Origin of the sequence: Blautia sp. An81, assembly GCF_002161285.1 — a bacterium.
Taxonomy (GTDB): domain Bacteria; phylum Bacillota; class Clostridia; order Lachnospirales; family Lachnospiraceae; genus Blautia; species Blautia ornithocaccae.
Map to the genome: position 1 here is coordinate 1 of NZ_NFHH01000011.1, position 57,671 is coordinate 57,671.

At 42.2% G+C, this 57,671-nt stretch carries 48 protein-coding genes, 2 tRNA genes, 1 pseudogene and 1 riboswitch (1 of these 52 running past the window's edge); of the genes and pseudogenes, 8 read left to right on the plus strand and 43 right to left on the minus strand.

The window, feature by feature from the left end:
- Positions 1–101: 101 nt before the first annotated feature.
- The 9 genes and pseudogenes from tnpA to B5G33_RS10800 form a co-directional block, all read right to left on the minus strand.
- Complete coding sequence (gene tnpA, locus B5G33_RS10760) at positions 102–470, minus strand: IS66 family insertion sequence element accessory protein TnpA (RefSeq protein ID WP_087163147.1); 369 nt, start codon at positions 468–470, stop codon at positions 102–104.
- A gap of 48 nt (positions 471–518) precedes the next feature.
- Complete coding sequence (locus B5G33_RS21950) at positions 519–1,694, minus strand: SEC-C metal-binding domain-containing protein (RefSeq protein ID WP_242974671.1); 1,176 nt, start codon at positions 1,692–1,694, stop codon at positions 519–521.
- A gap of 17 nt (positions 1,695–1,711) precedes the next feature.
- The gene (locus B5G33_RS10770; protein ID WP_087417662.1) at positions 1,712–2,812 is read right to left on the minus strand and encodes a YaaC family protein; all 1,101 of its coding nucleotides are present in this window, start codon (positions 2,810–2,812) and stop codon (positions 1,712–1,714) included.
- Between the two features lie 39 nt (positions 2,813–2,851).
- Positions 2,852–3,179: pseudogene (locus tag B5G33_RS22610) on the minus strand (response regulator transcription factor); the annotation flags it as partial.
- A 132-nt stretch (positions 3,180–3,311) separates the two neighbouring features.
- On the minus strand, positions 3,312–3,683 hold the full coding sequence (locus tag B5G33_RS10780; RefSeq protein WP_087417663.1) for a TnpV protein: 372 nt from the start codon (positions 3,681–3,683) through the stop codon (positions 3,312–3,314).
- A 31-nt stretch (positions 3,684–3,714) separates the two neighbouring features.
- A complete protein-coding gene (rlmD, locus tag B5G33_RS10785; protein WP_087417664.1) occupies positions 3,715–5,379 on the minus strand; it encodes a 23S rRNA (uracil(1939)-C(5))-methyltransferase RlmD in 1,665 nt (554 codons plus the stop codon).
- Between the two features lie 169 nt (positions 5,380–5,548).
- Positions 5,549–5,788, minus strand: coding sequence for a hypothetical protein (locus B5G33_RS10790; RefSeq protein ID WP_087267627.1), 240 nt, complete (start codon positions 5,786–5,788; stop codon positions 5,549–5,551).
- Positions 5,789–5,954: 166 nt separating this feature from the next.
- The gene (pcrA, locus tag B5G33_RS10795; RefSeq protein ID WP_087417665.1) at positions 5,955–8,165 is read right to left on the minus strand and encodes a DNA helicase PcrA; all 2,211 of its coding nucleotides are present in this window, start codon (positions 8,163–8,165) and stop codon (positions 5,955–5,957) included.
- A gap of 303 nt (positions 8,166–8,468) precedes the next feature.
- Positions 8,469–10,085 carry a Na+/H+ antiporter NhaC family protein gene (locus tag B5G33_RS10800; RefSeq protein WP_087417723.1) on the minus strand — a complete coding sequence of 539 codons (1,617 nt, stop codon included), beginning with the start codon at positions 10,083–10,085 and terminating at the stop codon, positions 8,469–8,471.
- Positions 10,086–10,282: 197 nt separating this feature from the next.
- Positions 10,283–10,452, minus strand: a riboswitch (Lysine riboswitch).
- Between the two features lie 183 nt (positions 10,453–10,635).
- Between B5G33_RS10800 and B5G33_RS10805 the strand changes: the two genes are divergently transcribed.
- Complete coding sequence (locus tag B5G33_RS10805) at positions 10,636–11,235, plus strand: DUF1836 domain-containing protein (RefSeq protein WP_087417666.1); 600 nt, start codon at positions 10,636–10,638, stop codon at positions 11,233–11,235.
- 99 nt (positions 11,236–11,334) lie between these two features.
- On the opposite strand, the gene B5G33_RS10810 is transcribed toward B5G33_RS10805, so the two are convergent.
- The 10 genes from B5G33_RS10810 to B5G33_RS10855 all read right to left on the minus strand — a co-directional run bounded on the left by B5G33_RS10810 (position 11,335) and on the right by B5G33_RS10855 (position 20,479).
- Positions 11,335–11,991, minus strand: a complete 657-nt coding sequence (locus B5G33_RS10810; protein WP_087417667.1) for a TetR/AcrR family transcriptional regulator — start codon at positions 11,989–11,991, stop codon at positions 11,335–11,337.
- Positions 11,992–12,013: 22 nt separating this feature from the next.
- A complete protein-coding gene (locus B5G33_RS10815; protein WP_158229605.1) occupies positions 12,014–12,718 on the minus strand; it encodes a 4Fe-4S binding protein in 705 nt (234 codons plus the stop codon).
- Positions 12,719–12,732: 14 nt separating this feature from the next.
- Positions 12,733–13,401: an amino acid permease gene (locus B5G33_RS10820; RefSeq protein WP_143276516.1), complete on the minus strand. Its 669-nt coding sequence runs from the start codon at positions 13,399–13,401 to the stop codon at positions 12,733–12,735.
- A gap of 156 nt (positions 13,402–13,557) precedes the next feature.
- On the minus strand, positions 13,558–13,848 hold the full coding sequence (locus B5G33_RS10825; RefSeq protein ID WP_087266779.1) for a YerC/YecD family TrpR-related protein: 291 nt from the start codon (positions 13,846–13,848) through the stop codon (positions 13,558–13,560).
- 190 nt (positions 13,849–14,038) lie between these two features.
- On the minus strand, positions 14,039–14,761 hold the full coding sequence (locus B5G33_RS10830) for a phosphatase (protein WP_087417670.1): 723 nt from the start codon (positions 14,759–14,761) through the stop codon (positions 14,039–14,041).
- Between the two features lie 24 nt (positions 14,762–14,785).
- Positions 14,786–15,790: an acyltransferase gene (locus B5G33_RS10835; RefSeq protein ID WP_158229606.1), complete on the minus strand. Its 1,005-nt coding sequence runs from the start codon at positions 15,788–15,790 to the stop codon at positions 14,786–14,788.
- Between the two features lie 252 nt (positions 15,791–16,042).
- Complete coding sequence (gene xylB, locus B5G33_RS10840) at positions 16,043–17,512, minus strand: xylulokinase (RefSeq protein ID WP_087417672.1); 1,470 nt, start codon at positions 17,510–17,512, stop codon at positions 16,043–16,045.
- Positions 17,513–17,585: 73 nt separating this feature from the next.
- Positions 17,586–19,052, minus strand: coding sequence for an L-fucose/L-arabinose isomerase family protein (locus B5G33_RS10845; RefSeq protein ID WP_087417673.1), 1,467 nt, complete (start codon positions 19,050–19,052; stop codon positions 17,586–17,588).
- 39 nt (positions 19,053–19,091) lie between these two features.
- Positions 19,092–19,709, minus strand: coding sequence for a DUF4867 family protein (locus B5G33_RS10850; protein ID WP_087266765.1), 618 nt, complete (start codon positions 19,707–19,709; stop codon positions 19,092–19,094).
- A gap of 227 nt (positions 19,710–19,936) precedes the next feature.
- On the minus strand, positions 19,937–20,479 hold the full coding sequence (locus B5G33_RS10855; RefSeq protein WP_087266762.1) for a transporter substrate-binding domain-containing protein: 543 nt from the start codon (positions 20,477–20,479) through the stop codon (positions 19,937–19,939).
- A 145-nt stretch (positions 20,480–20,624) separates the two neighbouring features.
- On the opposite strand from B5G33_RS10855, the gene B5G33_RS10860 reads away from it, so the two are divergent.
- Entirely contained in the window at positions 20,625–21,554 is a 930-nt protein-coding gene (locus tag B5G33_RS10860; protein WP_087417674.1) for a TIGR01212 family radical SAM protein, read from the plus strand.
- 3 nt (positions 21,555–21,557) lie between these two features.
- Positions 21,558–22,070: a DUF4364 family protein gene (locus B5G33_RS10865; protein ID WP_087266758.1), complete on the plus strand. Its 513-nt coding sequence runs from the start codon at positions 21,558–21,560 to the stop codon at positions 22,068–22,070.
- A gap of 47 nt (positions 22,071–22,117) precedes the next feature.
- Here the strand turns inward: B5G33_RS10865 and nrdR are convergent, their stop codons facing one another.
- Both nrdR and B5G33_RS10875 read right to left on the minus strand, forming a co-directional pair.
- Positions 22,118–22,567: a transcriptional regulator NrdR gene (gene nrdR, locus B5G33_RS10870; RefSeq protein ID WP_087266756.1), complete on the minus strand. Its 450-nt coding sequence runs from the start codon at positions 22,565–22,567 to the stop codon at positions 22,118–22,120.
- 11 nt (positions 22,568–22,578) lie between these two features.
- Entirely contained in the window at positions 22,579–23,742 is a 1,164-nt protein-coding gene (locus B5G33_RS10875; RefSeq protein ID WP_087417675.1) for an FprA family A-type flavoprotein, read from the minus strand.
- 213 nt (positions 23,743–23,955) lie between these two features.
- On the opposite strand from B5G33_RS10875, the gene B5G33_RS10880 reads away from it, so the two are divergent.
- Together B5G33_RS10880 and arcC are read left to right on the plus strand one after the other, a co-directional pair.
- Positions 23,956–24,987 (plus strand): M42 family metallopeptidase, encoded by a 1,032-nt coding sequence (locus tag B5G33_RS10880; protein WP_087417724.1) that lies wholly within the window; start codon positions 23,956–23,958, stop codon positions 24,985–24,987.
- 303 nt (positions 24,988–25,290) lie between these two features.
- Positions 25,291–26,223, plus strand: a complete 933-nt coding sequence (arcC, locus tag B5G33_RS10885; protein WP_087417676.1) for a carbamate kinase — start codon at positions 25,291–25,293, stop codon at positions 26,221–26,223.
- An 86-nt stretch (positions 26,224–26,309) separates the two neighbouring features.
- Here the strand turns inward: arcC and B5G33_RS10890 are convergent, their stop codons facing one another.
- From B5G33_RS10890 to B5G33_RS10910, 5 genes are all read right to left on the minus strand, one after another.
- On the minus strand, positions 26,310–26,780 hold the full coding sequence (locus B5G33_RS10890) for a threonine/serine exporter family protein (RefSeq protein ID WP_087266747.1): 471 nt from the start codon (positions 26,778–26,780) through the stop codon (positions 26,310–26,312).
- Positions 26,777–27,562, minus strand: coding sequence for a threonine/serine exporter family protein (locus B5G33_RS10895; protein WP_242971238.1), 786 nt, complete (start codon positions 27,560–27,562; stop codon positions 26,777–26,779). The genes B5G33_RS10890 and B5G33_RS10895 overlap by 4 nt, the downstream gene beginning before the upstream one ends.
- Before the next feature lie 106 nt (positions 27,563–27,668).
- Positions 27,669–28,544: an undecaprenyl-diphosphate phosphatase gene (locus B5G33_RS10900; protein WP_087417677.1), complete on the minus strand. Its 876-nt coding sequence runs from the start codon at positions 28,542–28,544 to the stop codon at positions 27,669–27,671.
- A 10-nt stretch (positions 28,545–28,554) separates the two neighbouring features.
- Positions 28,555–31,752 (minus strand): carbamoyl-phosphate synthase large subunit, encoded by a 3,198-nt coding sequence (carB, locus tag B5G33_RS10905; protein WP_087266739.1) that lies wholly within the window; start codon positions 31,750–31,752, stop codon positions 28,555–28,557.
- Positions 31,752–32,825 carry a carbamoyl phosphate synthase small subunit gene (locus tag B5G33_RS10910; protein WP_087417678.1) on the minus strand — a complete coding sequence of 358 codons (1,074 nt, stop codon included), beginning with the start codon at positions 32,823–32,825 and terminating at the stop codon, positions 31,752–31,754. The genes carB and B5G33_RS10910 overlap by 1 nt, the downstream gene beginning before the upstream one ends.
- 305 nt (positions 32,826–33,130) lie before the next feature.
- On the opposite strand from B5G33_RS10910, the gene B5G33_RS10915 reads away from it, so the two are divergent.
- Together B5G33_RS10915 and B5G33_RS10920 are read left to right on the plus strand one after the other, a co-directional pair.
- Positions 33,131–33,214, plus strand: a tRNA-Leu gene (locus B5G33_RS10915).
- A 252-nt stretch (positions 33,215–33,466) separates the two neighbouring features.
- Positions 33,467–33,550, plus strand: a tRNA-Leu gene (locus B5G33_RS10920).
- 123 nt (positions 33,551–33,673) lie between these two features.
- Here the strand turns inward: B5G33_RS10920 and clpX are convergent.
- From clpX to B5G33_RS10960, 8 genes are all read right to left on the minus strand, one after another.
- Positions 33,674–35,104 carry an ATP-dependent Clp protease ATP-binding subunit ClpX gene (clpX, locus tag B5G33_RS10925; RefSeq protein WP_087417679.1) on the minus strand — a complete coding sequence of 477 codons (1,431 nt, stop codon included), beginning with the start codon at positions 35,102–35,104 and terminating at the stop codon, positions 33,674–33,676.
- A 191-nt stretch (positions 35,105–35,295) separates the two neighbouring features.
- Positions 35,296–36,981 (minus strand): S1C family serine protease, encoded by a 1,686-nt coding sequence (locus B5G33_RS10930; RefSeq protein WP_242974674.1) that lies wholly within the window; start codon positions 36,979–36,981, stop codon positions 35,296–35,298.
- Between the two features lie 106 nt (positions 36,982–37,087).
- Positions 37,088–38,005 carry a glycosyltransferase family 2 protein gene (locus B5G33_RS10935; protein WP_087417726.1) on the minus strand — a complete coding sequence of 306 codons (918 nt, stop codon included), beginning with the start codon at positions 38,003–38,005 and terminating at the stop codon, positions 37,088–37,090.
- A 98-nt stretch (positions 38,006–38,103) separates the two neighbouring features.
- Entirely contained in the window at positions 38,104–39,384 is a 1,281-nt protein-coding gene (locus B5G33_RS10940) for an LCP family protein (protein WP_087417680.1), read from the minus strand.
- 18 nt (positions 39,385–39,402) lie between these two features.
- A complete protein-coding gene (locus B5G33_RS10945) occupies positions 39,403–40,800 on the minus strand; it encodes an undecaprenyl-phosphate glucose phosphotransferase (protein ID WP_087266728.1) in 1,398 nt (465 codons plus the stop codon).
- Between the two features lie 104 nt (positions 40,801–40,904).
- The gene (locus tag B5G33_RS10950; protein ID WP_242974675.1) at positions 40,905–42,749 is read right to left on the minus strand and encodes a polysaccharide biosynthesis protein; all 1,845 of its coding nucleotides are present in this window, start codon (positions 42,747–42,749) and stop codon (positions 40,905–40,907) included.
- A 45-nt stretch (positions 42,750–42,794) separates the two neighbouring features.
- Positions 42,795–43,751, minus strand: coding sequence for a glycosyltransferase family 2 protein (locus B5G33_RS10955; RefSeq protein ID WP_087266722.1), 957 nt, complete (start codon positions 43,749–43,751; stop codon positions 42,795–42,797).
- Between the two features lie 11 nt (positions 43,752–43,762).
- Positions 43,763–45,589 carry a glycosyltransferase family 2 protein gene (locus B5G33_RS10960; RefSeq protein WP_087417682.1) on the minus strand — a complete coding sequence of 609 codons (1,827 nt, stop codon included), beginning with the start codon at positions 45,587–45,589 and terminating at the stop codon, positions 43,763–43,765.
- Positions 45,590–45,739: 150 nt separating this feature from the next.
- Between B5G33_RS10960 and B5G33_RS10965 the strand changes: the two genes are divergently transcribed.
- Positions 45,740–46,966 carry a D-alanyl-D-alanine carboxypeptidase family protein gene (locus B5G33_RS10965; protein WP_242974676.1) on the plus strand — a complete coding sequence of 409 codons (1,227 nt, stop codon included), beginning with the start codon at positions 45,740–45,742 and terminating at the stop codon, positions 46,964–46,966.
- Positions 46,967–47,052: 86 nt separating this feature from the next.
- Here the strand turns inward: B5G33_RS10965 and B5G33_RS10970 are convergent, their stop codons facing one another.
- From B5G33_RS10970 to B5G33_RS11010, 9 genes are all read right to left on the minus strand, one after another.
- A complete protein-coding gene (locus tag B5G33_RS10970) occupies positions 47,053–49,461 on the minus strand; it encodes a glycosyltransferase family 2 protein (RefSeq protein ID WP_087417684.1) in 2,409 nt (802 codons plus the stop codon).
- 17 nt (positions 49,462–49,478) lie between these two features.
- The gene (locus B5G33_RS10975; RefSeq protein ID WP_242974677.1) at positions 49,479–51,962 is read right to left on the minus strand and encodes a glycosyltransferase family 2 protein; all 2,484 of its coding nucleotides are present in this window, start codon (positions 51,960–51,962) and stop codon (positions 49,479–49,481) included.
- 8 nt (positions 51,963–51,970) lie between these two features.
- Positions 51,971–53,251: a hypothetical protein gene (locus tag B5G33_RS10980; RefSeq protein ID WP_087417685.1), complete on the minus strand. Its 1,281-nt coding sequence runs from the start codon at positions 53,249–53,251 to the stop codon at positions 51,971–51,973.
- Position 53,252: 1 nt separating this feature from the next.
- Positions 53,253–54,167 (minus strand): class I SAM-dependent methyltransferase, encoded by a 915-nt coding sequence (locus B5G33_RS10985; RefSeq protein WP_087417686.1) that lies wholly within the window; start codon positions 54,165–54,167, stop codon positions 53,253–53,255.
- 12 nt (positions 54,168–54,179) lie between these two features.
- Positions 54,180–55,445, minus strand: coding sequence for an ABC transporter ATP-binding protein (locus tag B5G33_RS10990; protein ID WP_087417687.1), 1,266 nt, complete (start codon positions 55,443–55,445; stop codon positions 54,180–54,182).
- A gap of 11 nt (positions 55,446–55,456) precedes the next feature.
- Positions 55,457–56,272 (minus strand): ABC transporter permease, encoded by an 816-nt coding sequence (locus B5G33_RS10995; RefSeq protein ID WP_087417688.1) that lies wholly within the window; start codon positions 56,270–56,272, stop codon positions 55,457–55,459.
- Positions 56,273–56,367: 95 nt separating this feature from the next.
- Positions 56,368–56,682: an AzlD domain-containing protein gene (locus B5G33_RS11000; RefSeq protein WP_087417689.1), complete on the minus strand. Its 315-nt coding sequence runs from the start codon at positions 56,680–56,682 to the stop codon at positions 56,368–56,370.
- On the minus strand, positions 56,679–57,383 hold the full coding sequence (locus B5G33_RS11005; protein WP_087417690.1) for an AzlC family ABC transporter permease: 705 nt from the start codon (positions 57,381–57,383) through the stop codon (positions 56,679–56,681). The genes B5G33_RS11000 and B5G33_RS11005 overlap by 4 nt, the downstream gene beginning before the upstream one ends.
- Before the next feature lie 103 nt (positions 57,384–57,486).
- On the minus strand, positions 57,487–57,671 hold the 3' portion of the coding sequence (locus B5G33_RS11010) for an HPr family phosphocarrier protein (RefSeq protein ID WP_087266695.1). The gene runs 79 nt beyond the window's last position; the window shows 185 of its 264 coding nt (coding positions 80–264); its start codon lies beyond the right edge, outside the window — the gene reads right to left on this strand; its stop codon occupies positions 57,487–57,489.

Here is a 57,671-nt window from a genome sequence, read left to right on the forward strand (position 1 = left end):
CGAGATGGAATTTCAGTTTGATGATTGCGGCTAAACCGGTATAACTCTTGCGGAGATCCGTAACCCCGCACGCCAGATAGACCGTTGTGCTTCCTGAAAAATCAAGCATAGTTCTTCAAAGCCTGGAGCAGAGCAGTCATCAGCCTGGCAGGACAGTCGGCACCCACTTCAATCCGGATGTTTCCCGGAAGAAAGATCGTAATAGAATGATTTCCTGCCGGAGCGTTAAACTGCAGCTCCTGTTCCGACGGGAGCTTTGCGAACACCGGATCAGAAAAAGATTCCGTTCCAGTAGTTCCTGACTGGATCTTACGGATCCAATAGCCCAGAGTAGACTGTGGGATCTCATTCTGCTGACACCAGTCTTTGCGGGATAAGCCGCTTTCCTGGAAAGAATGGACTCGATCAGCCCAGAGATCAGTTTTTGAGATTTTATTGCCATCCATCTCTATTGGTATCACCTCCATCATTTGAGAACATCTTATCAAATGCAGGAAGGGATTTGAAGATACGGATGATTACCTACTTACCTTTCCACAACAAAATTTATACTTTAATCCACTTCCACATGGGCACTTCTCGTTTCGAGATATTTTCTTTTTTACAGATATATTTTTATCTTTACTATCTTCTAGCTCTTCTCTAACCAGCGGTGGAAAATCCATATCAATAATTCTATTTGTTAGAAGATGATATGGATTAAGTAAATCATCAACAACCATCATTGTAACTTTACTTGTATCTCCCATTTCACCATTAAAACTTGCTGAATACGACTGTATCACCCCAAATTCATGCATATGATATTCAGGAGAAGGATCACAGTCAACCAACATAATATCTCCTACCGTATTTGATTTTCCAGTCAAAAAAATTCCAATGGCAGATAATTGTATAATCTTTCTCAGAGAATTACTATAATTTTTATCAATGTTAAATATGTTGTCATTGTTAAATACGCGTAAATCATCTCCAATTAAAGCTGTATACAACAGACTACAAGCATTTTCCAATGATTTTTGAAGAGCGAAAATCATCAATGTTTCAGCCAGTAATATTTCTTCTATTTTTTCAAATTTTGTTACCAAACATTTTTCTAGTGGTTTAATACTTTCTGGCACTACATCTAAAGGACACGCTACTATCTCCTTCTCAAAAACCATAAACATAGTATGTATGTCTTCAGGTTTAAGTTTTTCAACGAAAGCATTAATCGATGAATTAATCAGTTTTTTGTATAGTTTGGATTCTCGAAACGCTTCCGCAGCTTTTTCATATTCCTTTTCAGCTAAGAAAGGTACTCCTGCAGGTGCAGTTATAGGTCTATATTTACTATATGGGTCCAATGCCTTCGCAATCTTAGGATTTGAAATCTCTAACTCCTTAACACATTCTTTTATAAGAGCGTAAATAGTGGCATGTGCTCTTGCAAATATCTGTATGTCCTTATCAGGTAATGGTGTAATCCCTTGTAATACCGTCTTATAATCATCCGTATGTTCATTAGCATAAAGATACCCATAAAACTGGTTATTTCCGTGTTTTGCCGCCTCATGAAACATTGAATATTGGGGTATCACATATTCTTCAGATTTGCAAGTAAAAAGCCTTAGATATGTATCGTTGACAATATTTGTTTCTGCTCTTTTCTGTATTGCTTTGCATAGTTTGAATACTTCAGATCTAAAATCCACTGTTAGCACCACCTTAATTATCTTTTTAATCTGCGTTTTTCTTCTGCAGCATATAGTTCTTTCTGTATAAGTTCTTTTATCTCATGTTCACCCACATGCTTAATGGTTTCATTAATTGAGTATTTTTGAGTAACATAAACCACATTATCGTTATTTAATAGGTTAAGAACAATATTCGGTATAATTCTTCTTGATAAATACAAGAATTTCTCAAACAGGAGTCGTTCGCCAGTTTCATCATTCAGTACAAATGGTCCCCATTTTTCTGGATGATAACGGCAAAGCGATCCCATAATAAAGAGCGCTGCATACATATTGAACAAAGGCGGCAAAGTAATCAACTGTCCATTCTTTATAATACCAGCTTGTAAGTAAGGCTGTCCGGAAAAAGAAATCATTTTAATGTCTTTTCCTGCCATCTTTTTCCTTAAGATAAGATAATCCCTGTCTGATTCACGTTCATGTCCTAGTTGCGGCGGGAGATAATTTTTATCAAAACCTTCAACATTATTTAGAACTGCACCAATAACTTCAATCTTATCTTTGTTTAAATATAATCGTTCGATTGTTCCCATTGGTGTATTAAAAAGGTCAAGAAGAAGCGTATTACCATTTTCTTGTGCATAACATTTTCTATAATCCTGATCGATTTCAACAATAGATGATAAGAAATCCATCATCTTCCATTCACCACATTTTGTCAAATCCTTTTCGAACCCCAATATTCTTGCAAATTGATGTATACCTCCAGTATTAGAATCTCCAAAAACAACATTAGCCTCTGCGATATATGTACTTATTGTAGAATCTATTGCTGTCATGCCATGATTTTTTATTTCAGGTCTCTTACCTGTCATCAATGAAGTCAATCCCAATAGCAGATTAGTCGCTCCATAATACAAAAGTAGTGGCGATATCTGAAGATTTGCACTCTTACTTGCTTTAAAATATTCATTTGCCTGCAGGAAAGACCCAATAATTGTGTTTATTGTATCTTCATCCTCATCCAAGGAATGTTCCTTTAAATATCTTGAAACATTCGCCCGGTATGAGTATTGCAGTAGTTCTCGCCACAAATCATCTTCTGGACTTTCTGTAAATATTTCTCTATTTACCATGGTTAGTATTTACCCTCCTACTAGATGTTTTTAGAATAATTTAATAGTACGTTCTTTATCTCTATTCTTCACAGACACTCTTGCACGCAAAACCATCAAACTAAACGGTTTCGTAATATAATCATTTGCCCCTGCTTCCAATCCTGTCACAATATCCACTTCCATGTTATTTACTGTAAGCAGAATAATCGGCACCTGACTGTTTTTCCTTATTTCTCTTACAAAATCAATCCCATTCCCATCCGGCAAGTTCACATCTAATAAAACTAATGTGATGTCTTCCCTGTTTAGAATCGCTCTTTAAGGCAAGACGTATTCCATCATTTAATTTTTTATCATCTTCAACAATCAGTAACTTTTCACTCATATTTTCTCTGCTTTCTTTCAAATTACGCTAATTGTATCATTGCCAGTTTTATAAATCAAATCATTAAATCAAAATCTCCGACAGAAACTATCTTATAAACAGCAAAAAGCTCCCGAAGGAGCTTTCCACACTTTAAATATAGACCAATTCTTTTAACATAATCTCTTCTGCCATATTACGAATACCATTTACAGCCCTGACCCATTCCATCTGATCACGAGCTTTCAATTCTTCCGTAATGCCCTGCCTCTCCATCATCTGACGCACCAGAATCTCCATTCTCTCCTGTGCTTCATCGTCCACAGCATTCAGATGTTCTGTCAGTCTGTCTTCCAACATATACAGTGAATACGTTGCCGGACGATGCTCTTTCAAATATGTTTTCCGCATCATTCCATATTTTCCATAATGCGGTTCTTCATCTGTACTGATAAGATTCGGATAGTAAATTCCGTCTGCGCCAAGTGTGTAGGTTCCACCCATTTTTTCAAATGTGCTTTTCATGTGTTATTCCTCCTTGAAATCAGCGATGTCCTTAGATCATCGCAAAATATTTCAGGGCAGCCTTGATAGCTTCTTCCTTCTCTTTCGGGCATTGTGGAACTCTTGCATTTTCTGATTTTGGAAGATTATAGTTTTCTCCCACTTCAATTCCACATTTGCGTTTTACCTGAGAAATATATAAATTTGAAACCTTCAAGCCAAATTCTTTCAGCACATAATCTTTGATTTCCTGATAGGTTGCTTTCAACTCGGCACTGGTGGCATCCAACTCATCCAGGTCTAAGTCGATCTCTATCGTGTCATCTGGCTTTTGTTGGGACAAAAGAACAACCGTCTCCACATGAACCGTCTGACAAAACTGATCCACGCAGCATGCCTTTTCCACCCTGTACCCATTTGCCAGAAACATCTCCAGATCCCTGGCCAGGCTGGTAGGCTTACAGGAAATATACACCAGTTTGTCCACCCCATACTGAATGATCTTGGGCAAAGCTTTGGGATGGATTCCATCTCTTGGCGGGTCCAGGACAATGAAGTCCGGTTTTTCTTCCACCTGGTCCAGAACCTTCAGCACGTCCCCTGCAATAAATCTGCAGTTTGTGATCCCGTTGAGAGCAGCATTTTCTTTTGCGGCTTCCACCGCTTCTTCCACGATTTCCACTCCGATAACTTCTTTTGCCACTTCTGCCAGTATCTGAGAGATGGTGCCGGTTCCGCTGTACAGGTCAAAGACTGTCATGTCTCTGGTGTCGCCAATATATTCCCTTGCTGTATTGTAAAGGACCTGGGCGGCATAAGAGTTGGGCTGGAAGAAAGAAAAAGGTGTAATCTTAAACTTCAATCCCAGGATTTCCTCGTAGAAATAGTCCTTTCCGTAAAGAAGTCTGGTTTCGTCGCTTCGCACCGTATCAGAAAGGGCATCATTGATTATATGAAGGATTCCCACGATCTTACCTTCCAGGGGCAGATCCAACAGTCTTCTGGTCAGCTCTGAAAAATCCGGATTTTCCTGGCTGGTAGTAACCAGATTTACCAGAATCTCTCCGGTAGTATTTCCCCGGCGGAGGAGAAGGTGCCTGAGAAAACCGGTATGCTGCATTTTATGATAGTAAGTAAAGCCCTGTTCCCGGCAGTATTCCAGAACACAGCCAAGGATTTTGGTCATATCTTCATGGACCAGCTTACAGTCCAGGGCATTCAGTACGTCATAGGTGCTGCCTTTTTTGTGCAGGCCCAGGGACAGGGGACCGTCCTTGTACTCATCTCCAAAAGAGAATTCCATCTTATTTCGGTAGGCAAATTCCTGGGGACTTCCTTTTATCCCCTGGAATATGTAGTCCGGACAGCCCTTCTCGTCTGTCTGCCCGCCTTTGATCAGGGCATCATCCAGAAGCTCCTTTACCTGGTCCGCCTTCATCTTTAACTGCTCTTCATAGGGCATGGTCTGGTACATACATCCGCCGCAGGCCGGAAAGATACTGCACATCGGATTTCTGGTCTCCAGAGGCGATTTTTCCAGCACTTCCAGCAGCCTTCCCTCTATTTTTTTCCCTTTTTTCTTATTGATCACAAACTGGACCTTCTGACCGGGAATCCCGTTTTTTACCGTAACCTTTCCTTCTTCCAGACAGACTCTTCCTTTGTTTGGAAAATCTACTTTCTCAATTATTCCCTGATAAATTTCGCCTTTCTTCAAACCCTCTTTTCCTTTCTTTTATTAATTCCTCTTATATCTGTACGAATAATACTTTCCTGATCTTGTACAGCTGTCCGGCAAAATCCGGGCTCTGAATATTACAGAGCTCTGCCGGACTTGTCCCACAGAAAAAGAAGCCCCGGTCTCCCGAAGCTCCTTATTGTCTTTCTTACTTTTCTTCTTTATCTTCGTCCTCATCCTCGTCCTCGAAGTAATCATCGAAGTCCTCATCGAAATCTTCTTCAAAGTCTTCCAGATAATCCGGGGTAAAGAAGCGGTAAACTGCGTATGCGATACCTGCAACCGCTGCTACTGCACCGATAATTGCCAGGACCCATAATACCGTATTCTTGTTTCTTTCCTCTTCTCTTTTCTGTAAAGCTGTCATTAAATCCTCAATACGATTCATAGCCTGCACCATCCTCTCTTTTTACAGCCTTGCTGCAAATGTATTGCTATCTGCTGTATCTGCCCTACAGCTTCTGTCTTTTAGATATTATACCACTCTAAAAGGAATTTTACTATCCTTTCTTCGTTTTTTCCAAAAGGAATTTTTTCAATTCTCTGATTTTGCCTTAAACTTTCTTTAATTTTGCAAAAGAGGCAAACATCTTTTTAATTCCCACTTTATCGAAGTTTACCGTCACTTCATAGTCACGGCCTCCTTCTGCAATATCGGTGACCACCCCTGTTCCGAATTTTATGTGCTTCACCGTATCTCCCACTCCATAGTCCAGGCCTTCCGCATGTTTTACCTCGAATTTCTTCGGGATAAATGCCGGCTGCTTAAATGCCTGCTTCAGCTGCCGCATAGAGGTTGGAAGGGGGATGTCAATATTTTTCTTTTCCTGAACTTCTCTTCCCAGATCTACCAGTTCCCTTGGAATCTCACGGATAAAGCGGGAAGTCTTATTATACTGGGTCTCTCCCCGGATCATTCTCTGCTGGGCACAGGTAAGGGTCAGTTCCTTCATAGCCCTTGTGATCCCCACATAGCAGAGACGCCTTTCCTCTTCAAGCTCTGTAGGGTCATCTGCAGTTATGGTCATATAGCTGGGGAAGATGCCGTCTTCCATTCCAGCCAGAAATACATAGGGAAATTCCAGACCTTTGGCACTGTGCAGAGTCATCAGGAGAACCTGATTATTATCGCCTTCTACTGTGTCGATATCTGCGATCAGCGCAACCTCTTCCAGGAAGCCAGAAAGGGTAGGATCCTCATTTTCCTCTTCATAAGATACAATCTTGGTGATCAACTCGTTAATGTTCTCAATACGGGCTTCTGCTTCTTCTGTGCCTTCTGCTTTCAGTTCTTCCACATAGCCTGTATCCTCAAGGATATCTTCCAGGAGAGCAGAAGGTGACAGATATTCCGCCTTGCTCCGCAGAGTCTGGATAAAGGTAACAAAGGGCTGGATCTTTGATGCGGCCCTTCCCACCCGTTCCATACACTCTGGTTCTCTTAAAGCATCGTAAAAGCTCATGCCTCTTTCAGAAGCGTAATCCTGTACCTTTCCCAGGGTAGTGGCTCCGATTCCTCTCTTAGGCACATTAATGATCCTCCGGACAGCCAGATCGTCTCTCGCATTATCTACTGTTTTTAAGTAGGCCAGTAAATCTTTAATCTCCTTTCTGGCGTAGAAGTTTACTCCTCCCACCAGCTTATAAGGAATATTTGCCATAAGGAATTTTTCCTCGAAAAGGCGGGACTGGGCATTGGTCCTGTAAAGAATGGCAAAATCTCTATACTCTCCATCGTGCTCCCGGACCTTTCTGCTGATCTCGCCTCCGATATACTCTGCCTCTTCATAGGCGTTCATGAATTGGCGGAAATGGATCTTTTCTCCCTTTTCATTTTCTGTCCACAGGGTTTTGCTCTTTCTGCCCACATTGTTCTGTATTACCTGATTAGCGGCGTTGAGGATATTCTGAGTAGAACGATAATTCTGTTCCAGCTTAATGACCAGAGCCTGGGGGAATACTTTTTCATAGCCCAAAATATTGCCGATATTGGCCCCCCTGAATTTGTAGATGGACTGGTCGTCATCTCCCACTACGCAGAGATTCTTATATTTTTCCGCCAGAAGACTGACAAACTTAAACTGGGCGGTGTTAGTATCCTGATACTCGTCCACCATGATGTATTTAAAACGTTCCTGGTAATAATCCAGCACTTCCGGACAAGAGCGGAAAAGCTCCACCGTCTTAACGATCAGATCGTCAAAGTCCAGGGCGTTGTTTTTCTTCAGCTCTTTCTGATACTCCTTATAGGCCAGGGCGATTTTCTTTTTGGAAAAATCCCCCATTACATTGAGCTCATACTCTTCCGGCCCGATAAGCTCATCCTTTGCAGAGGAAATTGCTGCCAGAATAGCTCTTTCCTTAGTAATCTTTGTGTCAATCTCCAGCCGCTTGCAGATTTCCTTCATAACCGTTTTCTGGTCGTCTGTATCATAGATGGTAAAGTTATTATCAAAGCCCAGACGGTCTATATATCTTCTCAGGATCCGCACACAGCTTGAGTGAAAAGTGGAAACCCAGATGCTTTCTGCCCCGAATCCTACCAGCTTGTCCACTCTTTCCCGCATTTCCCCTGCTGCCTTATTGGTAAAGGTAATCGCCATGATATTCCAGGGATTGACTCCCTTCTCTTCGATCAGATAGGCAATCCTGTGGGTCAGCACCCTGGTTTTCCCTGAACCGGCTCCCGCCAGGATCAGCACAGGGCCTTCTGTATGAAAAACAGCTTCTCTCTGCTGTGTATTTAATGTATCATAGATACTCATATCTGAAATCCTCCCTTTTATCTTCCCAAAAAAGGAAACGTTTGTTCCTATAATATACCACAAAACAGCGGTCCAAGTGAATATTTATTTGCCCACTAGTCATTGTTCGGCTAGTATATCATATTTGTCTGATCTCATGCAAGTCTGGGGAAAGACCCTCTGGAAGAAAACACGAATTCTCCAGCCTGAAGCCTTTGGAAATCCCACCCACCTGTTTACTGCAGCTGTGCTGTTACAAAAAAATCCCCGCCCAAACAGCGAGGATTTTATTATCTGAATTTCATAGCTTCCGTTTGTATTCTGTCAACCCGGAACTTTCTGGCTCTTTTTAATAATAAACAGAACTGCCAGCAGAAGAAGGATTCCCATAGGAAGCGGAATCCAGGGCACTTTCACAAATCCGGCTATAATATAAGTAATAAAGCTGATGACCGCAGCCAAAACAGCATAGGGAAGCTGTGTTGACACATGATTTACATGGTCACACTGAGCTCCTGCAGAAGCCATGATGGTGGTATCCGAAATGGGCGAACAATGGTCACCGCATACAGCCCCTGCCATACAGGCTGAGATAGAAATGATCATTAATGTAGGATCGGAATTTTCAAACACTTTTACTACAATAGGAATCAGAATACCAAAGGTTCCCCAGGAAGTCCCTGTGGCAAAAGCTAGGAAACATCCGATCAGAAAGACGATGGCCGGCAGGAAATTCATAAGACTTCCTGCTGCAGATTCTGTAGCCATCTCCACAAATTCTGCAGCTCCCAGACTGTCTGTCATAGCTTTTAAGGTCCAGGCAAAGGTAAGGATCAGGATAGCCGGAACCATAGCCTTAAATCCTTCCGGTATGCACTCCATACAGGAGCGGAATACCAGTACTCTTCTCGCACTGTAAAAAATTACCGTAATAATCAGGGCGATCAGACTGCCGATAGACAAGGCTATAGATGCATCACTCTGAGAGAAGGATTCTACAAGACTGGTGCCGCTGAAAAATCCGCCGGTATAGATCATTCCCACAATACAGCAGATTACCAAAACGATTACAGGGAAGACCAGGTCGATAACCTTTCCCTTAGGATTGGGTTTCAATGCAGAAGCGGCTTCATCCAAACGTTTCCCGGAAGTGTAGATATCTCCCTTCATAGCATTGGCCTCATGAACAGCCATAGGTCCAAAATCTACTTTCATCAATACAATGGCAAACATCATCACAATGGTCAGCAAAGCATAATAGTTGTAAGGGATCGCCCGGATAAAAATGGCAAATCCATCTTCCCCTTCTACAAACCCGCTGACTGCTGCTGCCCAGGAAGACACTGGGGCGATAATACATACCGGAGCCGCCGTAGCATCAATAAGATAGGAAAGCTTTGCCTTGGATACATTGTGCTTATCCGTGATGGGCCGCATAACGCTTCCCACTGTAAGGCAGTTGAAATAATCATCTACAAAAATCAGGATTCCCAGAATGATTGTTGCAATCTGGGCTCCTACTCTGGTCTTAATATGGACTCCGGCCCATCTTCCGAATGCGGCAGAGCCTCCTGCGCTGTTCATCATGGAAACCATAGATCCCAGAATAACCAGGAAAATCAGGATTCCCACATTATAGGGATCTGAAAGAACACTGATAAATCCATCTTCCACCAAATGGACCACAGTTCCTTCAAATCCGAAATTGGAGTAAAACAGCGCTCCTACGAGAATTCCTACGAAAAGGGAGCTGTACACTTCCTTTGTGATAAGCGCCAGCACAATGGCCACTACAGGCGGCAGCAGAGACCAGATTGTGGCATATACCGCCGGCTCCTGCACTTGTTCCCCCTCAGCGGCAAATACCGTCACTGACCATAAAACTGTCAGGAACAGTGACAGGACCAGACCTGTTCCAAATAATCTCTTTCTGTTTTTCATAATCTTATCCTTTCTGATTGTATAGTATCCCGTCTGTTTATTCCGGGACTTTCTCCTCGGCGTACAATGGGTCTTTCCTTTGTACTTCAAGAGTAAACGAAAAGAAAACCATGAGCCTTTTCCGAAATGGATGCGCCCATGGTCTTATAAATTCTTTTCCTGTATCCTTTGTCCTGCCTAAACAAAATTCAGAGAAAGAAACGGATAGCGCTCCACTTTTCGTGACAGAATACGGTATATTATACAGTATTCCAGGAAGACCTCCCGGGCGGATAGTCTTCCTTCGGCAGCTTCCCCTTTCCTCTTCTGCGGCTGTCCCCGCCCTGTGCAGAAGGCTACTCTTGAAACCTGCGCCTCTATCGTCTCACTGGTTTTAACCAGATTTGATTTCCTTTTGTGTTATCATACCATTATTTATCTTGTATGCCAATACAAAAAGCGACAAATTTTACGATTTTCCCCCATCTCTTCCGGCATACCAGGAAATCCTTACGGAAAATCATTTACAAATAGTTTTCAAAACTATATAATAAGGAGCAGAGGTGATAAAATGACAATTGATACAAAAGACATATTAAACAGCATACTTTCCAGCATATCCAGAATTGATTATATTAAGCCGGAAGAGATTCCCGGTATTGATCTATATATGGACCAGGTAACTACCTTTATGGAGGAACATCTCCGTTCTTCCAAACGCCACAGAGAGGACAAGATCCTGACAAAAACCATGATCAACAACTATGCCAAAAACGACCTTCTTCCTCCTCCGGTAAAGAAAAAATATTCCAAAGAGCATATGCTGATGCTGATTTTCATCTATTATTTCAAAAATATACTGTCGATCAGTGATATCCAGAAGCTTCTGGAGCCTCTTGCTCAGAAATACTTTCCCGGGGAGGGCAGCATCGATCTTACAGCCCTTTATGAGGAAATTATGAAGCTGGAGGTGGAACAGATAGAACCCCTTGCTAAAGATGTGACCAGAAAATTTTCCCTGGCAAATGACTCTTTTCAAGATATTTCTGAGGAAGAAAAAGAATTTCTTCATAAATTTGCTTTTATCTGTATGTTAAGTTTTGATGTGTATGTAAAAAAACAGGTCATTGAAAATCTCATTGACCAGATGTCCGAAGAAGAAACTGATTAGAATCTTTTCTATTCTTACAAAAGGACCGCCCTTAGGCCGCATATATCAGGGAATCTTTCAAGCTCCTATACGGCACAAAGGGCAGTCCCTCTGTATTTTTTAAATTATATTCTTATGATTTTCCATAATTTTTTCTACAATCTCTCTGCCTTTCCTGCCGGCCTCTTCAATAACCTGGACATCCCCCTTAAAATGCCACATTCCAAGAGATGCTTTCAGAATGATTTCCGGGATTGTTCCCTCTATTAAAGGTTTCATTCCCTGATAGAGCACTAAAGACCTTTCCATGCTGGCAGATACGTAATTTCCATACCACCCCATTTTCTCTGTTTCCTCATCGCTCATCCAGGGGCAGTACTTATCCCGTATGCATATATAGGTCTCTACCCCAGTCTCTATAAGCACATCCAGAAGAATGTCCTCTCTCAGGATATCCTCATAGAAAGAGCGGTAAGGCGTCTGAGACAGTGCCGTATAATTCAGACAGATTAACGTAGCTGAATAGAGGACTGGCGTCTCATGTCTGTTTACATACATCTTCGTATAACCTGCCAGTCGGTGGAAAATACGTCTTACAATCTCTACCGCCATCTCTCTTTTGCTTTTAAAATGGTAAGCAGTAAGCCCTACACTGATATGTACCTTAGATGCAATCTGCCGAATGCTGGTTTTAGTATAACCCTGGGTCAGAAATAATTCCCTGGCTATCTGAAGAATTTCCTCTTTTTTGCTGTCGATTTTTTTTTCTGTACTCATTTATAATATTTCCTTAAGAGAATTACGGCTGAAATCCTTTGGCTATGGCATCATTTGGGCAGTTCATAGCACATCTTCCGCACTCCAGACATCCAAAATGATGTATAAAATATTTTCCCTCTTCGTTAGGGAATATTACATCCTCCATACAGACTTCTTCGCAAGTACCGCATCCAACACATTTTTCCTGATCGATTTCATAGGCCCATGGACGTTTGGAAGCTCCTCCGAAAGAAAATCTCAGTCTGCACACTTCATCATCTTCCGGCAGATGGAAGATTTCTCCGTCACCCCTGTCCAGCACAAAGATCCGGAACATATCTAAGTCCTTATGATAGAGAGCCTTTGTCCCCGGATTCAGCTCCCAATATCTTTTGTAGATTTCCTGGTTTTCCTCAGGGGGCAGCTCTCTGACATGAGCGCTGATCCGTACACTTGCAGAAAGACGCTTCACAGTTTCTCTCACAATAACGCCCACAATATACGGATTCTTTTGAAGTTCATAATACACAGGTTTTCCTTTTGCAAGACCAATGAAAAAATCCCCGCTGTCATCCAGGTGATGGACTTCCAGACCTCTGGCTGTAGGCGTCCTGCCATCCAAAGATGTGGTCCCTATGATCATATAGCCCACTTCTTTTACAAACTGAAAGGCCGCATTTTTAATCTCTTCATTTGTATTTTTTTCTGTAAGCCCAAGACAGGGCTTTGGATTAAACATACTCATAACGGCCTCCTCCATCACGCTTCTTCATAACTGATATTTATCTCAATCTTATGGAATTTTGCCCGTATAATCGGATAGATGCACGCAATAGCCAGATAAACAAAAATTCCGATAATATGCCCTACCTGGATTTCCAGACATTCATAATATACAAAGGCCGCGCTGACCAGCGCTCCAAGAATACATAAAAATGTATAAGCGTTGTCATTAATATGGAACTGAGAGCGCTTCCATATTTCCGGGATTTTTTTAGGCATTGTGATAATGGCAAGGCAGAGGATAACCTGCACACAGTTTGCAAGAGTATTCCCTATATTGGCAACATCGCCGATATTCATGCCGCTTAAAATGATAATAGAGCAAAGCACATAAATCGTCAAGATAATAAAATGAGGAGTTCCACTGGTAGCCATAGAAAGCAAGGCTGCTGCAGACATCACACCGGTAAAACCTCCGGTAAAAAACTGTTCTTCAGAAAAATACCCTGGCTCCAGATGGATAAAACCAAAGCCTGCAAAAACCAGGAGGGCTAAAATCAAAATGATCACCATAGCATACTGGACCTTTGCAGCTACCTGGATTCCCGTCAGATTTAGAACTACAAATACTGTGAGAATTGCAAAGGCAACCAGCTTTCCATTAATCTCAGGAAAAGCAGAAAGTACATAATCTGCAAAAGATATAGAATATGTAGCTGCTCCAAAGAAATAGCTGACGAATACTACAGAATAATTTTACCTTATTAAAAAAATAAAGCAAAAGCCCAAAATATCTTCATAATGCAAAGAAGGACCGGCCACTCCAGGCTCGGTCCTTCTTTGGTGAATCAACTTTATCCCTTATTCTTTTGAAATCCTGTCAAATACCATATCATAACCGTCGTTTCCATAATTCAGGCTTCTGTTCACGCGGCTGATGGTAGCTGTGGAAGCCCCTGTCTTCTCAGATATCTCCAGATAGGTCTTCTTCTCTTTTAACATCTTAGCTACTTCGAATCTCTGAGATAAAGATAAAATCTCATTTACTGTGCATACGTCCTCAAAAAACTGGTAGCATTCTTCTCTGCTCTTCAGGCTGAGTACTGCGTCAAACAGTGAGTCAACTGCTTCTGTATGAATCTTTTTGCTCATATCACATATCTCCTTATATCAATTTCGCACCCATGACAAGAGAATAACGTTCAAGTTTTTCACTGCTTTGCCGTACTGTTTCATTAACGCTTTAGCAGTTATATCTCCTATCACTTTCATATATATTAGCACAGTAAATTCTTAAAGTAAAGAACAGACTTCGACTTTCTCCACATTATTTATGAAAATTCTATAAAATTTTGTCTTTATTGACATATTTCTTAAATTCATCAACGTTTCTATTGACAATAAGCTCTTCTGGAAATCCCATTTCATCTAAAATCCTCTGGACATAGTCATGACATCCTACCAAAGTATCCGTGTGGGCATCACTGTTTACGATTACTGGAGCCTGGTATTCTCTGCAGTATTTCAGCATAATCCTGATGTTTTCTTCCCCACCCTGTCTGCCGCACCGGGGGTCCAGAGAATTATTATTTACTTCCAGCAGAACTCTATGTTCCTTAGCGCTCTGGACTAAGGCAAGATAGTCTACTTCATATCTGGCATCGTCAGGATGTCCGATAATGTGCAGATAGGGGTTCTTCATAACTTCCAGATAAGCATTGGTATTCTCTTCCCTGGTTCCGGGCTTTATACAGGGCACATGCATGCTGGCAATAACGATATCCATTTTTTCCAGGGTTTTTTCTCCCATGTCCACACGGCCCTCATAATCCATAATATTCAGCTCAGTACCCATATAAAGTTCTACTCCATACATTTCCCGGTCCACCATTTTCAGATTTTCAAAATAAAAAAGCTGACAGGTTCCAGGCATTTTCATAGAGTGTTCTGTAATCCCCAGAAGTTCCAGGCCTTTCTCAGAAGCTGCTTTTGCCATTTCCCGGATAGTGCTGTAGGCGTGGCCGCTGGCAATGGTATGGGTGTGTGCATCTAAAACATATTTCATATTATTCTCCTTCCTTTCCTAACATCAAACTACATATTTTCTCAAAGGCGGAATCATGATCATAATCTGTGCCGCCACACAGGACAAAATAAAGGTCAGAATCCAAAAGATCAGGATCCCTGCATACCCGATTCTTAAAGGAGTTATATGCAGAAATTTATAGAAGAAATTCAGAAATACCGGATGTATCAAATAGATACCAAAACATAGACCTCTGTGGACAGAAAACCAGGATCCAGAAACATTTGCTCTGGATACAGCCAGGAAGATCCCCATAGACATCAGGACGATCCAGGGTGAATCGTATGAGACCGGAAAAAGTTGTAAGCAAAAACCATTAACGATCAGTATTACTCCCATCACAGCGGCTACTGCTCCTCCGATTTTCCAGCTCCATTCCACACAATCCCTAAGATAATACCCTGCCACATAATAGAACAAATATATTCCGGCAAAAGGATAGGTAAATCCCAGATAGAATCCTGTTAGCTGTTCTGCAAAAGGCAGTATGCTGCTAAAGCAAAAGCCCAGCAGTAAACCATATTCTAAAAGCCGTTTTCCCCCATAGGCAATAACCACCTTTAAAAGAGGAGTAATGAGATAAAGACCAATCAATTCATATAAATACCACATATGGGCCCAAGTATTTCCCGACAGCGTCATGAGGAATCCTTTTCCTACCATGGTCAGGGAAAAGGTCCGTTCAGTCATGACCAGTTCCATAACAGCGAACACTGTTCCGAAAATAAGAAGAGCCAACAGGATTCTCCGCACATAATGCTTCAGCAATCTTTCAATGGTAATCTTCTTTTCCGGAGTCAAAAATAATGCTCCTGAGATCATAAGGAAAATAGGAACACCTGCTGTCATCAGATTTTTTACGGTTTCATACACGATTTTCTGCCCCTGATTCATCTCTACGGCTATGGTATCGGACACCCCTGAAACCACATGGAGCATTACTACCATGGCTATCGCCGTCCATCTGAGGATATCCAAATACCCCAGTTGTTTTTTTTTCTCGTCCATAATTGTCTCCTTCTTGTTCATCAGACATCCTTTTTCTTCTGATGAAGCATTTTTAATAGCCTTCCCTCCCCGGCTTTACAGCTATTTTAATACATTTTTCCCGCCGCCACAAGGAGCCAAATATAAAGTCCGTTATCTGGCAATTATCTGCCGGCACAGGCACAGCAGCCATTTGCCCGATGTATTGCGCAAAAAAACAGCAGAGCTGTTCCTCCTGAAAGGATACAGTTCTGCTGCTTCTTTTTACCTGTATCAGATAATCTCGTTAAACAGTTCTTTTACCGTAGGATAGATTTTTACAAATTTCTGATATCTCTCCTCGTATTTTGCAGCCAGTTCCGGTTCAGGCTCTACTGTATCAATAACCTTCACGATTTTTTCAGCTGCTTCTTCTACTGATGCAAACTCTCCGTTGGCTACTGATGCCAGCATGGCTCCCCCTAAGGCCGGGCCTTCCTCAGATTCGATAACATCCACTTTAATGTTCAGGATATTGGCGATCATCTTTTTCCACAGAGGGCTTTTGGCCCCGCCGCCGCAGATCTTGGTCCGCTCAATCTGGATACCCAGAGATTTGGCAACCTCAAAAGAGTCCCTGATAGCGAAGGCTACGCCTTCCAGAACTGCCTGAGTCATATCTGCTCTGGTGCTGTCCATGGTCAGTCCGATAAAGGTTCCTCTGGCATTAGGATTATTGTGAGGAGACCGCTCTCCCATGAGATAAGGCAGGAAGAAGACGTTATTCTCTCCCAGCTTCTCAATCTTTGCCTGTTCTCCGCTGTAGTCCTTTGTGCCGATGATCTCGTCCATCCACCATTTATTGCAGGAAGCTGCACTCAGCATACAGCCCATCAGATGATAGTGACCGTCTGCGTGAGCAAAGGCATGAAGGGCATTATTGGGGTCTACGCCGAATTCTTTGCTGGAAATAAAGATGGTTCCGCTGGTTCCCAGGGAAATGTTGCACATTCCGTCACCAACTGTACCGGTTCCTACTGCAGCCGCAGCATTGTCTCCGGCTCCTGCCACAATCTTGCAGGTCTCCGGGATGCCCAGCTCTTTCGCCAGCTCAGGTTTTAATGTGCCTACTGTTTCATAGCTTTCGAAAAGCTTCGGCATCTGTTCCTCTGTAACTCCGCAGATATCCAGCATCTCTTTGGACCAGCAGCGGTTCTTCACATCCAGAAGAAGCATTCCAGATGCGTCGGACATATCACAGCTGTGGGTTCCGGATAATTTATAAGCCAGATAATCCTTTGGCAGCATGATTTTTTTAATCCGTTTAAAGTTCTCCGGTTCGTTTTCCTTTACCCAGAGGATTTTTGGCGCGGTAAAGCCGGCAAAAGCAATATTGGCTGTATACTGGGACAGTTTATCCTTGCCGATCACATTATTTAAATAATCTGTCTCTTTTCCTGTTCTTCCATCATTCCAGAGAATTGCAGGACGGATTACCTGGTCCTTTTCGTCCAGGATCACCAGGCCGTGCATCTGTCCGCCAAAGCTGATGCCGGCTACCTGACTCTTATCGCAGTCAGCAGTAAGCTCTTTGATTCCTTCCAGGCTCTGCTCCCACCAGTCTTCCGGATTCTGTTCAGACCATCCCGGATGAGGGAAAGAAAGGGGATATTCTCTGGAAACGATCTTCTGGATCTTTCCTTCTCCATCCATGAGCAGCAGCTTCACGGCGGAAGTTCCTAAATCTACTCCAATGTATAACATATTTTCTCTCCTTTACTGAATGGGGACTGCCGCAAGATACGACAGCCCCTGTGATTCATGTCCTTTTCAACTTTTATGCAAATGGATTTTCTGTTGGATACAGAACGCCCTTCGGCTGATTGTAGTTAATTTCTTCTACATCAACACCGAGATACTTGAATACCTCATACAGAGCTTTTCCATAGTGTCCAAAAGCAACAGCTCCGTGATGCGGGTAATTCTTTTCTACCAGAACATGACGGTAGAAACGTCCCATCTCAGGAATAGCAAAAATACCGATGCCGCCAAAGCTCTGTGTTGCCACAGGAAGAACTTCACCATGAGCAATGTAAGCCCGAAGCTTGCAGTCAGAAGTGCTCTGAAGACGGTAGAAGGTAACGTCACCTGGAATAATATCTCCTTCCAGAGTACCCTGTGTAACTTCTTCCGGAAGATTTCTTGCCATGATCATCTGATATTTCATAGTGCAGGAAGTCAGTTTTCCGGAAGTTGTATTTCCGCAGTGGAATCCCATAAAGGTATCTTTCAGTGTATAGTCATATTTTCCTTTGATCTCGCTGTCATAGATAGATGCAGGAACCGTATTGTTAATATCCAGAAGAGTAACGGCATCCTGGCTGATCACAGTACCGATGTACTCGCTTACAGTACCCCAGATATCTACTTCACAGGATACAGGGATTCCTCTTCCTGTAAGACGGCTGTTTACATAGCAGGGAACGAATCCAAACTGAGTCTGGAATGCAGGCCAGCATTTTGTAGTCAGAGTCACATATTTTCTGGAACCTTTGTGAGCTTCTACCCAATCCAGCAGAGTAATCTCATACTGAGCCAGTTTTGGCAGGATTTCCGGTTTCATATTGCCTTCTCCCAGTTCCTTCTCCATGTCTTTGGCAACTTCCGGAATACGTGGATCTCCTTCATGATTCTTGAAGGCTTCAAAAAGATCCAGCTCAGAGTTTTCTTCAATCTCGATTCCCAGGTCGTAGAGTCTCTTAATAGGAGCGTTGCAGGCCAGGAAGTCCTGAGGACGTGGTCCAAAGCTGATTACTTTCAGGTTCTTTAATGCTACTATAGCTCTTGCGATAGGAATAAATTCCTCGATCATATCTGCTACTTCTGCAGCGGTTCCTACAGGATACTCAGGAATGTACGCTTTTAAGTTACGCAGCTTCAGGTTATAGCTGGCATTTAACATACCGCAGTAAGCATCGCCTCTTCCCTGTACAAGGTCTCCTTCTTCAGCTGCTGCCACTACCATACATGGTCCATGGAAATATTTTACTAACAGAGTCTCTGCTGTCTCCGGTCCGAAGTTTCCAAGATATACTACTAAAGCGTTGCATCCGGCTTCTCTCAGTTCTTTCAGAGCTTTCTGCATGTCCACTTCACTTTCTACAACGGTTGGACATTCGTAAATTTCTCCTTTGTAAGCAGCTACTACTGCTTTTCTTCTGTTCTCAGACAGTGTCATCGGGAAACAGTCACGGCTTACGGCCACGATACCCATTTTTACTTCTGGCATGTTCTGTAAATTCATTCTTCTTTACCTCCTGATTAAATTTGTATATTTTTCTGTCTATCCTACAGACAGATTTGCACCTTTTAATCCCACAAAAGCACCTTCGATACCGGCTTCTTCATGGGCAATGAGCCATTTGTTTCTTGCAAACAGCAGCTTGTCCTCCTTTGTATTGTTCTGAGCCGCTGGTGCATCTGTGTTAGTTCCCTTTGGAAGGATCACTGCTGCCCGGAATTTATTTCCGTTTACATTGCAGGGCGCATAGTGAAGCGTTGTGGCATACACTTCGATGACAGTTCCTGCCGGAATCAGGAAGGCTTCCATCTTTCCAGTGTCATATGTACCGTCTTCCTCAATATCCTGCTCTTTTCCCAGGATCAGGATCATATCTGTCTGGGCCACGTTCACCTCAGAATCTCTGTGGTACTCTACTGCATTTAAAAGTACATTATTTCCATTGCAGTAGCCCACCTGGACAGGCATTCCTCCATAAAGGCTGTAGCCAATCTTCTCCACGCAGGGACAGGCTTCCAGTTTCTCATCAGAGGCCACATATACCACATCATCTGGCTGAGGGGTCTCTTTCAGAGCTTCCAGCAGATCGGAAACATCGATTCCCTGAATTACTTTTCCGTAGGTCTGAAAGGCTTTATCTGTTACCTTCAAAATTTCCATCTGGGACTTACCTCCTTAATTAGTTTAGTCATTAAACTATATCTTTATGCTACCATCTCTATAGAAAAAAAGCAAGTTATTTTTTCGGAAAATCTCTTCTTTTTGCTGTTATTCAATCATGCAGCTGACCCCTGTACAAAAAGAAAGCAGACCTGTCATGCCAGAACATTTGATTCTCTGACTATAACAGGTCTGCGCTTTCAGGCAGCTCCAAAGCTCTCTTTAAATTATATCGTAATATCTTTTCCAAAATATTTATTGGAAAGCTCTGAAAGAGTTCCGTCTTCTTTCAGTTCTTCCAGATTTTCTTCCAATGTATCTGCCAGAGAGTTTCCCTTTCTGGTAAATGCCGCAATCTGGTTTTCTTCCTCTTCTGCCCCAATCTGGTCCTGCACAGAAGAAAGATCCAGATAGGGCTTTGTATGTCCGTAATGTATGGTATTCCACTGACTGATGCCCACGGAAGACAGTACACAGTCATAGACCTCCCCATCCAGAGATTTCAGCAGATTTTCTTCTGATGTGTCTACGATTTCCAGTTCCATATTCATTTTATCCGCCAAAAGCCCTGCCAGTTCTACCTCAAAGCCTTCCGGCTGATTATTTTCCGAAGAAAGATAGCACATTTCTTCAATGCCAAGATGCATCCCCACCCGCAGCACGTCATTTTCCAGGGTTTCCCTGTTTCCAGCTAGAAAGCATCCAGACAAAGACGGAAGAAGCAGCGTGAGCAGAAGTAAAAAAATTCCTCTATTAAATACTCTTTTCATACAGTTTTCTCCAATTATTTCAACCTGTCATGAAAACAATATCATGTAACCTCCCCTTTGTCAATGCGCCGAAGAATACCCGGCACTTGTAAAAGATTTTTTCAGATGGTATGATAAAGGAAATATTTCAGGGGAGAATGAAACTATGGAAAGCTGGAATGGAAAACCTTATCACTCTTTTGATTACATGCTGAAGGAACGCTTTTCCTGCAAGATATATAAGACAGCTCTCAACGGAGGCATGACCTGTCCCAACCGGGACGGCACCCTTGGAGAACGGGGCTGCATCTTCTGCAGTCAGGGAGGCTCGGGAGACTTTGCAGGAGACCGCCGGGACTCTATCACAGAACAGATCAACAAGCAGGCGGAAAAACTGGCTCAGAAAAGAAATGCATCTGCTTTTATTGCTTATTTTCAGGCCTACACCAATACCTACGCCCCTGTGGAATATCTGAGAAAAATCTATACAGAGGCCATAAATCATCCTCAGGTAGCGGCTGTTTCTATTGGCACCCGCCCGGACTGTCTGGGTCCAGATGTACTGGCTCTTCTGGAAGAGCTGAATCAGATAAAACCGGTATGGATAGAGCTGGGGCTTCAGACCATTCATGAAAGGACTGCAGCATATATCCGCAGAGGATATCCTCTCTCCTGTTTTGAAGAGGCTGTGAAAGCTCTTCGGCAGCGGGATCTGGATGTCATAGTCCATACCATTCTGGGACTTCCCGGTGAAAGCCGCCAGGATATATTGGAAACTATGGAATATCTGAACCGTCGGGATATCCAGGGGATAAAGCTCCAGCTTCTTCATGTACTGAAAGGGACTGATCTGGCACAGGACTATCTGGAAGGCAGATTTTCCGTCTATACCATGGAAGAATATCTGGACATCCTTATTGATTGTCTGGAACACCTTTCCCCTGATATCGTAATCCACCGTCTCACAGGAGACGGACCAAAAGATCTGCTTATGGCACCTCTGTGGAGCAGTAAAAAACGAACCGTCTTAAATACCCTGCATCATGAATGTAAAATCCGTCATGCTTATCAGGGAAGATTATATAAGGAGGACTAAACTATGGCAGAACCTCTCACACTGTATAAACTGATGATCCTTTATATGCTGGAAAAATCGGAATTTCCTCTGACAAATGCTCAGATTTCTGATTTCATACTGGATAAGGGCTATACCACTTACTTTCATCTCCAGCAGGCCCTCTCGGAGCTCACAGACTCAGAACTTATCAAATCCACAACCGTCCGGAACTCTTCTTATTTCCGTATTACGCCCCAGGGCAGGCAGACACTGTCTTACTTTGAAGACCAGATTTCCGACGGCATTAAATCAGACATTACTGATTTCTTTAAGGAAAATATTATTAAAATACGGGAGGAGCTTTCTGCTGTGGCTGATTATTATAAAGGCCAGAAGGAAGGCTATCAGGTCCGCTGCCGTCTCAGTCAGGACAAGCTCTCCCTGGTAGACCTGACCATTGCCGTACCTACTGAGGAAGCTGCCAAAGCTATATGTATCAACTGGAAAGAGAAAAGCCAGAGTATCTATGAAAACCTCATTGAGTTTCTTCTGTAAAAAAGCAGCCGGCTGTCCTTTTCTACCCATGACAGCCGGCTGCTTTTTTATTTCATTACTTTTTTCAGTTCATCCATAAAGGTATCGATATCCTTGAATTCCCGGTAAACAGAAGCAAATCTTACATAGGCCACTGCATCCAGTTCCTTCAGCTTTTCCATAACGATCTCGCCGATCACAGTGCTGGGGACCTCCCGTTCCTCTTTATTGAAAACTTCCGTTTCAATCTCATCAATAAGCTCTTCTATTCTCTTCACGGGAATAGGCCTCTTATAGCAGGCACGCATAACTCCATTCTGCAGCTTTCCCCTGTCAAACTCTTCTCTGCTCTGATCTTTCTTGATCACAGTCAGGGGAATGGTCTCAATTTTTTCATAGGTAGTAAAACGCCTGCCGCACTCGTCGCACTGACGCCGTCTCCGGATAGAATTATTGTCCGGTACAGGTCTGGAATCAATGACCCTGGTATTATCCTGATTACAAAACGGGCACTTCATACTGTTCCTCCTTATGCAAGAACCGCCTTTGCCAGTGTTTTCATATTTTCTTCGTCTGCATCCTTCATCACAGACTTAATCGTAACTACAGGCTCGCAGATCTCTATATCTTTCATACCTTCAAAGTATGCCTTCATCAATTTTCCTGCCATAGGCGCCCAGGAACCATTTTCCACGATTCCCACTTTTCTCTTCTTATAAGTTTTAATCTTCAGATGATACAGGAAATCCTCCATGCAGGGGAACAGGTTTCCATCATAAGTCACGCCCATAACAATCAGACGGCTGTAACGGAATGCGCTGGAAATGGCTTCTGCCATGTCATCTCTTGCCAGGTCAAATACCTTTACATTTTCAGCTCCGTTCTCTTTAAGGATTTCTGCCATTCTGGCTGCAGCTTTTCCGGTATTTCCGTGAATAGACGCATATGCCACTACCACGCCTTCTTCTTCCGGTTCGTAGCTGCTCCAGGTGAGATACTTGCCGATATAGTATCCCAGGTTTTCTTTCAGAACAGGTCCGTGAAGAGGGCAGATTGTCTGGATATCCAGAGTAGCGGCTTTCTTCAGAAGGGCCTGAACCTGGCTGCCATATTTTCCTACAATATTGATAAAGTATCTTCTGGCCTCATCGTCCCAGTCTTCTTCCACATCAGAAGCGCCAAACTTTCCAAAGCCGTCTGCAGAGAATAAAATCTTTTCTGTCTGCTCATATTCCACCATAACTTCCGGCCAGTGGACCATAGGAGCCATGAAGAACTGCAGGGTATGATTTCCAAGACTAAGGGTGTCTCCTTCCTTTACCACTACACTTCTGGGAGCAAAATCCAGAGTAAAGAACTGGGGAAGCATGGAAAATACTTTGGCATTTGAGACTACCTGCATATTTGGGTATTTCTCTGCCAGAAGCTGGATATTTGAAGCATGGTCCGGCTCCAGATGGGATACCACCAGATAATCTGGTTCTCTTCCGTCCAATACTTTCTCCAGGTTGTCCAGCCACTGCTGGGTCCTTCTTTTATCTACTGTATCCATAATCGCAATCTTCTCATCTAAGATCACGTAGGAATTATAGGTAACGCCATTTGGTACCTTGTACTGGCTCTCAAACAGATCAATATCTTTATCATCTACGCCAATATACACAACAGAATCTGAAATTTTCATATCATACATAAATCTGTTCCTCCTTGGGGCTGCAAATTCATCAATCTCGCTGCAGACCGCAGAATTACGGCCTTTTGCGGAAATAATTTCATACCGCCTCTATTATATATGGGTTGAAAGAAATTTTCCACTGGTTTTTATAGAAAATTTCTGTTCCAGAGGAAAATCTTGACGGAATCAGCCGGGAAGAATAAAATGTATCCTGAGACAGGAGGTATCAAAATGGAAGAAATCATAAAATATATTTTAGAACAGGTTCAGAATCTTCTGGCTATTGACAGTCCCACAGGTTACACTACAAATGTGACGGACTATCTTATGACAGAATATAAAAGGTTAGGCTATACTCCTCAGAAAACCGTAAAAGGCGGCGTTCTCACAGATCTTGGGGGAAAGGAAACAGACAATGCTGTGCTCCTGGAGGCCCATGTGGATACTCTTGGGGCTATGGTCTCTCAGATAAAATCCAACGGACATCTGGCGGTTTCTCCTCTGGGAGGAATGAACGCCAACAATGCCGAGGCTGAGAACTGCCGGATCATCACCCGGTTCAACGGCATCTACGAAGGCACCTGTCAGCTGACAGACGCTTCTATCCATGTAAATGGAAAATACGATGAGACTTCAAGAAGCTTTGATGTCATGGAAATCCTTCTGGACGAAAAAGTTTCCTCCAGGGAAGATGTTCTTGCCCTTGGCATCATGGAAGGGGATATCGTGGCTTTCGAACCCAGAAGCCGCATTACGAAAAGCGGTTATATCAAAAGCCGTTTCCTGGATGACAAACTCAGTGCTTCTATTCTGCTGGGTTATGCAAAGTATCTGAAAGAAAACCAGATTACCCCTGAAAGAAAAATCTATCAGCATCTGACCGTATATGAAGAAGTGGGACATGGAGGAGCCGCTTCTGTTCCTCAGGGTGTCACAGAACTTCTGGCTGTGGACATGGGCTGTGTGGGAGAAGGTTTAAACTGCCATGAACATCAGGTATCCATCTGTGCCAAAGACAGCGGAGGTCCTTACAGCTATGATCTGGTATCTCAGTTAATTGCCGTGGCCAAAAAAGAGAACCTGGATTTTGCTGTGGATGTATATCCTCACTACGGTTCCGACGCAGAGGCAGGACTGAGGGCAGGATATGACGTCCGTCACGGACTGATCGGTCCTGGAGTCTATGCATCCCATGGATACGAAAGAAGCCATGTGGAAGGCGTAAAAAATACCTTTCTTCTGTTAAAAGGATATTTAGGGTAAGTATAATTTAATTTTTATTAAGAGAATTTCTAATTATTTTATAAAAGGGACATAATTTACTCATATTTTTTCCCTATAATAAATCTTGGATAGTTGATAAACCACTCACTATCTCCCCCCTCAAGTTGAAAAAGCCCGGTACATTATGTATCGGGTTTTTTTCTGTTGCTTTTCTTACTTTCAGCAGATATAATGTTCTTATCTGCTTCTTTTGACCGGAACAGGCTGTCATAAGAAGAAACAGGGTGCATAGGTTTCAAGGAATGCGAGCAACACTATCATAGAAGAAAGAGGTATGACACTATGACAAGAAAAAAAGTAGTAGTGGCTTTAGGCCATAGAGCGCTGGGCACTACCCTGCCGGAACAGAAGACCGCTTTGAAGGCTTCCGCAAAAATCCTGGTTGATCTGGTAGAAGCCGGAGCTGATATTATCATTACCCACAGCAATGCTCCTCAGGTAGGCATGATCCATACTGCCATGAATGAATTTGGAAAGGTACACCCCGACTATACTGCGGTTCCCATGTCTGTATGTTCCGCTATGAGCCAGGGTTACATTGGTTATGATATCCAGAACACTCTTCGTGCAGAACTTCTCCGCAGAGGTATCTACAAGCCAGTGAGCACCGTTCTCACTCAGGTAACTGTAGATCCATATGACGATGCCTTCCATGAACCGGTGAAGATCATCGGACGGACTCTGACAGAAGAAGAAGCTGAAGCTGAAGAGCACAAAGGAAATTATGTAGTGAAAACAGCAGAGGGATACAGAAGGATCGTAGCTGCTCCCCAGCCGGAAAAAATCGTGGAAATCGATGCCATCAAAGCTCTTTCTGATGCAGGACAGATTGTTATCGCCTGCGGCGGCGGCGGAATCCCTGTGCTGGAAAGAGACGAGGAGCTTATCGGCGCCAGCGCAGTTATTGAAAAAGACCTTGCCAGCGGCAGACTGGCCCAGGAACTAAACGCCGATGAACTGCTGATCCTTACCAGTGTAGAAAAAGTTTCTGTAAACTACCGTTCTGACTCTGAAGAATATCTTTCTCAGATTACTGTCCAGGAAGCAAAGACTTATATGGAAGAAGGTCATTTCGGAGACAACACTATGCTGCCAAAGATTCAGGCATCTGTTGAATTTGTAGAAGGCCATCCGGACAGACGAGCCGTGATCACTTCTATCGGAAAGGCTAAAGAAGGCTATCTGGGTAAGACCGGAACTATTATTACAGCATAAATATTTCTGTAAAAAGCCAGGAGAGCAGGTATAAAAAATACCGAATCTCCTGGCTTTTCTATGGAATAGATATCATATCTGATATTTCATCTGTCATTGATTTTGTTCTTATTTTTCTGAAAAATCCCATTAATGGTCTTCTGGGGAATCTCAAAGACAAGGATAATTCCCAGGACCATGGCAATCGCAACTCCCAAAGTCTCCCTTCCGTAGTGGAGGCTCAGTTTATTATTTTCCAGAAGGCTGTAGTAAATTGTTCTGTAAATGCCGATTCCCGGCACCTCTGGAAAAATTCCTGCTATAAGAAATAAAGTAACCGGACATTTTCTCACCGTACTCCCGATTCTGGAAGCAAGCGTAATAAATACAGTAGCGACAAAATTTCCCACTATGGCCCCTGCACCCAGTCCATGGACAAAAATCCAGCAGATAAGCCAGCCTGTCCCTCCGATAAATCCGCAGAGAGGATAGTGCTCTCTTGGAACGGAAAATAACACCGAAAAGGCTACAGTCCCGATTCCTGCCGCCAGGAACTGCAAAACTCCTTCTGCGATCATAAAAGTATCCCTCCCGTCAGATTATAGTAAAGAAAATACATGATTCCCACACCCATAGCCACTCCAAGAGCCACCATAAGGGCATCCAGGAACCGGACCCCGCCGCCGATATAGTCACCGTCAGCAAAATCCCGAATTGCATTTACCAGGGAGACTCCAGGAACAAGAGGCATAATAGAACCTACCAGAATACTCCCTGGCGTTTTTCCCAAGCCCAGGCGGTAAAAAAGCACGGCAAAAAAGGAGACACAGAATCCTCCTGCCAGATTCTTCACGATCTTAGAAGTTTTTTTCTCCCTTTTCTCAAAGATAAGGAGAAGGCCGTAAAGGATAAAGCCTGACAAAAAGGCCGCAGCCATATCTTCCAGCCCTCCTCCGAGAAGATAGCAGAAAGAACCGGAGCCGATCCCAGATGCTGCCGTCCGAACAATTCCCCGTTTTCCCGGCATGTGCTTGATAACCTCCAGCCGTTCTTTAGCTTCCTGCAGAGAATATTTTTTCTCTTCAATCTCTCTGGAAAGCTGGTTTACTGCCGCTATCCGATGAAGTTTTGCTCCGCTGATGGGAATATGTTTTACACTGGCATATATCTGCCCCTCCTGATTCTCCGCCGTAATAAAGATTCCTGTGCTCAGCACAAAGGTGCTGCATTTTTCAATGCCAAAAGCTCTGGATATTCTCTGTATGGTCTCCTCTACCCGGAAAATCTCTGCTCCGGCATCCAGAAGGATCCTGCCGGCTTCCATAGCCAGGTCCAGCACTTCTTTGTCATAGTTTTCCACAGTCCCGCCTCCTATCCTCTAATCTTTACTAAAAATCTGAAAAGGAAAAAGCGGAACCGCCTCTGCAGTCCCAAAAGACTTTTTGAAACGATTCCGCATATTCAGCTTACCTGAAAATTGTAAAAAACAAGATTACGATAATACCTAGTACAATCCTGTACCAGCCGAACACTTTAAAATTGTGTTTTTTAATATATCCCATAAGGAATTTAATAGCCAGAATAGATACCACAAAGGAAACCACCATACCTACCAGCAGGATCACAACTTCCCAGGAAGTAAAGTTCATGCCGAATTTTACGATTTTCAGAAGACTGGCGCCAAACATTACAGGAATGGCAAGGAAAAAGGTATATTCCGCTGCCACTGTCCTGGAGGCTCCTACCAGGATACCACCGATAATAGTAGCTCCTGACCGGGACGTTCCCGGAATCAGAGACAGGACCTGGAAGATGCCGATAAACAAAGCGGTCTTCCATGCGATTTCGCTGATAGAATTATATTTTGCCTGGCGTTTCTCATTGTAGTCTTCCACGATCAGGAACATAACACCATATACGATCAGCATTACGGAAACCACAAACCAGTTATTGAATTTTTCCTCAATAAAATCGTTAAATGGCAGGCCGATAATAATTGCAGGGAGACAGGATACCAGTATTTTAAACCACATGATCATCTTATCGATTTTTACAAACCGGCACAGGACTCCCGCCGCCTTTTCTACCTTGGTCACATTCTCATGTTTCGGTTTTTTATTCCGGAAAGGCCACAGATCTTTCCAGTATAGGACCACTACTGCAAAAATAGCGCCTAGCTGGATGACTACCATAAACATATCCCAGAATTCCTGAGACACATTCAGCTTTACAAATTCTTCCACCAGGATCAGATGGCCCGTGCTGCTTATGGGAAGCCATTCTGTAATACCTTCCACAATGCCCAGGAAAATGACCTTTAATATCTCAATAAAGCTCTCCATTTTTTACTCCTTAGATTTCGGCAATATCCACCAGTTTCAGTTTCTGAATATCTGTGTTTTCCAGACTGGTTACCAAAGCCTCCGCTGTATCCAGGGCGGTGAGGACATTTACTCCGGTCTCGATAGCGTTTCTCCGGATAATAAAGCCGTCCTTAGCCTTCTCCACGCCCTGAGAAGGAGTATCGATAACCAGATCAATCTTATGAGCCAGAATCAGGTCCATAAGGTTTGGTGAAGGCTGCTCGATCTTATTGGTACGGATGGCCTTTACGCCATTTTCATTAAGAACCTTAGCTGTGCTTCTTGTGGCATAGATTTTATATCCCAGATTCTGGAATCTCCGGGCAATGGGGATGATATCCTGTTTATCTTCATCCCTTACTGTAATGATCATATTCTTATGCTTTGGCAGGTTCACGCCGGCTCCCAGGAATGCCTTATACAGAGCCTCATTAAAGCTCTCGGAAATACCCAGGCACTCTCCTGTAGACTTCATCTCCGGTCCCAGGCTTACATCTGCTCCCCGGATTTTTTCAAAGGAGAATACCGGCATCTTAATTGCATAGTGTTTTGCTTCAGGCTGAAGTCCCGGAGTATAACCCAGATCCTTCAATTTATGACCCAGGATTACCTGTGTGGCAAGAGGAACAATGGGGATTCCCGTTACCTTACTGATATATGGTACAGTACGGCTGGAACGGGGATTTACCTCGATAACATACACGTCTTCTCCGCAGACAATGAACTGAATATTGATCATTCCCAATACGTGAAGGGATTTTGCCAGTTTCCAGGTATAGTCCTCAATTGTGCGTTTAGCGCTGTCGCTGATTGTACGGGCAGGATATACGGAGATACTGTCTCCGGAGTGGATACCGGCTCTCTCAATATGCTCCATGATTCCCGGAATCAGGATATCTTCTCCGTCACATACAGCGTCTACTTCTATTTCTTTTCCCTGGAGATATTTATCTACCAGAATAGGATGTTCCTGAGCAATCCGGTTAATAATACCAATATACTGGTCTACATCCTCGTCGTTAATTGCAATCTGCATGCCCTGTCCACCCAGAACATAGGAAGGGCGAACCAGCACCGGATAGCCCAGCTCGTTGGCTGCACGGATAGCTTCGTCTGCAGTATATACTGTATGTCCCTTGGGTCTTGGAATATGACACTCTTCCAAAATCCCATCAAAAAGCTCCCGGTCTTCTGCCGCATCTACATTTTCTGCAGAGGTTCCCAGAATCTTCACACCCATTTTAATAAGGGCTTCTGTAAGCTTGATGGCTGTCTGTCCGCCAAACTGAACCACGGCACCGTCTGGTTTCTCTATATCTACCACATTTTCCACATCTTCCGGTGTAAGGGGCTCGAAATACAGCTTATCTGCAATATCGAAGTCTGTACTTACCGTCTCCGGATTGTTGTTGATGATAATGGTCTCATATCCTTCTTTTTCAAAGGCCCAGGTACAATGTACGGAACAGAAGTCAAACTCAATTCCCTGTCCGATACGGATAGGTCCAGAGCCAAGAATCAGGACTTTCTTCTTATCTGTAGTTCCGTCTGCCTCATTTTCTCCTCCGTATACAGAGTAATAATACGGGGTAGTTGCAGCAAATTCTGCTGCACAGGTATCTACCATTTTATAAGAAGCGGTAATTCCCCATTCTTTTCTCAGTTTATGAATTTCCTCTGCCGTCCTGCCAGTAAGCTGTCCGATCACATTATCCGGGAACTCGATTCTTTTTGCCTCTCTCAGCAATTCTTCTGTCAGCTCCTGGTCTTTTAAAGCATTTTCCATTTCTACCAGGATAGCCAGCTTATCAATAAACCAGATATCAATTTTGGTGATATCATGAATAGCCTCGTAAGAAATGTTTCTTCTGATTGCTTCTGCAATCCTCCAGATACGCATGTCATCTACAATATGAAGTTCTTCCAGCAGTTCTTCCTCTGTGAGACCAGTAAAATCATAGGACATCAGAGAGTCCACATGCTGTTCCAGAGAACGGATGGCTTTCATCAGAGCGCCTTCAAAATTATTGCAGATACTCATAACCTCGCCAGTAGCTTTCATCTGGGTGGTAAGAGTTCTCTTGGCGCTGATAAATTTATCAAAAGGCAGTCTCGGGATCTTCACCACACAGTAGTCCAGCATAGGCTCAAAACTTGCATAGGTCTTTCCTGTGATGGCATTCTTAATCTCATCCAGGGTATATCCCAGAGCAATCTTTGCAGCTACTTTCGCAATTGGATATCCAGTAGCTTTGGAAGCCAGCGCAGAAGAACGGGATACACGTGGGTTTACTTCGATTACGCAATACTCAAAGCTTTCAGGGTTCAGGGCATACTGTACATTACAGCCTCCTGTGATCCCCAGCTCTGTAATGATATTCAGGGCAGAAGTTCTCAGCATCTGGTATTCTTTATCTCCCAGAGTCTGAGAAGGAGCTACGACGATACTGTCTCCTGTATGAACACCTACAGGGTCAATGTTTTCCATGTTGCAGACTGTAATACAGTTTCCTGCACTGTCCCGCATTACCTCATATTCGATTTCTTTCCAGCCGGCAATGCAGCGCTCCACCAGAACCTCTCCTACACGGGAAAGACGGAGACCGTTCTCCAGGATCTCAATAAGCTCTTCCTCATTGTTAGCAATACCGCCGCCGCTTCCTCCCAGAGTATAAGCAGGACGCAGCACCACCGGATAACCAATCTTATTACTGAAAGCAACACCGTCTTCCACATTTCGTACTACCAGAGAAGCAGCAATGGGCTCTCCGATTTTTTCCATGGTGTCTTTGAATTCCTGACGGTCCTCTGCTTTTTTAATGGTCTCGGAAGTAGTTCCGATCAGGCGGACATTGTGCTCTTTTAAGAAGCCTCTCTCCTCCAGCTCCATGGCAAGATTCAGTCCTGCCTGTCCTCCCAGAGTAGGAAGCACGCTGTCCGGTTTTTCTTTCAGGATCAGCTGCTCTACAACTTCTACCGTAAGAGGCTCGATATAAACTTTATCTGCAATATCTTTATCTGTCATAATGGTGGCAGGGTTGGAGTTCAGCAGAACAACCTCGACTCCCTCTTCCTTGAGAGAACGGCATGCCTGGGTTCCTGCATAGTCAAACTCTGCTGCCTGTCCGATTACAATAGGGCCGGAACCGATCATCAATACTTTTTTAATATCCGGATTTCTTGGCATTACTCTGTCACCTCCATCATTTTAATGAAACGGTCAAATAAGTAGCCGGAGTCCTGAGGACCAGGGCAGGCTTCTGGATGAAACTGTACAGTAAAAATATTTTTTCCTACATATTTCAATCCTTCATTCGTCTTGTCATTTACATTTTCAAAAGCCGGAACTGCGATTTCCGGATTCAGAGTTTCTGTATCTACTACATAACCATGGTTCTGGGAGGAAATATACACTCTTCCCGTTTCCAGGTCTTTTACCGGGTGGTTTCCGCCTCTGTGGCCGTATTTCATTTTCTTAGTATCTGCACCTGTGGCCAGAGCCATAAGCTGATGTCCAAGGCAGATAGCAAAAATCGGCACCTGAGAGTCATACAGTTTTTTGATTTCTTTAATGATCTCTGTACATTCCTTGGGATCTCCAGGTCCGTTGGAAAGCATAATGCCGTCGGGCTGATCCTTCAGGATTTCCTCTGCCTTTGTAAAGGCCGGATAAATAGTAACCTGGCATCCTCTCTTATTTAAGGACTCTGCAATATTCTCCTTTGCGCCAAAGTCCATAAGAGCTACCTTAGGTCCCTTGCCTTTGAGAACGGATTTTTCCTCGCAGGTAACTTTCTCCACTACTTTTCCTGTAGTGTATGCATGAAGCCTTGGTATTACTTCCTCCAGTTTAAAGTCCGGATCCGTAGTGATCATACCATTCATGGTCCCCTTCTCCCTGAGGATTTTCGTAAGGGCCCTGGTATCGATTCCTGCAATACCTGGTATGTCATATCGTTTCAAAAAGTTCTGAATTGTATCTTCACAGCGGAAGTTGCTTGGAATACGGGATAATTCTCTTACAATATATCCGTCGGGCCATGGTCTCAAAGATTCCTGGTCCTCATAGCAGATGCCATAATTGCCAATTAAAGGATATGTCATGCAGACTGCCTGTCCGGCATAAGAAGGGTCTGTAAGTACTTCCAGATAACCAGTCATAGATGTGTTAAAAACAATCTCACTGATGACTTCTTTTCTGGAGCCAATGCTGGTACCTGTAAAGACAGTTCCGTCTTCCAGTATCAAAAATGCTTTCATTCTCTCACCTGTCTCCCTTTCTGTTTTTATTTATGTTTTCATAATGCCAGGTAAAAAGGTCATGTATTTCAGACTTTCATGAAAATCCATGAATCCGGGGCCTCAAAAACGTCCCTGACACTGCTGCTTCCTAAAAAGCCCTAAAATTCCCCAAATTGTAAAAAGTGTATCATAATGCACTATTTTTTTCAACCTTTTTTGCAGAATCAATTTCGTAAAACTTTTTTCATTTTTTTCTTGACAATTTAGTACAAATCGTATAATATATATTTTGCGCTTACGAAAACGCAAAAATTCATAAAAATGCAGGAGTGGCGGAATTGGCAGACGCGCAGGCTTCAGGTGCCTGTGGTAGCAATATCGTGTGGGTTCAAGTCCCATCTCCTGCACGCTTTGAGAATCTCAGTTATCAGATACTGAGATTCTTTTTCGTTCCACAGAAAATTCCCCGGACTACCCTATAAAAAACCTCCGAGCTATCCTTAAAATCCCAGATATTCCTATAAGCTTTCACTTTTTTCAAACTTTCAAAAACCTTTGGTTAATTCTGAAAATAAATTTCAAATTTTCTGTTGACATTTATCTCTTTATCGTGTATTATATGTTTTGTGCTCAGGAGCACACAATAAAATATCAGAAATGCAGGAGTGGCGGAATTGGCAGACGCGCAGGCTTCAGGTGCCTGTGGTAGCAATATCGTGTGGGTTCAAGTCCCATCTCCTGCATCTTTTTTTTGCTACGATTTAGCTCAGCACAGAGAATATAAAAATAGCTTCAGGGAAGTTTACTTGCCTGGAGCTATTTCTATATTCTCGTATTGAGCGTTTCGCTCAAGCTATCCGCTTCTTTTAATGCATCTCCAGCTGAGGCATCTCCTGTCCTCTCAGAAGGATCTTAGGTCCTCCTGTGTGCTGGATATATTCTTTTGTAATGATTACTTCTCCGATGCTGTCATCCTTGGGGATTTCATACATGATATCCAGCATATATTCCTCCAGGATTGCTCTCAGTGCTCTTGCGCCTGTGTGTTTCTCCATGGCTTTATCTGCAATGGCCTCTAATGCTCCCTGTTCAAACTCCAGCTTTACCTCATCCATAGCCAGAAGCTTCTGATACTGTTTCAGGATAGCATTTTTTGGCTCCCTAAGGATTTCTACCAGCATATCCCGGGTAAGTCCCTTTAATGCGAAGATAACAGGAAGACGGCCTAAAAATTCCGGGATCATTCCGAATTTTCTCAGATCATCTACCGTTACCTTCTCTAAAAGGCTGTCATCATGGTCATATTTATCCTTCAGATCCGCCTGAAATCCAATGGATGCAGTCTTATTCAGACGTTCTTTTATGATTTCTTCCAAATCCGGAAATGCACCGCCGCAGATAAATAAAATATTTTTTGTATCTACTGTTGTAAGAGGAACCATAGCATTTTTACTGTTTGCGCCCACCGGTACCTCTATCTCGCTTCCTTCCAAAAGCTTCAGCATTCCCTGCTGAACGGCTTCGCCGCTGACATCTCTCTGGTTAGTATTTTTCTTCTTGGCAATCTTATCAATCTCATCAATAAAGATAATTCCGTGCTCTGCTTTCTCTACATCATTATCGGCGGCAGCCAGAAGCTTGCTGACTACGCTTTCGATATCGTCACCGATATAACCAGCCTCTGTAAGTGAGGTTGCATCTGTAATGGCAAGGGGCACGTCCAGAAGGCGGGCCAGGGTCTTCACCATGTAGGTCTTCCCGCTTCCTGTAGGCCCTATCATCAGCATATTTGACTTTTCAATCTCTATATCATCATTGCTTTCTGCGAAGACTCTCTTATAATGATTATAGACAGCTACAGACATTACCTTCTTAGCATGTTCCTGTCCGATCACATATTCATCCAGGCTTGCTTTTATCTTATGCGGCGCAGGAATGCTCTGAATATCAAATACCTTCGGTGCTACCTTCTCTTTGGGCTGTTCCTGTCTTTTTTTCACTTTCTGCCTGTTGGGAATCTGGTTCTGAAGGGAACTTAAATCGATCATGCTGATATTCGGCATGTTGGGAATATTTTTCATCAGCTCATCATAGTTAATGGTGCTGTTATTCATAGTGTCAAAACTGCGCTGCATGCAATCTGTACAGATGTGGATATTATTGGGCAGATCGATCATTTTTCCTGCCTTGCTCTCCGGACGTCTGCACATAAAACATATTTTTTCGTAAGTATCCTTTTTTCCTTTATCTTCTTTATCAGAAGAAGTGGTTTCTAAATACTCTTTATCATCTGACATAACTGTTCTCGCTCTCTTTCCATTATAAAAACTATTCTGAGATTTAAACTATTTGGCTCCAGTATCTTATCATAAATCCCTGTATCTAACAAGTAAACTTTTTATAAATAGACACAGACGGCAGCCCGAAACCTGCGTCTGTTCCCGGCTGCCGTCTGTCTGCTTTCTTTAATTTTCCCCATTAAATATGATTACTGTCCGTTCTGGCTATCCTGAGCAGAACTCTGGGCATCACTTTTTGCTCCTAATGTTACCGTAACTGTCTGTTCCTGGTACTGTCCGCCTTCAGCCCGGGATATGACTATCTCTACCTGCTCTCCTGCCTGATAGTAGGACAGCTGATTGGTCAGATTATCATAAGTCTGTACCGTAGTTCCGTCAAACTTCTGGATGATATCACCCTGCTGGATTCCAGCCTCTGCCGCTGGTCCGCCTTCCTCAACACTGCTGACAAACACACCAACCGGCATATTATACATCTCCTCGGTATTGCTGGTCACATTGATACATGTGATTCCCAGATATGCTGCCTGGCTTTCATCTTCAACTTTCTGCCTTGTTTCTCTGTTCATCAGTTCATCCAGGATTGGCTCTGCACGGCTGATCGGAATGGCAAATCCCATACCTTCTACTGAGCTGGATGCGATTTTAGAAGAGTTGATACCTACTACTTCTCCATTCATATTCAGAAGAGCTCCACCGCTGTTTCCAGGGTTAATAGCCGCATCTGTCTGGATAAAGGTCCCATCTACATCATCAGAACTTACCTGTTTATTCAAAGCGCTTACATAACCGGAAGTAACCGACTGTCCATATCCTAAAGCATTTCCAATAGCCACTACCTGCTCACCTACTACCAGGTCATCTGAGCTTCCCAGATTAGCTATTGCGATTTCATTAAGGACATCTTCCGGAATGTCTGATAGGTTTACAGAAACTACTGCCAGGTCGTTATCCACATCTGTACCCTTCACCTGTGCAGTTACTGCTGTGCCGCCTTCCAGGTCTGTGCTGCTTCCTGAATCAGAGCTGGTATTTTCCACATCACTCTGAGAGCTGGCTGCTGTTCCATCCTGGTTTGTAAAGCATACACTCAGGCTGGTGGCACCTTCTACCACATGATTATTCGTTGCAATCAATAACTCTGTATCATTCTGCCCTACGATGATGCCGGAACCACTGCTTTCAGTTTCCTGTTCCTGGGTTCCTCCGCCATAATTAAAGAAGTATCCGTAGTAATTTGGAATCTCCTGTACGCTGATACTGGTAATTGCTACAATAGAAGGCATAACATTGGCAGCCACCTGAGCAACACTTCCCTGAGAGGAAGAATCAGAAGATGCTGTACTGCTATTTGTCAGCTGAGCCTGGGCAATCTGTGTATTTTCTTCCGGTGTCAGCTGATTGCCTACATAATTTACTCCCTGGAAAACAACTCCTGCTACCAGTCCGAACACTGCTGCACAGGCTGCTGCAAATCCAAGCTTTCTGGCAGCTCCTGAAGTATTCTTTTTCTTTTTCGCTTCCTTTTCTGGCGGGACAGGGGTAGCAAACTGATAAGAAGAATAACTGTTTTTCTTTTCTCCTGCTGGTTCCCTGGCAGTGTTATCTGCTGTTTCCTCTGTACTTCTGTTTTCCGTTCTTGGCTCAGAAACTTTCCTGTAAGTACGGGCATAATAAGGATTTTCCTCACTAGGCGCTTCCTGGGGTTCCTGCATATTCTGCTGTTGGGAATCTGTTTCACTTTCCTGAGAATTTCTCATAACAAAGGATTCTCCTTTTGTATAAGATTCTTCATTTTGATTTTCCACAGGTTTTTCCGTTCTGTTATCGGGCTCTGTACCTGTGCCATTTATATTTTTAAATTCGTCACTCATAATTTATGCTTCCTTTCCTCAGATTATCTCTTTTTCTTTTTACATGACTAAGTCTATCAGTCAATTGTGTTCAAATTGTGATAAAAAAAACAAGAAAAAGTGAAATTTAATTCTTTTTTTTCCAGTAATCCGGGTTCATGGTAAACTTCATCACCAGTCGCCTGGGTAATTTTCGATAGTTTTTTCCCATTCTGTATCCCAGAAATTTAAAGGCGCTGCTGAAGACCAGCTGAGGGAAGAGCCAGGGTCTGCCTTTCTTTATAAGATAGAAGCAGGTACTTTTTACCAGGCGGATTCCCTCCCCCTCCGAAGGAACATCCTTGAATATCTCCGGATGATCTGCCTGGGATACTGCAAGGTCAAAGTTCCGCTTAAACTGCTGTATCCAGGTATAATTGTGTGAGTGGATCACCTGGGCATCTGCGGCATAGAACACAGCATATCCTGCCTTTATCAGATTTCCGGCCATGATCATATCCTCGTTAAAAATCGTGGGAAATGTAAAACCACCCATTTTTTCATAAGCCTCTTTACGATATGCAGCGCACACATTAGAACAGAAAAAAGTTTTAATTCCCAGTATGGGAATGTCTTTTCTGGTCTTTCTCCTGCTTTTCTCAGGATAATTAAAAGAACGGGTATATCGCTCAATAAGCCTGCAGTCCTTATCTGGAAGCTGTCTGCCATAGACCGCCCCCACCTCAGGGTCTCTGAAAGGTTTGAGAAGATTCTCTATGGTACATGTATCTGCTGGTACCGCATCTTGCGTAAAATATATCAGAAATTCACTGTCTGCCATTTCCGCCGCCTGGGCTCTGGTTCTACCATGATCAAATTCTTCTTTAGAAATATGGATGACTTCTGCCTGCTCCATTCCTCGGAGCACAGAATCTTTCCAGAATTTCTTCTCTGTATTCATAATAAGGATTTTATCCGGGGGGAGCGTCTGCTTCTTCAGACCTTCCATAAGTCTGAGAAATTTATCTCCCGGTTTATAGGTAGGGATAATTACTGTAACGCTCATATCTTTTCTCCTCTTTGTAGATTTCAGTAGCTTTTTGTGTACGAAAGAAAAGGAAGGGCCTTCCAGCACCTCCCTTTTCTCTCCCAAAAACTTATTCCTTAATAGTATTCTTCTTCAATATCATAACTGCTGTCATCCTCTGTATTATAGCTGTAGCTTTCTACAGAGGAATCCTCATAACTGCCGGTATCTTCTGAGCTGTCGCTGCTGTCTTCAGAGGATTCTCCATCATCCAAGAGATACTTTCTCTCATCTGCAACATAACTCTCCCCGAATCCGGTGCGGTCTACCACAAAATCACTGCGGATAGTTACTGTCTCAGAGGGCTGATAATCCTCATCGGAAAACAGAAATTCATGGAGATATTTTACATTTGTTTCCAGAGTAGTAGGAATAATGCAGTCCAGTCCTGTAACTGGCACTGTAAGGTCTCCTCCCATTACATAATCTACAGGAAATCCGGTATTTTCTCCCATACTATAAGTCAGGATACTGGTTCCCAGACGGATCAGCTGTGACTTGGAGAAATTTGTCTGTATAAGGGGAAATACCTGATCCACAATGTCATTCAGGGTAGTCAGACTGGCTGATTTTGCCTTTTCTGCCAGAAGGTCCAGTACCAGACGCTGCCTTTCTGTCCTGCCCTGGTCTCCCGAAGCAGTCTGACGGATACGGCAGTAGGCTGTAACCTGAACTCCGTTGAGATGATAGGTTCCCAAAATCTGTGACTGGTCCTCCGGTGCAGGATCCGGTTTTTCAATTGGGGTATAATCCATCCCTGTCTGTTGGGAAGTTTCTACACAGTGATTGTTCATATGTTCAATTTCTTCATAGGACATTGGAATATCCAATCCGCCCAGGCAGTCTACCACTGTAGCCATAGCGCTGAAATCCACAGCTACATAGTTCTCAATGTCCAGATCCATGTTAGTATTTATCATATTCACCGCCTGCATGGGGCCACCCCGGAGATAGGCAGAATTGCATTTATTATAAATACCATTACCGTATTCATCCTCATCTACCCGCATATAGGTGTCCCTGTACAGAGATACCAGGCGCACTTCCTTGGTATCATTATTGATGCTGGCTATGATGGCCGTATCACTGTTTCCATAGGCTCCCTCGTCCTCTGCACGCTTATCCACTCCAAACAGGGCAATGTTCGTATAGCCGCTGAGCACTTCGCTTCCCGCTACAGACTCATTAATCTGCACTTCCTGTTCATCTGCCGCCTGAGTAAAGTTCAGTCTGTCCATTCTTTTATTAATCTGAGTATATAAAAATAGAACTCCAACCAGCAGAATCAGTACAAGAATCTCAACTCCGAAAAGGATTTTTCTACCTATGTGTCTCTTCTTTTTTTTCATCTTAGACATCTTCGTTCCCCTTTATCACTAATACGCATTTTTATTTACAAATCCTTTAAAAAAGGTCAAAAATAAAATCTTTACATCCAGTCCCAGTGTCCAGTTTTCAATATAGTAAAGATCATATTCTATTCTTTTTCGGATAGAAGTATTTCCTCTGTATCCGTTTACCTGAGCCCAGCCAGTAATTCCCGGACGTACCTGATGCTTGATCATATATCTGGGAATCTCTTCTTTGAATTTTTCGACAAAAAAAGGCCTTTCCGGTCTGGGGCCAACCAGACTCATCTCCCCTTTTAATACATTAAAAAACTGAGGCAGCTCATCAATGCTGGTCTTCCTCATAAATTTACCGAATCCGGTTACCCTGGGGTCATTCTTTACTGTCCATCGGGTTTTTTCCTTCTCCGGTGCCTGAACTTCCATAGAACGAAACTTGTACATCATAAAAGGCTGATTATGAAGTCCTACTCTCTCTTGCTTAAAAATCAGAGGTCCCGGAGACGTAAGCTTGATCATAATTGCAGAAAAAAGCATCACCGGTGAAAAAATCACAATAGCAACCAGAGCGCCTACAATGTCCATGACCCGTTTTAAAAACGCATAATAAGTATTTGTCAGCGGAACATGTCTTATATTGATCACCGGAAGTCCCAATATATCCTCTGTATATGGCTTAGTCGGTATAACTCTATTATAATCAGGAATAAACTTTGTATGCACTCCTGACTTTTCACACAAAGCTACGATTTCTTCCAGACGGCTGTATTCATTCAGTCCCAGAGTAATTGCAATCTCATCCAGGCGGCTCTGAGGCAGGATTACCGTCAGATTTGCAATCCTTCCCAGCACCTTTACTCCTTTATACTCTGTTCCCGCTTCAATATGGTCGTCCAGGATTCCTCGTATCTTATATCCCCACTGTGGATTTGCAATGATCCTGTCTATATATTCTTCTGCCGCATGGCTGTATCCAACGAGAAGGATATGCTTAAGATTATAGCCTTTCTTCCGCATACTCATCAGAAAGTACCGGATCAGATTTCTGAGTCCTGTCTCCATCAGGATATTCACACAGTAGAAAATTGCCAGGAGTTCTCTGGAAAAGTGCATCATCTTAATAAGATACAGCACTCCAAGGATCAGGGCGATCCCAACAGTATTGGCTTTGACAATATTCCACATTTCCAGTCTTCTGCCCTGGACCCTCTTAGGAGTATACAAGTTGAATATATAGTATAAGAGCAGATATACCGGCACGATAGGCAGTATAGCCACAGCATAAGTCCTGAAGGGAAGCCCTCCTACTTCCTGGTCCATAAACAAAAATTTAATCACCCAGGCAATAAAGTAGGCTGCTACAATAACAAAAGCATCCAGCACCACGTGGAGGCGGTTAAAATGCTTTTGATTTTCTTTTATCAAGGTATTATCACCCTCTACTTAATCATGTAACACATGTAATATTTTCTTAATAATATATCACACTTCTACTAAGAACGCAATAATTGATTAAATCCACACATTTGTTATTTATTTGTGGTGATCACGTAGGTCGGGACAACCTTCTGTACAGCTTCCTTAATCCGGGGGCTGTCCTCCCTGCTAAGCTTATCCAGAATTGCCAGCTGTTTCTTAAACTCTTCCTCATCAAATTCAATGGGCTTTCCGATATGAATGAGCTTGTTGTCTGTATCCTGGAGTCCCTCTTCGCTCATAAGCAGTTCTTCATACAGCTTTTCTCCCGGACGGAGACCTGTAAATTCAATTTTAATATCTTCCCCTACCTTATAGCCGGAAAGTTTGATCAGATTTGTGGCCAGATCCAAAATTTTTACCGGTTTTCCCATATCCAGAACAAAGATTTCTCCTCCCTTGGCATAAGCACCTGCCTGCAGCACCAGGGAAACAGCTTCCGGAATGGTCATGAAATACCGGATGATATCCGGATGAGTAACCGTTACCGGCCCTCCTGCTGCTATCTGTTTTTTAAACAGAGGAATTACACTGCCGTTGCTTCCCAGCACATTTCCAAAGCGTACCGCCACAAAATTGGTTTTTGAATGTCTCGCAAACATCTGAACGATCATCTCACACATCCGCTTAGAAGCACCCATGATGTTTGTGGGGTTCACAGCCTTGTCTGTAGAAATCAACACAAATTTCTCTGCCCCGTATTTGTCTGCCGCCTCTGCTGTCTTAAAGGTTCCGAACACATTGTTTTTGATTGCTTCATTGGGGCTGTCTTCCATAAGGGGAACATGTTTATGGGCTGCCGCATGATAGACAATGTTTGGCCGGTATTTATCAAAAATGTTATTCATTCTGTGGGTGTTTCTCACAGAACCGATCAGCACCTCCAGATTCAGCTCAGGAAATTTTCTTTTTAATTCCTGCTGAATCTCATAGGCATTATTTTCATAGATGTCCAGGATGATCAGCTGTTTTGGATTATGAGCTGCAATCTGTCTGCACAGCTCGCTGCCGATAGAGCCGCCTCCTCCAGTTACCATTACGGTTTTATTCTGTACATATCCCATGATCTCATCCAGATTTACCTGAATGGGTTCCCTTCCAAGAAGATCCTCGATCTGGACTTCCCTCAGCTTAGATACGCTTACATCTCCATTGATGAATTGATAAATGCCTGGAATAATCCTTGTCTTACACCTGGTCTCTTTACAGATATCCAGTATCTCTTTCATCTTCACATTCCCGAGAGAAGGAATGGCCACAATAATCTCCTGAATATTATATTCCTCAACTTTATCGGGAATATCCTCTCTGGTACCTACGATAGGAACTCCTCTGAGATATTTTCCCTGTTTTGCCGGATTATCGTCAATGATACATTTTACTTTCAGGTTCAGATATCTGCTTTCCTCTGTTTCCTTTAAAATTGAACTTCCTGCAGCTCCTGCACCGATAAGCATAACATTGACTCTTTTCTTTCCGCCCCCGGTAATGTCCGTCATCTTTTCGCTAAGGATATTTAAAATAACATAAGAAAAACGCACACAGCTGGTACCGATGACCATAGCAAAATAGTAAATCAGGTAGGAGGATCTGGGCAGTGTCAGTTTCAGCAGACATGCGCAGGTTACCTGTATTGCAGATGCTGCTGCATTACCCAAGATAATATTGACCAGCTCACTGGAGCTGGCGTGTCGCCACACACTCCTGTACATTTTTGCGACAGCAAACACAATCAGGGTTATCATTGTATTTGGCACTGTATAACGCAGAACCTGCTCCATATCCGAAACCGGAATACTGTTGAAGCTGAACTCATACCGGATAAAAAGCCCCAGAAAAGAAGCAATCTGTATAGTAAGAATGTCCAAAAGCATAAGGAGAAAAACCTTGCTTGACATAATTTGACCCTTTTTCCATTTCATAGTAAATTCCTTCCTTTGTACTTACTTCATAAGAAATTTTCCCAGATTTCTGTATAGCTCCATCTGTATTTTCAGATACTGCAAAGGCGAATCCGCCCGGAATTTTTTTCTTCTGTTTTTTAAAGAAATCGTGACCCCGTTTTTCAGCCCCGCCACATACTCTCTCCCAAAGCCCTTTACGGTAAAAAAAGCAGTTTTAACAGCAAAGCCCAGAAGGAGCAGCGGAGAATTCCAGATGATCTGGAGAAGGGGCATATTTTTATAAATAAGATACACATTGTTTCTGGAAGAGTACCTGACCTTAAACAGATTATATCTGGATCCAGTGGTTCCGCTTCCTACATGAAGGACTTTTGCTTTGGGACAGAACCAGTTTTCATAGCCCAGGAGTTTTCCTCTGTATCCTATATCCATATCTTCCAGATAGGCAAAATGCTCTTCGTCAAACAGCCCAGTCTTATCTAAAAGTTCCCGGCGGTAGACAGCCGCCCCTGCACAGGATGCAAAAATTTTCTTTTCCCTCTCATAGGCTTTTTCCTGCTTACCTTTTCCATCTGCAAAAGCCCAGCCCAGGGCGCAGTAATAGTTTCCCGCATCATCAATCTTATCCTTATTCTTCATCTGGAGCAGTTTTCCCTGGCAGGAAAAAGCTCTGGGTTTTTCTTCGATTGCCCGGATCAGTTCCCCTACAAAGTCTTTATCTGCAATGGTGTCATTATTGAGGAGTATCACATAGGGACTGGAGGAATTTCTGATCCCCTCATTCACTGCTCCACAAAATCCTGTATTTTCCTTCAAGGCTATCAGTCTCACCCAAGGATATGCTTTCTCCACATACTCCTGGCTTCCATCCTGGGAACCGTTGTCTATCAGCAGTACCTCAAAATCCCGGAAGCTCTGTACTTTCATAGCTTCCAGGCAGTCTTTTAAATATCTTTTCCCATTATAATTAGGGATTATCACCGAAACCTTACACATGTTCCTACCTTTCAGTCTTTTGGGCGCAGAGAGTAATTCCACTTGGCAAGAGAAAGATTTTTATTGTAATAAGGATCTCCCTCCTTTAAAAGTTTCTCCCATCTGCAGCGCATAAATTCTATTTCTGTCTGAAATCTGCGTATTTTCTCTTTATTGTCTTCTGCCCCCCGGCTTTTTGATTCGTAATGATATAATTCTACATAGGGGTCATATACTACCAGATATCCCAGTTCCCTTACCCGCAGACAAAGGTCTACATCATTAAAAGCCACACTCAGAGTTTCCTCAAATCCCTGAACTGCTTCAAACACCTGTCTTTTCATCATCATACAGGCTGCCGTCACTGCACTGAGGTCTTGTATGATGGAGGCTTTATGCATATAGCCAGACCTCTCTCTTGGCATATCCACAAACATATGGCCGGCAATTCCTCCAATGCCTATTACTGTTCCGGCATGCTGAATAGTGTTATTTCCATAATACAGCTTTGCACCTACAACTCCGGTGTCTTCTCTCTGGCAGAATCCCAGCATTTCCTCTATCCAGTCGGAAGTAATCACCTCTGTGTCATTATTAAGGAAAAGAAGATATTCCCCTTTTGCCTTCGAAGCCGCATAATTATTGATAGCAGAATAATTAAATTCTTTCTTCCATCTGAGAAGCCGTATTTTGGGATTCTCAGACAGCTGTCTGTAATAATCAAAAATTTCCTGAGAGGTACTGTTATTCTCCACAATGAGAATTTCGTAATTACTGTATATGCTCCTTCCTAATATAGAAGTTATACACTTTTCCAGATCCTCTCTGGCATCTTTATTGGGAATGATAATGGAAACAAGGGGAGTGCCGATAACCGGATACTTCACTCTGTAAAATCCATAGTCCTTTGTCTGTGTCACAGTTCCTGTAAGGCCGCTTCTTTTTAAATTGTCTTCTATTGCCCTTTTTCCAGCCTCAAAAGCATATAGCTTACTCTCCGGATTATCCGCAGTGGAGGACTCATGAGTCCTCCAGTGATAAAGGATTTCCGGTATATGGCAGATTTTCTCTGCTTTCTCTGTACAGCGGAAAATAAAGTCGTAATCCTGAGCACCGTCGTAGTCTCGGCGGAATCCTCCTGTTTTCTCCAGAATACTCTTTTTTACGACAAAAAAATGACAAATATAATTATTGGATCTTAACAGATCAGGGCTGAAATCCGGCTTCAGGTGGGGCTGAAAATGCTCCAGTTCCTCTCCTCTTACCTTATCCTCATCTGTATAGATAACCTCTGTATCCGGCTCTCTCTCCAGAGCGCTGGCAACTTCATACAAAGCGTTGGGTGCCAGCAGGTCATCATGATCCAGCAGTCCTACATAGTCCCCTGTAGTCATTGCCAGAGCTTCATTGGTATTTTCTGCAATCCCCTTATTCTCCTCCAGTTTTTTCCACCGGATTCTTTCATCTTTCCTGGAATATTCCCTTAAAATATATTCCATTGAGGCATCCTTGGGACTGGCATTTACAATACAAAGTTCCCAATTTTCATAGGTCTGTTCCAATACTGAGTCCATCATCTGACGCAGAAACTTTTCCGGAGTCTGATAAGCCGGTACAGCTATACTAATCTTAGGCGGATTTTTCCATTTTCTTTTTCTCTGTTTTTCCAGTTCTTCCGGGTCCGGTCTGTATTCCTCATACCAGGGACCATAGGGTATCTCCTCAGGCTCAAAACGTTCATGAAGTCTTATCCAGAATTCTTTAAAACCAAAATGTTTCAGATAACGAAACCCCTTCTGAATGGTATATGGCGAAAGCCTCCCTAAAATTCTCCCCCATTCTAATTTTCCAGTAGGCATTACCCTTCACCTGCCTTTCCTGTTCTCATTCATCTGCTTATTCTAACACATTTTCTGTTTAAAGAAAACCTTTATTGTGCTATAATGAGCGGGAACTGCCCTGACTGGGCCGCCTTTTCATATTTCATTTTATATAAAGGAGGAACTTTTGTGAAGAAAAATATATTGCTGAAGCCTCTTTGCTGTGTTCTGTCGGCTTTTATCCTTATGCTGAGCTCCTATTCTCCGGTGGAAGCAGCAGAATTTCCCGCAAGCTGGCCCCAATCCCCTGAAATCGCCGAAGAAACCGGTGTTCTGATGGAAGCCTCTACAGGACAGATTCTATTTGATAAAGGAATGGACGAAATCCGTTATCCTGCCAGTACCACCAAGATCATGACGACTCTGCTGATCCTTGAAAATATAGAAGACCTTAGCCAGACCGTAACCTTTACTGATGTGATCACTCCTGATCTGGAGCCCGGAAACTCTACGATAAACGCCCAGGTCGGAGAACAGCTTACAGTAGAGCAATGTCTCTACGCCATTATGCTGGCCTCTGCTAACGAGGTTTGCACCCAAATGGCCGTTTATGTGGCCGGATCTGTTGAAAATTTTGTAAGCATGATGAACCAGCGAGCTTCTCAGCTGGGCTGTCAGAATACCCACTTTGTAAATGCCAATGGCCTGCCTGACCCCAATCACTATACTACTGCCCATGACTTAGCCTTGATCCTGGCTGCAGCAATCCAAAACGAAGATTTCTGCCGTATCTCTGGCTCTGCCACTTACACGATTCCTGCCACCAACATGACTTCATCTCCCAGGAATCTTGAAAATTCAAATGCCCTTATCAACGATAGCGAATATCATTACGACGGTGTCATAGCGGGCAAAACAGGTCATACAGAGGCAGCCAAAAATACTCTGGTCACCGCCGCCGCCCGTGACGGCATGACTCTTGTATGTGTAGTTCTCCGTTCCGATGGTGAAAACCGTTTTATAGATACTGTCAGTCTTTTCAACTATGGATTTGAAAATTTCCACCTTTCTCCAGTTTACTGGCTGAACAGCGAGGAACCTGCAGGATATGTGGTCCTGCCTAAAGGAGTGGAGAGCAATGTGCTCACTGTCAAAGACAGCGACAGTGGAGATACAAGGACACGTACTTATTCCTATCAGGGGGTAGATCTGTACAGTGCTCAGATCAGCCTTCCGGTAAGTTTTGAGCAGGAAGCAGATATCCCGTCCTCCTCCTTCTATCAAATCCGTGGATGGGATTATGTTCTGCCTGGCATGGGGGTAATTTTACTTATTCTATGTATATCAGAAATTATAATTCTTATTTCCTTCGCTTCTAGGAAAAAGCCAAAAATTAAGAAAAAAAGAAGCGCATAACATACAAAACAGGACCCTCTTTCACATTGGCTCCCGCCTGGCTTATTGCCTGCGTATATGGGAAAGAGTGGTCCTGTTTTCTTTTTCTATTCATTTCTTTTTCTCAGAGAGCAGTCACTTCTGGCCAGACTCAGATTTGGATTGTAATACGGATCTCCGTTTTTCAAGATTTTTCCCCAGCGTTTTTTGAATAGTTTTACCTCTTCTGAAAATCGCTTCTTATTTTCCGCATTTTTGTCAGAACCTCTGGTCAGCGATTCATAGTGATACATTTCCACGTAGGCATTATACACTACCAGCTTTCCAAGTTCTCTCATCCTCAGACAGTAATCAATATCGTTAAAGGCAACCTGGAAATTCTCATCTAGCCCTTGAAGTCTAAAATACAGAGATTTCTTCGTCATCATACAGGCTGCTGTCACTGCACTTAAATCCTGAGTCGTTTGTGTACGCCCTGCATACACAAACTGGTCCTTTGGAAAATTATAAAAGATATGTCCTGCTGTCCTTGACGGGCCCATACCTATGATAACACCGGCATGCTGGATTTTATCATTAGGATATAAAAGTTTTGCTCCTACAATACCTACATCCTCTCTCTGGCAATAACTGAGCATTTCTTCCATCCAGTTCTCTGTTATCACTTCTATGTCATTATTCAAAAGCAGCAAATATTCTCCTCTGGCTGATTCTGCTGCAAAGTTATTAATTCCTGAGTAGTTGAATTCTCCTTTCCATTCCAGAACTCTGATATTTTCATATTGTTCCTCTATCTGACGGTAATAATGGAAAATTTCTTCGCTTGTACTGTTATTCTCTACTATAATAATTTCAAAATTCCTGTATGTGGATTTCTTATAAATAGAAGAAACACATCTCTCCAAATCTTCCTTATGATCTTTGTTAGGAATAATAATAGAGATCAGGGGAGTTCCTTTAACAGTCAGTTCTGTTCTGTATCTTCCCCAATTTTCTGTCATACTCACCTTCCCGGGGATTCCCACCCGGTCATAATGAGCCTGTACAGCTGCTCTCCCCGCTTCATAAGCATACATCTTACTTTCTGGATTGCCAGCAGTAGAAGCCGGATGGTTTCTCCAATGGTACAGTATTTTGGGAACATGTCGAATATTACGGGCCTGCTCACAACAGCGCAAGATAAAATCATAATCCTGAGCGCCATCATATTCTTTACGAAGCATTCCCACTTGCTCCAGTATCTCTCTTTTCACAACAAAAATGTGGCAAATGTAATTATTACACCTAAGCATATCCAGATTAAAGTCCGGCTTAAAATGAGGATCAAAATAACGTTTCCCATCCATAGTCACCTTATCTTCATCTGTATATACCACATCAGTCCCCGGATTCTCATTAATCTCTTTCACAATTTCATATAATGCATTCGGTGCTAAAGTATCATCATGGTCTGAAAACATGATGAAGTCTCCCTCTGCCAGTTCTATAGCTCTATTCGTATTTTCAGAGATCCCATCATTTTTCTCCAAAAGCCTATAGCATATGCGGCTGTCTTCCTTATAATTTTCTCGAATATAAGTGCCGACCTTTTCGTTGTCACTTCCATCAGCCAGACAAAGTTGAAAATTTTTGTAGGTCTGCGCCTGAACAGACTCTATCAGTTCTTTCAGATACTGAGTAGGCGTATTATAAAGCGGAATCACAATACTGATCAATGGCTCATAGGCAAAAACTTTTTTCCTTTGCTTTTCCAGCTCTTCTTCTCCTGCCATATTTTCCGGATACCATTTTGTATATGGATACGGACGATTCTTATATTCCTCTGCTTTTTTTACCAGTTTAAGAGCAAACCCACCGGCGCCATGAAGTCTGAAATAACGAATTCCTTTTTGGTAGTAGGTTCCTATTCGTTCTCCCACCATTTTTCGCTTTAACAGGCTGATATAGCGGATAGCTCTGCAGCCCTGGGAAGAAAAGACCAGTCGTACTCCGCTTTCCTTTTCAAATGAAAACTCTAAAAAGAATCCGCTTTCTTTCCCTATATCAATCTCCTGATACTGCTGCTGCACATCAGAACGGTTCACTCTCTCAATAGAAAATTCTATCCTCTCCCTGTTCTGGTTCTCAACATAGATCTCCAAAGGATGATGGTAAACTGCCCACCCACTGATCATACATTTATGATTTTCAAAATCCACATCTACATAATCAATAAAATATTGGGGCATATTTTGTTTTTTCGCAATCTTCTCTGCTTTTTCTGAGAACCAGAGAACTCTTTTTTCCTCTTTTTTCCCATAAACATAAAGCTTTTTATACTCTTTTATATTCACGGGAATCTTTATATAGATTTCAGCCTTTCCATCTGCTTCTGTAAACTCTACTTCACTTACCCTTTGACGGTCCAGAAAAACCTCCGGTCTGTATTCCTGATTCCATGTTCCCTGGAGCAGATATTTATCTTTCTCTTTAAGGCTGAAACGTTCCTTTTCTACTTCCATTAACTCACGTTTCATTCTCTTCTCCCTTTATCTTACCACTTTAAAGTACAGTTGGAGTCTTCCAGAGTCAGATTTGGATTATAATAGGGATCTCCCTTATCCAAAATAGATTTCCAGCGTTTTCTAAACAGTCCTGCTTCGCGATTAAATCTTTCTTTCTTCTCCGGAGTATCTTCCAGTCCTCTGGATCTGGATTCATAGTGATATAGCTCTACAAACCCATGAAATACGATTGTTTTTCCCAGTTCTCGGACTCTCAGACAATAATCCACATCATTAAACGCCACTTCAAAATTTTCATCAAAACCGCCGATATCCTCATGGACGCTGCGTTTTACCATCATACAGGCTGCAGTTACCGCACTTATATCCTGGGTAGAGTTTGCTCTTCCTCCATAAGTAAACTGCTTTCTGTCTACTCCGTAGAAAACATGACCTGCCGCATGATCTGCACCCATTCCGATTACAACGCCGGCATGCTGTACCGTATCATTGGGATAATATAGTTTTGCACCTACAATCCCCACCTCTTCTCTCTGGCAATATCCCAGCATCTCTTCCATCCACTCCGGCGTGATCACTTCAATATCATTATTCAAAAATATGAAAAAATCTCCTTGGGCATATTTCACACCGAAATTATTTATGGCAGCATAATTAAAATGCTCTTTCCAATATAATACTTTTAGATTTTTTCTCGTCTGCTGTATCTGCTCATAGTATGCAAAAGTTTCCTGTTGGCTGCTGTTATTTTCCACTATAAGAATCTCGAAATTTTTATACGTACTTATTTCATAAATGGACTTTATACATCTGTCCAGGTCATCAATGTGATCCTTATTTGGTATGATAATAGAAACCAGAGGCGTCCCTTTATGTTTGAGTTTGGAGCGGTACCTTCCCCAATAAGGAGTCATAGTCACTTCTGCATCCTGCTGGATTCTCTTATAATGGGCCTCCACTGCCTTTCTTCCATTTTCATAGGCATACATTTTACTGGCGGGATTTCCAGCCGTAGAATTAGGATGTGATCTCCAATGGTACAAAACTTTCGGAATATGATAAATACAGTTTGCCTTCTCGCAACATCTTAGAATAAAATCAAAATCCTGTGCTCCATCATACTCTTTCCTGAATTCGCCTATCTGATCCACTATTTTTTTTGAAACTACAAAAATATGACAGATATAATTATTGCTCCTCAATAAATTCCAGTTAAAGTCCGGCTTAAAATGTGGATCAAAATATTCCTTTCCATCCATCGTCACCTTGTCTTCATCTGTATAAACGATATCGGGATGGCCGCCAGTATTTAAGGCCTTTACGATCTCATATAATGCGTTTACTTCCAGCACATCATCATGGTCGCTGAGCATAATATATTCACCATCTGCCAATTTCAGAGCTGCATTGGTATTCTCCGAAATCCCTTCATTTTTTTCTAATCTTTTATAGACAATTCTTTTCTCTTTTTTGTACTTTTCCTGCAAAAATTTTTCAATCCGGTCATTTGGGCTTCCATCTGCAAAACAAAGCTGCCAGTTTGAATAGGTCTGTCCCACCACAGAACGTAATAGGTCGTCAAAGTAATTTAAAGGGGTGTTGTAAAGAGGTATCACAATACTGATTAAAGGTTCATAAGGAAAGCGAGTCTGTCTCTGCCTTTTTAACTCCTGCTTACTGGTCTTGTGCAGTTTTGCCCAATATCCATAACCCTGATTATTGGGATTCAGATTAATAGAAAGCTGTTTTTTAAATTCTTTCATTCCATGGGCACGTATAAACTGGTAATTACTCCTTAATTTCTTTGGCCCCAGCTGCTCGTAATATTTTCCCACCTTACTGTTACTGAAATATAGCTTTTTGGCTGAAAGCACATATCTTGCTCTGGAGTCTTTACTTTTAAATGTCACCGCCACATTTCCATTTTCTAGACACTTTTTAGGAAATTTTATAGTAAAACCGCTTTCCAATTCTGAATCTACAGAAAAGATGTCGTTAACGTCCGGTCTTATTTCTCTTTCACATGTAAATTCAATCTCATTGTCCTGGCTATCCAGCACAAAAACAGGGCAGCGCTCTTTCTTGTAAAAGGCCCAGCCTTTTATTAGGACATAATCTTCCAGGATACATGCACTGTCTACATGATACTTTATAAGATTTTTTATATACCTCTGCTTAATATCCTTCCATTCTCGCTGGAATACTTTTACGGTCTCCACAGAATCTGAAAATTTCACTTCTATTTCGCCCTTTTTTTCCCACAGCTTAGAAATATCGTCTATATAAATAATAAAGCCTAATTTTAATTCACTGTCTTCTATTTTTAAATATTTCTGAACATCTGGACGGTTTATCCAGGAGATTCTGTATGGAATATCCTGTCCACTGCTATCCTTAACCTCCGCAGTAATGGCGTTTCCCTTCTTGCTCCATATCCATCCTTTAATTTCAAATCTATTTTTTCCAGAACGGTTTACATCAGCTTCGTCGATGCACCAGCGCATAGTACTCATTATAATTTCTAGTCCCCTTTTACCATCTTTTTATATTTCTTGTACGTTTTCCAGACCTTAGTATTTTCCATATCCTGAATTTTCTGTTCTTTTTCTTTCAGTTGATATGTCAGTTCCAATATTTCTTTCTTCTGGCGGAGAATTTGTTCTTTTTCTTTTATGATTTCCTGTGCATAGCTCTCCAGTCCATAGTTCTTATAAACCTCAATAAGTAACTTTTCTGTATCTTTAGGTACCACTTCTATATATATCTGAGGATCCTGGTTAATAAATAGCCATTCATTTTCAGATTTTTGAATTCCATTGGTTTTTATCACACATTTTTCTCCGGATTTCCACTCCAGCTTTTTGATAATAACGACTCCCAGGGCTTCACCTGGGTCCAGCCTGATAAAAACTGTCCCAGTTTCTATTTTCAGCTCTGCTCTTACTCTTCCCTGCTCCATTGGAAAATAAAAAGACTCTTCTTCTCTGGCAATCCCATCCTTTGACATAAATATCTGGAGCTTTTCCTCTGGTATCTGACTGTTTAAAAGCTGCGGCAGTGTTACCACACCCGGAGTGATCCTAGGATATAAGGCACGAAGGGGTACATAGTTTCCCAATATATATTTCTGGAAGTTCTCTTCCATACCCTGAAACATTTCCTGCTCTTTTTTTCCAATTCTCATTGTTTCATATAGATTCCAAGATGCTATCTGATTCCTAAAAGCATTACTTTTTTCATAATAATGCAAAATCCGATATATCACATACTGTATAGGAATCGGAAAAGAAAAAGTCCATTCAAAATCAATCAGCGTCCATTTATCTCCCTGGACGATTACATTTCCTAAAACCATATCGATATCTGTCACTTCAGCGGAGAAAAATTCTTTCGACTCCTGGATTTTTCCAAACACCTGCTGAAATTCTTCTGTGATCACAAATTTCGTCTGAGCTGTTTTCTCAATGATACTAATATATTCTTGTAATATCGTTTTAAACTCTTCTATTTTCCTTTGTTTCAAAAGGCCATCTAAAATTTCCTGGAGAGTATTTCCACTCAGATATTCTAAAATCAGCTGTTCCTCTTCCAGATTACACTGGTTTATCTGAATCTTCGTGTTTTGAAAAGTATTCTCTAATTTTTGAAATATATTAAATATGCTCTCTACATGTTTCTTGCCTTGGGGATAGCATGCCTTTTTACTGACACCTTTTTTTCCAGATTCCTCCCATATATCCGTTCTGATCGCAAATCTGGGATCTCTTTCATTTGAATATTTGGTAAACAAGATTTTTCTCATATTATCCCCTCTCCAACAATATCAAAAATGAATTAGAATATACAGGAAACATTTCATCCTCAATCAGGCTGTCATATACTTTTCCCTCATCAAACAGTTCTATTTTTTTTCTATCAAAATTATAAGAATTTAAATTCAACTCGCCTTTTCTGGGTAAATATTTATCAGAATATATAGACAGCGGAAACTTATAATCTGGATATGGATAATAAAATTCTGCTTTCAAACCAGTCTCTTGGATCATCTTTTCCCATTCTTTTTTAGAAAAAGTCCTGACACCTTTCGTAGTATGATATCCCTCGAGTCCTTCAAAATATCTTCCCACATGGTCCTCTGTGCAGCCCGCCCAGTATTTTAGTCCCAGACGGTTCTCAATCGCTACCACAATTTTCCCTGTTGGCACCAAATGTCCCTTTATACTCTCCAACATACGGATATAGGGATTTTCTCCCTGTATATATCCCTGAGAATATTCAAAGACTCCGATTAACGTAATATAATCATATGTTGAATCTAAGTTCGGCTCGATATCCTGAAAGTTCCCCATAATTATTTTTATATTATCATGCTCTTTATTTCTATATGCATTGATCAGGCTTCTCTTTCTGGACAGTTCTATACAGTCCACCTCACCTGCTTTTCTTGCTAAAGCTCCTGTTATAGCTCCACACCCTGCCCCCACTTCTAAGACTTTCTCTTCCTTTGTGATCGGTAGCCAATCTATAATGTTCTGTCTTATATTAGAAAAGTGGTACATAACAGGCCAGCTGTTTTCTCTGGCAATAACCTGATTCAATTCCTCTTCTGTATGTTTCTGGGCAATCGTTAATAGTTTCTCTTCAATCTCCCCGTCACTATATAAATCTTTACCGCTATAATAGGTATCATCTAATTTCACTTTTCCTATTTTTTCCACCTTATATCTCCTTCAGCTTACAGTTATCTTAGAATTCATATCATAAAATCCAACCGTATTTTTTGATGATATAACTGTAATTCCACACACGTCATATAGACGATGAAACACTTCAAATTCTCCATTTACATACCCAGTGCACCCCAGGGAAAGCAAGTACTCTCCCCCCTGCAGATTCATTTCCTGTGTAAAGGTAATCTCACAAACTTGTCCCTTCTCTTTTGGACTGATATCTGCTTTTTCAAAAAGTGTGTTTGTTCCTGTTATTTCTGTTCCCTGGAGATTTTTTATACTATATGCAAAAATAGGTTCTTGGATAGTTTCCTGAAATTTCACCTTCATTTTTATTGAAAATCCAGTTCCCTTCTCTATGCTATTTGCAGGAATCCCTTTTTGGTCCATAATAATAAAGTCTATTATATTAGCACGCCCATTTCCATATTCTAGCACATTGGGATTTGTTTCAAAAGGCCGGTCCCATTTACCGTCTGTGGGAACAGATTCTAAAGGATTTTCATCTTTCGATGCATCTTCCGCATCCTCTAATCCTACCAGAACTTTTTTATAAAGGTTCACCATTTCCTTAGGTTTTCCCTCTGCCATCTTCTCCCCTTTGTTCAGCAGAACAACCCTGTCGCAATATTTACTGATGCTCCCCAGGTCATGGCTGACAAAAAGAATCGTCTTTCCCTGTTTTTTAAATTCTTCAAATTTTCTATAGCATTTAGCCTGAAAAAAGACATCCCCAACCGACAGTGCCTCGTCCACGATCAGGATTTCCGGTTCTATGTTTATTGCCACAGCAAAAGCAAGACGCACAAACATACCGCTGGAATAAGTTTTCACGGGCTGGTATACAAAATCTCCAATATCTGCAAATTTCAGGATATCATCCATTTTCCTGTCTATTTCTTCCCTGGAAAAGCCTATCATGGTTCCATTCAGATAAATATTTTCTATACCCGAATATTCCATGTTGAAGCCAGCCCCTAATTCTAACAGAGCAGAAATCCTTCCATTCACCTGCACTTCTCCTCCACTGGGATTCAATACTCCGGTGATAATCTTTAATATAGTAGATTTTCCGGAGCCATTTGTTCCGATAATCCCTACGGTTTCTCCTCTGCTCACAGTAAAAGAAACATCTCGAAGAGCATAATGCTCTTTATATCTTTTTTTTCTGGACAAACCAAGTGATTCTTTTAACCGGTCTATAGGTTTATCATATAATCGATATATTTTGTTTAAATGATTCACTGCTATTGCAACTTCTGACATATCTTATCTCCTTAAAGTACATCTGCGAAATGCGGCTTAAGCCTTTTAAAAATAACTGTTCCTAATATAAAAATAATAATTGTCAGGCACCAGAAATAAATCCCCCATTTCCAATGGGCAGTCAGCCAGATTCTACCCAGCATAGAATCTCTGTATCCAGATACAATATAATACATTGGATTTAATTTGAACACTTTCATCAATATAGGATATCCGTTCAGCATATTTAAATCCCACATAATAGGCGTCATCCACACTCCCACCTGAAGAATAATACTGATAATCTGAGTCAAATCCCTGAAAAAAACTACCACAGCACTGGTAATATAAACAAGTGCCAGAGAAAAGACAAATGTACAGAATGAATAGTATATCAGCTGTATCGTATGCACTGATGGGGTATAACCATAGAAAGAGCTGAGCAGCAATGCAAATACCACAAAAAAGCAATGTACAAACATTGCCGAAATCACCTTGACCATAGGTAATATGCTAATCTTAAATACTACTTTTTTCACTAGGTAATTGTATTCTAAAAGAGCATTTGTGCCCCCATTTAATGCATCCTGAAAGAAAAACCATGGCACAATTCCCGATACCAGATACAGCACAAAGGGGTAGTCATCTGCATTTCCGGCCCTTAAGCCTACACTAAATACAAACCAGTAAACTAAAATTGTAACAATTGGCTGAACGAAGGCCCAAACAATTCCCAGATAAGAACCGGCATACTTTGTTTTAAAATCATTTTTTGCCAGATTAAATATCAAGTGTCTGCTATGGTAAAGCTCTACTGGAAGTTCAAATACTTTTTTTAGCTTAGTCATTTATTCTACCTCTGCTTTTATTTTAATTCCTTAATAGTATTAGTTTAGTTTACACTATTTATCTACATAAATCAACTAACCCGCTTCATATTTTCTTAACACATTGGTAATATCTCCAGGATTCTCTCCGCAAGAAATACTCCTGCACAGGCAAAGCCTGCCACAAAAATCAGGCTTTTCTTTCTAATTGCCAGAAATACAGCCACCGCAAGCCCTACAAATCCTGAGAAAGGTGATTCTGTAGCATAAAGAATTGCCGGAAAAGTCATAGCGGTAAGACATGCGTAAGGAATATAATATAAAAAAGAACGTATATAAATATTCGAAATTTTTCTCTGGATCAATGTCAAGGGCAGCATACGAATCAGATAAGTCACCCCTGCCATAACAAATATATATGCATATATCATGCCTGTTCCTCCTTGATTGGAAATAGTACTGCTCCGATTCCGGCAGCAGCCACAGTACAGATAATGATAGTAAATCCGGAGGAAATATTCCGAAGGACCGGAAGGTAATAAAAAGCACTGCTAAATACCAATGATACTGCCACTACCAGAAGCACTTCTTTGCTCTCTTTCGCTACAGGAACCACAATCGCTATAAACATACCGTAAAGGGCTACTCCCAAGGCACTGATCACAGCGGCAGGAAGAATCGTGCTGGCAACAGCTCCTGTCAGGGTTCCTCCCACCCATCCGATTACAGGCAGAAGGATCAATCCATACATATACTTACTTCCCACAGTTCCCGGTTTGGAACTTGCCACTGCAAAAATTTCATCTGTATTTCCATAGGCGATCAACATGCGTTGGAATGTCTTTACTGAACTGTCCAATTTCTGAGAAAGAGAAACTGACATCAGAGCATATCTGATATTGATTACCAGCTGGGTAAGGGCCATCTCCACTAAAGACGCTCCTGAAACTATAACTGTCAGGCCTGCAAACTGTCCTGCAGACGTAAGGTTCATCAGAGAAATCAATACTGCATGGAAAGGTGAAATCCCATCCTGCACCGCCAGCATTCCAAAAGAAAAGCTCACAGAAAAATATCCAAGAGCAATGGGAATGCCGTCACGCAGCCCAGCTCTTATCTTATTATGTACCATAACACGTCTTTTACCTCCAATTTTCCTTTGTAATCCTTATTACGAGAAAAGCTGCCATATTAAACGAGCTTTGCACTCTTTGTTTAATACAGCAGCCTGCATCTTATTCTCCTAATCCACTCTCTATAGCAGCGACCAGAGTTTCTAAAGCAGTTTCCTCGTCTTCTCCCTGGCAGACCAGTTCAATTTCATCTCCACATTTTACACAGGCCCCCAAAACACTGAGGACGCTTTTAGCGTTTGCAGAGCCCCCCGCAAAACGGAAAGTGATCAGAGATTTAAACTTCA

Bases quoted from the DNA above. Each gene is read 5' to 3' on its own strand.
- B5G33_RS10900 (WP_087417677.1), bottom strand. From the start codon at position 28,544: ATGGAGAGCTTTATTGAGATATTAAAGGTCATTTTCCTGGGCATTGTG.
- B5G33_RS10845 (WP_087417673.1), bottom strand. From the start codon at position 19,052: ATGAATTTACAGAACATGCCAGAAGTAAAAATGGGTATCGTGGCCGTA.
- B5G33_RS10975 (WP_242974677.1), bottom strand. From the start codon at position 51,962: ATGAGTACTATGCGCTGGTGCATCGACGAAGCTGATGTAAACCGTTCT.
- B5G33_RS10910 (WP_087417678.1), bottom strand. From the start codon at position 32,825: ATGAAAGCATTTTTGATACTGGAAGACGGAACTGTCTTTACAGGTACC.
- carB (WP_087266739.1), bottom strand. From the start codon at position 31,752: ATGCCAAGAAATCCGGATATTAAAAAAGTATTGATGATCGGTTCCGGC.
- B5G33_RS11000 (WP_087417689.1), bottom strand. From the start codon at position 56,682: ATGATATATGCATATATATTTGTTATGGCAGGGGTGACTTATCTGATT.
- B5G33_RS10890 (WP_087266747.1), bottom strand. From the start codon at position 26,780: ATGATCGCAGAAGGAGTTTTGCAGTTCCTGGCGGCAGGAATCGGGACT.
- B5G33_RS10790 (WP_087267627.1), bottom strand. From the start codon at position 5,788: ATGAATCGTATTGAGGATTTAATGACAGCTTTACAGAAAAGAGAAGAG.
- B5G33_RS10875 (WP_087417675.1), bottom strand. From the start codon at position 23,742: ATGTATGATATGAAAATTTCAGATTCTGTTGTGTATATTGGCGTAGAT.
- B5G33_RS10810 (WP_087417667.1), bottom strand. From the start codon at position 11,991: ATGAGTACAGAAAAAAAAATCGACAGCAAAAAAGAGGAAATTCTTCAG.
- B5G33_RS10835 (WP_158229606.1), bottom strand. From the start codon at position 15,790: ATGGACGAGAAAAAAAAACAACTGGGGTATTTGGATATCCTCAGATGG.
- clpX (WP_087417679.1), bottom strand. From the start codon at position 35,104: ATGTCAGATGATAAAGAGTATTTAGAAACCACTTCTTCTGATAAAGAA.
- B5G33_RS10990 (WP_087417687.1), bottom strand. From the start codon at position 55,445: ATGTCAGAAGTTGCAATAGCAGTGAATCATTTAAACAAAATATATCGA.
- B5G33_RS11005 (WP_087417690.1), bottom strand. From the start codon at position 57,383: ATGGTACATAATAAGATAAGAGCTGGGCTGCGTGACGGCATTCCCATT.
- xylB (WP_087417672.1), bottom strand. From the start codon at position 17,512: ATGTTATACATTGGAGTAGATTTAGGAACTTCCGCCGTGAAGCTGCTG.
- B5G33_RS10830 (WP_087417670.1), bottom strand. From the start codon at position 14,761: ATGAAATATGTTTTAGATGCACACACCCATACCATTGCCAGCGGCCAC.
- tnpA (WP_087163147.1), bottom strand. From the start codon at position 470: ATGATGGAGGTGATACCAATAGAGATGGATGGCAATAAAATCTCAAAA.
- B5G33_RS10880 (WP_087417724.1), top strand. From the start codon at position 23,956: ATGGAAGAAATCATAAAATATATTTTAGAACAGGTTCAGAATCTTCTG.
- B5G33_RS10960 (WP_087417682.1), bottom strand. From the start codon at position 45,589: ATGCCTACTGGAAAATTAGAATGGGGGAGAATTTTAGGGAGGCTTTCG.
- B5G33_RS10805 (WP_087417666.1), top strand. From the start codon at position 10,636: ATGACAATTGATACAAAAGACATATTAAACAGCATACTTTCCAGCATA.
- nrdR (WP_087266756.1), bottom strand. From the start codon at position 22,567: ATGAAGTGCCCGTTTTGTAATCAGGATAATACCAGGGTCATTGATTCC.
- B5G33_RS10865 (WP_087266758.1), top strand. From the start codon at position 21,558: ATGGCAGAACCTCTCACACTGTATAAACTGATGATCCTTTATATGCTG.
- B5G33_RS10950 (WP_242974675.1), bottom strand. From the start codon at position 42,749: ATGTCAAGCAAGGTTTTTCTCCTTATGCTTTTGGACATTCTTACTATA.
- B5G33_RS10770 (WP_087417662.1), bottom strand. From the start codon at position 2,812: ATGGTAAATAGAGAAATATTTACAGAAAGTCCAGAAGATGATTTGTGG.
- B5G33_RS10860 (WP_087417674.1), top strand. From the start codon at position 20,625: ATGGAAAGCTGGAATGGAAAACCTTATCACTCTTTTGATTACATGCTG.
- B5G33_RS10855 (WP_087266762.1), bottom strand. From the start codon at position 20,479: ATGAAAAGAGTATTTAATAGAGGAATTTTTTTACTTCTGCTCACGCTG.
- pcrA (WP_087417665.1), bottom strand. From the start codon at position 8,165: ATGAGTATCTATGATACATTAAATACACAGCAGAGAGAAGCTGTTTTT.
- arcC (WP_087417676.1), top strand. From the start codon at position 25,291: ATGACAAGAAAAAAAGTAGTAGTGGCTTTAGGCCATAGAGCGCTGGGC.
- B5G33_RS10815 (WP_158229605.1), bottom strand. From the start codon at position 12,718: ATGAGTATGTTTAATCCAAAGCCCTGTCTTGGGCTTACAGAAAAAAAT.
- B5G33_RS10970 (WP_087417684.1), bottom strand. From the start codon at position 49,461: ATGAAACGTGAGTTAATGGAAGTAGAAAAGGAACGTTTCAGCCTTAAA.
- B5G33_RS10850 (WP_087266765.1), bottom strand. From the start codon at position 19,709: ATGGAAATTTTGAAGGTAACAGATAAAGCCTTTCAGACCTACGGAAAA.
- B5G33_RS10955 (WP_087266722.1), bottom strand. From the start codon at position 43,751: ATGTGTAAGGTTTCGGTGATAATCCCTAATTATAATGGGAAAAGATAT.
- B5G33_RS10780 (WP_087417663.1), bottom strand. From the start codon at position 3,683: ATGAAAAGCACATTTGAAAAAATGGGTGGAACCTACACACTTGGCGCA.
- B5G33_RS10980 (WP_087417685.1), bottom strand. From the start codon at position 53,251: ATGAGAAAAATCTTGTTTACCAAATATTCAAATGAAAGAGATCCCAGA.
- B5G33_RS10940 (WP_087417680.1), bottom strand. From the start codon at position 39,384: ATGTCTAAGATGAAAAAAAAGAAGAGACACATAGGTAGAAAAATCCTT.
- B5G33_RS10930 (WP_242974674.1), bottom strand. From the start codon at position 36,981: ATGAGTGACGAATTTAAAAATATAAATGGCACAGGTACAGAGCCCGAT.
- B5G33_RS10935 (WP_087417726.1), bottom strand. From the start codon at position 38,005: ATGAGCGTTACAGTAATTATCCCTACCTATAAACCGGGAGATAAATTT.
- B5G33_RS10995 (WP_087417688.1), bottom strand. From the start codon at position 56,272: ATGACTAAGCTAAAAAAAGTATTTGAACTTCCAGTAGAGCTTTACCAT.
- B5G33_RS10825 (WP_087266779.1), bottom strand. From the start codon at position 13,848: ATGAGCAAAAAGATTCATACAGAAGCAGTTGACTCACTGTTTGACGCA.
- B5G33_RS10800 (WP_087417723.1), bottom strand. From the start codon at position 10,085: ATGAAAAACAGAAAGAGATTATTTGGAACAGGTCTGGTCCTGTCACTG.